The sequence below is a fragment of the Yoonia sp. genome, assembly GCF_042093035.1.
In the GTDB taxonomy this organism is placed as follows: Bacteria; Pseudomonadota; Alphaproteobacteria; order Rhodobacterales; family Rhodobacteraceae; genus Yoonia.
Genome location: NZ_JBELFI010000008.1, coordinates 1 through 50840, shown reverse-complemented (window position 1 = coordinate 50840; position 50840 = coordinate 1). Strand labels below are relative to the sequence as shown.

Sequence of the window (50840 nt, the reverse complement as noted above, 5' to 3'; positions counted from 1 at the left end):
GTCAGGGTGACTATCAGTTGAATGCACCTGTTGACGCGTAAATGTTGTTAGTAACGGTGATACCCAATGCAAATGTTCCCACATTCATTCGTCCCATTTTTCCATGTTAGTGAAAATGCATGGCGCGCAAAGCGGATTGCCGAGGACGAAACACCCCCTCGTGACATCAACCAAGCCCGTACCACCTTCAAAAAGCCGGTAAGCCTCGATGTTGAAAAGGCGGTTTACCTCATGATTTCGACGCACACCGTCGACAATGAGGCGGCGCGCCAGAAGTGCCGCCTTGAAATCATCAAGGCGTTGCCCTCAGAGTCGATCGACTGGGACAGCGTCAATTGGGTGCAGATTTGCCCGTTCAAGAGCAAGCGCCAATAGCGCTTCAGAGTATTCCGGGCGATCCGCATTCCAGACGTTGCGGCCGCCAAACGGGTTTAAGGCCGCGACATTGGATTCCGCCGCGCATGTGGAAAACCCCCACGGTGCCTCAGACACATCACGCAGCCTTTGGCGCGGGTTCCGGCTGGACACCGTCAAACCTGGCCCACTCCAGATCTCCGGTATAGCGTTGTTCAATCTGCCCATTCGCGTCAAGCTTGAACAGATGCAACCATTGATTATCAAAGAGATCCCGTACATCGGTGTGCTTTGCCAAGATCGCGGTGATCGCTTCAACCGGTGCCTCAACACAAACCGAGAGACGCAAAGGGTCGTGCGCGTAGCCTTGGCCATCATGCACGGACTGCCAAGGCAGACCGCCGCGCAATGCACCACCGTTACCTTCAACAACACCGATGCCGCCAGTCACATTGTGCAGCAGCTTATTGCCCGCACCAAACACATCCGGCGCAACAACTGATCCGTAGTACTGCAAGCTAATCCAGCTTGCGACCACCACAGGCGCGGTCAGGATCAGTTCCAATACGCCGAAGTCAGGATCCTTCTGCCAGTTGTAGTCATGCAAGAAAGCACGCCCCGCAAGACCCTTCCCCTTGGTCCGGTCACGCGGTGCTGCGATGAATGCCTTACATCCGGCAAGTGCCCACTCAGGCCGTGTTTCTGACCAATCGTTGCTCCGCTTCTTGACCGCATCACCATCTACGGCACGCGGCAGGCGCAAGGCGCGTTCTGTTCGCGCGATCTTACCAGCAGAGGCCAGCCACGCCTTCGCGGTTTTCAAATGTATGCCATGCTTGTGGCCTGCGAAATCATCCGCATAGATCGTCACATCGTCAGTGGTCGTATCATGCAAGCCCCCCAAGAAGAGCGTGTCTTGCGCAATAGTTATCCCGTTTTCGGCAAGCCCCGCACGCACAGCTTTGTCATTGAGCATATCGGCTAGAAGCCGCGCGTTAACTTCGCCGGAATAGCCGCCACAGGCGCCACAATGCAGCGCGCTCTTGTGCGGGTTGTTCACAACATTCGCACCATGACCGAAGAGAACCACCAATGGCGCAAAGTCATCCGTCATCGACATGGCCGTCAGAATAGACGTCGCAGCACCGATCCGGTCAGCCAGTCCAAAGCTCTCATCCAGGATCGGTTTATGGGCGTCAGGTGCTTTTGCCTCTGCCAAACCCAGCGCATCGCGCAACAACTTGCCGACGTAAATCGGGCCTGTCGCTTCGACGAACGCGAAGGACGACACGGCTGCCAGCTTAAACCGGCCCCATGCGCGCTGTGCCCGTGCAGCAAAGCGCGCCGTTTGATCGGCAGCGTCGCTGGCCCCACCCGATTGACTGGTCACGCCGTGGTTCAAAAGAACCGGCAGACGCTTTTCTTCGACATCGGAGGCAAAGCTCTTGTGTGCGGCCGTCAAACCGAAGAACCCCGCAAAACCGAGCGTCTGAATTGACGGATCAACGCTTTCCAACGCGCGGCGGAACACTTCAGAACGGACATCGATACAGAAAGCGGCCTGCAACGCCATGCGCCCTTCAAGCGATATCGCAGAGGGCACGCTCAATGTCTGCGCAAGCGCGCGCTGATCTGCAAATTCAGCAGCCGCCTGCAAGGCCGCGTCGACGAGCTGGTCAATGCTTGGTGCAACAGGTGTTGCATGCTGGCTGGCGACCTCTGCCCATTTCGCCGCGATCTCTGTCTCATATTGGGCGTAAAGCGCCTGTTCCCAGATCAAGCGGATCGCCAACAGATCCGTTGTTGTGCCGTCTTTGTCGCCAGCAAGCTCTGCCTGCCAAAGCCGATAGCGGCCCACCTGAGACCACCCACCCAATCCCAAAAGGAGTTGGTGGAAGTACGTTTCAGCGGCCTCTGGCGCCAAATCCAGCATCTCAGATGCTGTTACCAATGCGCTGCGCGATTGCGACGGCGTCTGCGCGACCAATGCGCCGAAGCCTCGGAGGCCAGCGATTTCTGCCGTCAAATCACGGCTCGCAAAGTCCCGCCACGCACCAAATGCATCGCGACCAGGCTTGTGCTGCCAAAGCGCCTGCCCTGCATCAAAATAGCCTGCCGCCCACGCGCCAAAGCGTTCTGTGATAATCCCCGGCCAATCGATGCCAGAGGCTTCGGCGGCCAGATCCGCAACAGTTGGCAGAGCAGTGATTGGCGATGTATCGCCTCTCGCAGCGGCTTTCAGTGCGCCGGTGCTGTCAGCCGCTTGCGGAAACTGCGCAAGTGCGGCGTCCAAATCCTGCTTACTGATCGTGCCATTGGTGATTTTGTCATAATACCAGCTCCGCGGCATCATCACCGACGTCCCGGCCACACGCCCCAGCAGTGCTGCAACATCCGTCAAGGCTTTGTCTGTTTGACCCAGAAACGGGTTCACCGCAACAGAGGACGCCAGCGGCCAAAGCGGTGGGATGGCGCGCCCCGCGTGCTCTGCCTTGGCGATTATTTCAAGCTGTCGGCCTGCGTAGCCGGCAAATACGTCCACCTTCATTGTACCGCTCCCTTCGAAGTTGATGTCTTGATCCAGCCACCCAGCAGGCGGTCAGAAATCGCATTGATATAAAGCCCGTTTGACAGATGCACCCGCAACCCCTGTGCGGCTGGGTGATAGGACCAGAGCGGCAAAGTGGCCTGCGCCAGCGCCACGAGCGCAAAGCTGAGCAAGGCCAGCAAGATCAACGCCCACTCCAATGCGCCGGCGGCTGGTGTTGCGGGCAAAGTGCCCGATGTCAGCCACTCTGAGGTGCGTTGCAGGATCAGATAGCTCAGGGTTGAGATCAGCGCATAAGCTGCGGTGCGCTGTGTCAGCGCTTTGGGTGCTTCATCCGCAAAGCCTTGTGCCAATAGATACGCCACACCAAAGATCAAGATTGCACCAAGCGCGACCGCCTGCGGTGACTTGCCGCCGAAGCCGAAGGCGAAGCCAAGCAGCGCATAGACCACACCGTAGATGACCAATGCCGCAGCAAACGCCCGTGTAACCGCGTCAAGATCTGGCACAGCGACAGGTCCGGGTTTGCGGATAGCCGTGACGCCATCAACTGCGCCGCCTGCCGACAGGAACGCATGAGCTTTATAGGCCGAATGTGCCACGATGTGCAGCAGCGCCAGCGGGAAAAGTGCCAGACCGCATTGCAGGATCATAAAGCCCATCTGCGCAATGGTGGACCATGCAAGCGAAGCTTTTACCGTGGGTTGAGTTAACATGACAAGCCCTGCGAAGAGCGCAGTGAAGCCGCCGATCATAACAAGGAATGCGAGCACCAATGGCGACAAGATCATGACGTCAGCAAAGCGGATCAGCGCAAAGCCGCCAGCGTTTACGACACCGGCGTGAAGCAAGGCAGACACAGGGGTCGGGGCCTCCATCACTTCGGTCAGCCAGCCATGCAGCGGGAATTGCGCCGATTTCAGGATTGCTGCAAGGGCGACAAGGGCCGCGGCACTCGCTGCCATGCCGCCACCTTGCCCGCTTTCGGCAGCCGCCAGTATTGCCGATATCTGCGTAGTGCCATAGGCGAAAGCCAGCAGGACCGCCGCCCCAAAAAGCGCGAAATCTCCGATCCGCGCCAAAACGAATTTCTTGCGCGCTGCGCGTTGGGCCGCGTCACGCTCCGGGTAAAAAACCAACAATTGATGCAGGCACATGCTTGTCGCGACCCAGGCAAAGACGAATTGCGCCACGTTGCCGGACTGAACCAGCAAAAGCACAACCGAAAGCGTGGAAAGAAGCCAGAAGGTGAAGCTGTCGTGGCGCGCTTCACCATCCAAGTATGTTCTGGCGTAGCGCACAACGACCCAGCCGATGAAAGACACCAGCAACAGCATCACCAGGCTGACAATGTCCAGCCGTGTCGAAATGCCAATCCCGAAGACGCCAATCAGGAAGCTGTCACCACTGCCTGACGACGCCAGCACAATCGCGGAAAGCAGCGCGACCGCGATTGTGCCAAGGCTCGCCATTTCCGCAATCCACGCGCCTTTGCGTGCATCAACATCGCTCAGGTAGCGTGGCACGAAGGCCGCAGCCAACAAGATAAGCGGTGCGAGTAGGGGCAGAGCGTTCAGTAACATGACGGATCTCCGGCTGTTTCGTGTTTCAGGAGGAGATAGGTCAGGATGACGCACATAAAAAATTCATTGTTTGCTATAAATCGTTCGATTAAATGAAACGATATGGCTGAAATGAATTACAACCACCTGCGCTACTTCTGGGCGGTCGCCCATGAAGGAAACCTGACGCGAACAGCGGAAAAACTGAACCTGTCGCAATCTGCGCTGTCCGTTCAGATCCGCAAACTCGAAGACCGTTTGGGCCATGCGCTTTTTGAACGTCGCGGCCGTCAACTGCACTTGACGGAGGCCGGCAGGATCACGTTGGACTACGCCGATACAATCTTTGCGGCGGGCAAGGATTTGATTGGCACGCTCAGCCAGGAAGGGCGCCCGCGCAAAGTGCTTCGGGTTGGGGCATTGGCGACCCTGTCGCGCAACTTTCAGGTAGAATTCCTGCGCCCCCTGCTGCATCAGCCTGATGTGGAGCTTGTCTTGCGGTCAGGTACGCTAGTCGAGCTATTACAAGGTCTCGAAACGCTTGGGCTTGATGTGGTGTTGACCAATCTGGTGCCGCCACATGACGCGATGTCGTCATTCACCACCCAGCCGATCACGGATGCCCCGGTGAGCCTTGTCGGAAAGCCAGAACGGTTGCGCGGCGAAATCGGACTAAGAAACCTGCTACGCGACAACCCTGTCATTTTGCCGACCGAAGACAATCCTGTGCGCGCAGGCTTTGACAGGCTCTGCGCACGCCTTGACGTGGCCCCCACAATCGCCGCAGAGGTCGATGATATGGCGCTGATGCGTCTTTTGGCGCGTGAGGACGTTGGGCTTGCGGTGCTGACACCGATTGTCGTCAAGAATGAGCTGGCAAGCGGTCTCTTGGTTGAATCACGACACGATATGGGTCTGTCAGAAAGCTTCCATGCCGTGACAATTGACCGGAAATTTCCGAACCCCTTGCTTGCACCACTGCTGGAAAGTCACATCTAGCCGCGCGCCGGCAAATCGCGTCCAACATCGCCGACGATCTGCGCGATTTCGTCGAGCTGCCGGGAAAGCGGGCTGGTCTTGCGCCAAATCATCCCGACCGTGCGCATCGGCTCCGGTGCTGCAAAGCGGTCAACGCATACCGGGGCGGAGCGGATTTCAACCGGCACCGCCATGTCAGGGATCAGCGTCACACCAATCCCTGCCCCGACCATCTGCACCAAGGTAGAGAGTGAGCTGCCCTCCAGCCCGCCGCGCGGCCTGGCCCCTCGCAGATTGCAAAATGAAAGTGCCTGATCGCGAAAACAATGCCCCTCTTCGAGCATTAGCAGACGCAGTTCACGCAATTCGTCCGCGCTGGGCACCGGCTGCCCGGCTTGCGCTCTTGGCCGCACCAACATCAGCGTTTCGTCAAAGAGCGCGACCTCTTGGAAGGCTGGCTCATTGACCGGCAGCGCGACGATCGCGGTATCAATTTGCCCGTCACCCAATTCCTCCAACAATTTCGGGGTGACGGTTTCACGCACATCAAGCGAGAGCGCGGGATAGCGCTGCGCCAACTGACCGATTAACGGCGGCAACAGATAGGGCGCAATCGTGGGAATTACCCCGATCCGCAACCGGCCCAACATGCCGGACTGAGCCGCACGCGCCATTTCGCCCAGTTCATCGACAGCGCGCAGAATATCGCGCACCCGCAACGCCCAGTCTTGCCCAAAGGCCGTCAGCCGGACTTGCCGCGGGCCGCGATCAAACAAAGGGTTGCCCAGGTTCTGCTCAAGCTCCTTGATTTGAACGGATAATGCAGGCTGAGAGATCGCGCAGGCTTCGGCCGCACGGCCAAAATGACCATGTTTCACAAGCGCCTCGAAATAGCGAAGCTGTCTGAGTGTCAGATTATTCATAACTTGAAATTATGGAAATAATTCAAAAACACAACTTAAATCAATCAATGCGACGTGGTATTGCATTCGGGAATCGCAGCCATACCTGCTTTTGGTGGCATGCGGCACGCAAGAATGAATGAAGGAGAAGATCATGGACGGAACAGATGGCGGTAAGTGCCCAGTGATGCATGGCGGCGCGGTAAACACCACGCACAGCGTGCGCGGCAATAAAGACTGGTGGCCCAATCAGTTGAACCTGAAAATCCTGCACCAGCACGCACCCGCGTCCGACCCGATGGGTCAGGATTTCAACTATGCGGAAGAATTCAAAAAGCTCGACCTGCAAGCGTTGAAGAAAGACCTTCACGCGCTGATGACGGACAGCCAAGACTGGTGGCCCGCGGATTACGGACACTATGGGCCGTTCTTTATCCGTCTGGCATGGCACGCGGCAGGCACCTACCGGACGGCCGATGGCCGCGGTGGTGCCGGTGGTGGTCAGCAACGCTTTGCGCCTCTTAATAGCTGGCCGGACAATGGCAACCTCGACAAGGGTCGTCGGTTGCTTTGGCCAATCAAGCAGAAATACGGCAACAAGATTTCCTGGGCCGACCTTTTCGTTCTGTGCGGGAATTGCGCGATGGAATCCATGGGGCTTGAGATGTTTGGCTTTGCCGGGGGTCGTGCCGATACTTGGGAACCGGAAGAGGACGTCTATTGGGGCGAAGAGGACACCTGGCTGGGCGACGTTCGTTATTCCGGCGACCGCGAGTTGGAAAACCCGCTCGCCGCTGTGCAGATGGGCCTGATCTACGTGAACCCCGAAGGCCCGAACGGCAATCCCGATCCGCTCGCCTCTGCCCGCGATATCCGTGACACTTTTGCGCGCATGGCGATGAACGACGAAGAAACCGTTGCATTGGTTGCGGGCGGTCACACCTTCGGTAAGGCCCACGGCGCTGGCGACGCGGCACTCATGGGCCCAGAGCCTGAAGGCGCACCGATGGAGCAGATGGGCCTTGGCTGGAAGAACGGCTTTGAAAGCGGTGTTGGCCTTCACGCGACAACAAGCGGCATCGAAGGCGCTTGGACACCAACCCCGATTACTTGGGACATGAGCTATCTTGAAACGCTGCTCGGAAATGAATGGGAATTGGGCAAAAGCCCTGCCGGTGCACACCAATGGCATCCTGCTGCTGGCGCAATGAGCGACGCCGTGCCTGACGCCCATGATCCGTCCCGCAGCCACGCGCCGATGATGACAACAGCTGATATGGCACTGAAACTCGATCCTGACTATGCGCGCATTTCACAGCATTATCTGGAAAACCCAGATGTCTTCGCCGATACCTACGCCCGCGCATGGTTCAAACTGACCCACCGCGATATGGGCCCGAAAGCCCGGTATTTGGGCAATGAAGTCCCGGCAGAAGACCTGATCTGGCAAGATCCGATCCCTGCGGTCGATCATCCGCTGGTGAGTGACGCAGATGTTGCAAGTCTGAAAGCGAAGATTTTGGCATCCGGCTTGTCCGTATCTGAATTGGTGTCAACGGCATGGGCCTCTGCTTCCACGTTCCGCGATTCCGACAAGCGTGGTGGCGCAAATGGCGCGCGTATCCGTCTGGCACCGCAGAAGGACTGGCCGGTCAACAAGCCCGCGCAGTTGGCAAATGTGCTGACAACGCTTGAAGGTGTGCAGGCATCGTTCAATGATGCGCAATCTGACAGCAAGAAGGTCTCGCTTGCGGATGTTATTGTCTTGGGTGGCGCGGCTGCGGTCGAACAGGCGGCAAAGAACGCCGGTTTTGACATCACCGTGCCATTCACGCCGGGCCGGATGGACGCCAGCGCAGAGCGAACCGACGCCGAAAGCTTCGCGCCGCTTGAGCCAGAAGCCGACGGTTTCCGCAACTTCTCGAAGGCCGATTACGCTGTGCCATCGGAGAAGATGTTGGTGGATCGCGCGCAATTGCTGACGCTATCCGCACCGGAAATGACGGTGCTTGTCGGCGGCCTGCGGATGCTGGGCACAAACGCTGACGGGTCGTCGCATGGCGTCTTCACCGACAAAGCAGATACCCTTAGCAATGACTTCTTCCGCAACCTTGTTGATATGGGGATTGCTTGGACGAAAGCCGGCGATGACGGCACTTACGAAGGCCGTGATCGTGCGACCGGTGACGTAAAATGGACCGGCACGCGCGTCGATCTGGTCTTCGGGTCAAATTCCCAATTGCGCGCCTTGGCCGAGGTCTACGCACAGGATGATTCAGCGTCGAAATTCGCCAATGACTTCGTTGCAGCTTGGTCCAAGGTGATGGACCTCGACCGCTTCGACGTGAAATAGGATACCTCGGGCGCAGCCGTTAAAGGTTGCGCCCAAGACCTTCCCTACGCCAACCCAAGTTGGCAACAGGTCAAAATCCCATGAAAACGAACACATTGATTGTTGGCGGAGGCCTGACCGGCCTTTCGCTCGCGGGGCGCCTGCAGCGCGCGGGACATGATTTCCAATTGCTTGAGGGTCGCGCGCGACTTGGCGGGCGCATCAAGTCATTGCAAGTTGATGGCGCGGCCTTTGATCTTGGTCCGTCATGGATTTGGCCGGGGCAAACCCGGGTCGCGCGATTGCTCCAGGAACTTGGTTTGCGCACATTCGCACAATGGGCTGACGGCGTGCAGCTTTATGAACAGCCAGGTGGCGCAGTGATCCAGAACCGCGGTTTCATGTCGATGGCGGGATCGTACAGAATTGAGGGAGGCACCACGACACTCACAAACACGCTCGCAGGCGGCTTGGATCCTGACCGCTTGCACCTCAACACTCCAGCGCTTCGTATAAGCGACAGACCGCGTGGAGTGGAAACGGCAGCGGAGTTTGTAGAAGCATCCCGGATTGTCCTCGCCGTTCCGCCGCGCATCGCCGCAGAGCTGTCATTCGATCCGATATTATCAGTGGACGCCGTCGCGAGTCTGCGCAGCGTCCCCACTTGGATGGCCCCCCACGCGAAATTTGTGGCCGTCTATCGCACCCCGTTCTGGCGTGCCCATGGCTTATCCGGTGACGCCAGCAGCAGACGCGGCCCGATGATTGAAATCCACGATGCCAGCCCCGAAGATGGTACGTTAGGCGCAATGTTTGGATTTATCGGTGTTCCGGCAGCGGCGCGCGCCAATTCTGCGGATGCCGTTGCGCAGGCCGCTTTGGATCAACTGGTGAACCTTTTTGGCTCTCAAGCGGGCGCACCGCTGTCAACAAAACTGGAAGATTGGTCGCAAGCGCCTTTCACAACAACCCAAGCTGATTTGGCAGCGCCTCAGGGCCATCCTGCATACGAAGTTCTTCCGCAGCTTGGGCCGCTTTGGGATGGTAATTTGATTATTACCTCATCAGAGATCGGTATTGATAATTGTGGTTTGATCGAGGGCGCACTGGCGGCGTCGGAGCGCGCCGCCGCGCAGATCTTAGCCACCAATCCCTAAAGTGCGATTTTGCGCGCCTCACGCGCGGATTGATAGATCGCCCGCTCAATGCGAATGACGTCAAGATATGTCTCCGCATCGTTTTCAAACGCCCCTTTAGACATCAGACCCCGCACGACATGTTTCTGCAAAGCGTGGGTGCAATCACCGCCAAAACCGTCGTGATTGTCTGGGGGCAGCAAGGCATCCGCATCATAGGCACCAAATTTGCGCAGCCGCACCGCGCCATCACCTGTCAAAGTGAGCGTGCCTTCGGTCCCCTCAATCAACCCCTCTCCCATTGTGCGCCGTGTGTTGTCGGCGGCATGGTCAAGGCACCGGTTCCCGTCAAACACCGCCCGCTGACCGCCGGCATAGTCAAACACCACATAGCCTGCGTCTTCGCCCGCGATCACGGGATTGTCGCGGCGCAGGTCTGCGTAGACATGGCTGGGGTCACCAAAGAGATAGCGAAACACATCGATGAAATGCACGCCTGTTTCGTGGATCAGAAGCTGGGGCATTTCACGAAAATAGGGTTGCCGGTCAAGATAGGCGTCTGCCCCCTGCCCGTCACCGGGACGCAGACGAAATGTCGCCTGAAGGACGTCTCCGATCAGGTTCTGATCCAGAGCTGCCTTGATCGCCCGATACCATGGCTGGAAACGAAAATTTTCATGGACAATCAGCGTTGCGCCCGCCGTCTTCGCCAGCTCATTGATCTCTTTCGCTTCTTCAAAAGATGCGCAGAACGGCTTCTGGCAGATGATCTTGCGCACTCCCGCCGTGATCGCGATTTCGATGGCCTGCGCATGTGCGGTGGGCGGCAGTATAATGTCAAGAACGTCAGGCGACGTCGTCACAAGCATCGTGGAAAGATCATCAAATGCGGGCAATCGGGTCGCCCGCGCCTTTGCCAGATCCTGATCGCAAACGCCGACCAGAGCAACCTCTGCAATGCGGTTCCAGCTGTCGATATGAAACTGGCTGAAATAGCCAGCACCCAGGCAGGCGACCTTCATCATAGAGCCACCAAAACAGCGTTGCCCGCCGCTGCGGTCGTGGCTGTCCCACCTAAGTCACCTGTCAGCACATCGCCTTGCGCAATCACGTCATCAACGGCGTCGCGCAACCGTGCGCCATCGGTGACAAGCTCTCGCATGTCATGCTTGAGACCCAACCATTCCAACATCATCGCGCCGGACAGGATCATGGCGAAAGGATTGGCTTTGCCTTGCCCTGCAATATCAGGGGCCGATCCATGACAGGGTTGGAATACCGCTTGATGCAACCCGATATCGGCTGAGGGTGCCACGCCCAAGCCCCCCATCAATCCTGCGCCAAGGTCTGACAGGATATCGCCGAACATATTTTCGGTCACCATTACGTCAAAATCCCAGGGTTTCTGGACCATCCAGAGTGCTGTTGCATCAACATAGGCATGGTCGGCGCGCAGCTCAGGATGGTTCTTTGCCTCAGCATCAAAGAGCGCGCGGAAAAAGGCGAATGCGCGGAAAACATTGGCTTTATCGACACAGGTCACGCGCCCCGGACCGCGTCCTTGCGCTTTGCGATCACCGGCAAGAGAGAACGCAAAGCGGAACAGGTCTTCACTGACAGCGCGGGTGATCCGCAGGGTTTCTTCGGCGGCGTTCTCGGTCACGGTGCCGGTGCCCTGGGTGTGAAACAGCCCTTCGGTGCTTTCGCGAATCAAGACAAAATCGATCACCTTGTCTTGCGGGATTTTCAGTGGCGTCAGCGGACCTGCGACAGCCCGGACAGGGCGCACGCCGGCAAAAAGGTTGAAAGCCTTGCGCAAGTCAATCTGCGGTGAAATCTCTGTCCCGTCGGCGTAGCGGACGCTCGGCAGACCCATCGCAGAGAGCAAAATGGCATCGGCGTTGCGCGCGGCCTCGAGCGAGGCGGCGGGCAGGCTTTCACCGGTTTCGGCGTAATGCGTGGCACCCGCAGGCAGGATGTTGAAAGCAAGTTGGTAGGCACCGCTGGTCGCGGCCAGTTTTTCGAGGATCGCAAGCGTAGGGGTCATGATCTCTGGTCCGATGCCGTCGCCATTGAATACGGCAATATCGAGTGTCTTGGTCATCAGGTTCCCCAGCTGTGCGATCTTCTTGGCAATCTCTACATGAAATCAGCTCTATACCAAGGCAGAACCTTGGTTGTCATGCAGGGCTGCCAAAGACGATTGCGTGGATGCATGTGATCGGTCACCTTGTTTGGAGATTGGGGAAAGGGAAGGCGATGTATGCAGTGTGTGTGAGTTTCAGGCTCGAACCCGGCCGGATGGCGGACTTCCTACCCTTGATGCAGGCCAATGCGCGAAGATCTTTGCAGCAAGAGCAGGATTGTCTGCAGTTCGACGTGCTGGCGGATGAAACCAAGCCTGATGAAGTTTTCCTCTATGAACTTTATGCCGACCGATCAGCATTTGATGAACATTTGATAAGCGCCCATTTCAAAGCATTTGATGCGGCAGTGAAACCGATGATCGCCGCGAAAGAGGTTCAGACATGGTCGGAGGTCGCGCAATGAGCGTTTGGGAAGTCCACGCCGTCAAGTACGCAGACCGCAATGCGCGCGTCCGTGCTGACAGCTTTGTTTTCGACGACAACCACGATGCGCCCCATCCAATGGACTACTTCATGTGGGTCTTGCGCCGAGGGGCTGAGGTGATTTTGGTTGATGCGGGCTATGACGACAAAGAAGCTGCAGCACGCCAGCGTCCGATCCGCATGAACCCTCATGACGCGCTCGCACCGATGGGTTTGCGACCTGAGGATATAACCACCCTCATCGTGACCCACCTGCACTACGACCATGCAGGCGGGCTGCATCTATTCCCAAACGCCATACTCCATTTGCAAGCAGCAGAGATGGCATTCGCCACCGGTCCATGCATGTGCCACGACACATTGCGGATGCCATTTACCGCCGGGCACGTCTGTGAAGCGGTCAAACGGCTCTACAGCGGGAAACTTGTGTTCCATGATGGCGACGGCGAAGTGGCAGAAGGGGTGACAGTGCATTGCGTTGGCGGCCATTCCCGCGGACTGCAAATCGTACGTGTCAGGACAAGCGCAGGCTGGATGGTACTGGCATCTGATGCGGCGCATTATTATGAAAATTTTGAAGCGCGCAAACCCTTTCCAATTGTCGTCGACGTCCAAAATATGCTGGATGGCTATGACACGCTTTACCATTTGGCATCTGATGCGTCACTCATCATTCCCGGCCATGACCCGCTGGTCACACACCTTTTCCCGCAGGACATTGCCCCCCATATCACCCGCTTGGACAAAGGCCGCGCTCCATGAAAATTGGTGTTATTGCAGACGATTTCACCGGCGCATCCGACATCGCGCTTACACTCGCCGAAGGGGGCTTGCGCACTGCGCAGTTCGTCGGCGTGCCGGAGCAACCATCGGATGTGGAGGCTGGCGTCGTCGCGCTCAAAATCCGCACGGTGCCGGCGGTAGAAGCAATCGCACAGGCCATTGCGGCCTGCGACTGGTTGCGCGCCCAAGGGGCCGAGCAGATCATCTATAAGATTTGTTCGACTTTCGACAGTACTGATGAAGGCAATATCGGGCATGTGACGCAGGCTCTGGCCGCGCATATGCACGCGCCGCATGTGTTGGTCTGTCCGGCCTTTCCGGCCAATGGGCGCAGTGTCTACATGGGGCATCTTTTTGTCGGCGACAAACTGCTGAGTGACAGCCCGATGAAGGATCACCCGCTGACACCCATGACAGACTCTGATCTGCGTCGTGTGCTGGGGCAGCAAACAGCATGGCCTGTCGGCCATATCGACTATACGACTGTTTCAAAAGGGAAAAGGGCGATCAGATCCGCGCTGCCAAAAGACCCGGCCATGATGATCGTAGATGCCATTACGGATGCTGATTTACTGGCCATCGGAGCCGCCGCAAAGGGCGAAATGCTGCTGACGGGTGGCTCCGGTATCGCGCTGGGTTTACCTGCGAATTTTGGTGCCAAACCGCGTACACCGGACTGGGACCCTGTGGCCGGCAAAGCGGTGGTGCTCTCGGGCTCTTGCAGCTATGCAACCCGCGCGCAGGTCGCGGATTTCCAACAGACCGGCCCGTCATGCGAAATCACGGCCGAAGCCGTCATTTCAGGCGCGTTGGATGCAAGCAGCCTTGCCGATTGGGTGATAGATCAATCGCAGACGCCTATGGTCTATTCATCCGCCGATCCCGACGTCGTCGCCAGGGCACAATCTGACTTTGGACGCGACGCGGTGGCACATAAAATCGAAGGGTTATTCTCTGATCTAGCTGCTGCCCTGGCAGATCGCGGGATCAAGCGGATGGTAGTGGCAGGGGGTGAAACCTCCGGCGCGGTTGTGACGGGCTTGCAAGCCAAGGTTTTGCTGATCGGCCCGAAACTGGCAAACGGCGTTCCAGCCCTGCGACACGCCGATATGGCGCTCGCGTTGAAATCCGGTAACTTCGGCGACACGGATTTCTTCAGGACAGCCCTGCAGGACATGGAAAACGAAACATGAGCGATGAAGCCAAAGCCCGCGACGACATTACCCTATTCGCCAGGTCAATCTTTGATCGTGGGTTAACTTGCGGCGCGTCGGGCAATATCTCGCTGCGCCTGCCAGACGGCAGCATTTTGGTCACACCAACCGGGCGCGCACTGGGCTTTCTTGATCCAGCACAGATCAGCCGATTAGACCCGTCAGGCGTGCTCATTTCAGGTGATCCGCCCACAAAGGAAGTTAGCCTGCACACCGCATTCTACGACACGCGCGCCACGACAGGGGCCGTCGTACATTTGCATCCGACGCATTCGGTTGCCCTCTCCATGCTTGCTGATATTGACCCTGAAAACGTGCTCCCGCCACTGACACCTTATACGATCATGCGCCTCGGCAAGGTGAAGCTGTTGCCGTTTTTCCTGCCCGGAGATCCGGCCATGGGCGAAGCAGTGCGCGGATTGGCCGGGCGCAGAAGTGCTGTTTTGTTGGCAAATCACGGGCCTGTGGTGGCCGGAAAAACCTTGGAGGCCGCTGTTTTTGCGATGGAAGAATTGGAAGAGAACGCAAAGCTCGCCATTCTCACCCGCAACCTTGATGCAATTGGAATGACCGATGCGCAAGTTGCCCAAGTCGTGAAGCAGTTCGACGTTGACTACGATTAGCGCCTGTCTCGATCCGACCAAACGTTGCAGTGACATCGAAAGCCCCGACCCCGGGGGCGCAAAGGGCTCCGACAGCGCTGACATTGCAGAAGACTTGTGGCGTTTCGCTCTCGCTCAGAACCGTCGCACTTGAGAAAGCCGACACAAACGTCCAAACTCCGCTGACATCCGTGTTCACTCACTAAAGCGTGCAAACCGATTGTTCGCGATCTGCATGACATCGCTGATATGCCGCGCTACCAATTGAAAAGCGGCGCCACCCGATGCGACGATCTGCAACTGCCCGCGACCTGACGCAAACACGATGCCGGAGGCCACATGGAACTGAACGCTGACTTCACGAAACGGATCCTACTCAAGACAGCGAATATGCCCTGGGTCGCCTCACCCATGCCCGGTGTTGACCGCCTCATGCTTGACCGGATCGGGGATGAGGTGGCGCGCGCGACCTCTATTGTGCGCTATGCCCCCGGCAGCCAGTTTTCTGCGCATACCCATTCGGGCGGCGAAGAATTCATCGTGCTTGAAGGTGTGTTTCAGGATGAACATGGGGACTACCCGGCAGGCACATATGTGCGCAATCCGCCAACAACGACACATACGCCGGGTGCCGCAGAGGGATGCACGATTTTCGTGAAGCTCTGGCAATTTGATCCCGATGACCGCACTCAATTCCGCAGGGAAATGGCGATTGGTCTGGCAACGGATGAGAACCGGGTACAGACGCAACTTCTACACAGCGATGCCCGTGAAACAGTCCGCCTTCTGTCACTCGCCCCGCATCAATCGGTTGTCGAAACCCCAACCGGCGGTACCGAACTTCTGATGATGTCGGGCACCGCTTCTGAAAGCGATGACACACTGGGCCGCCATGACTGGTTGCGGCTGCCCGAAGGTGCGCCTTTGGTCCTCAAAGCCGGAGATACGGGCGCGCAAATCTGGATCAAGACGGGTCACTTGCTCTTTGCGAAAGCGCCAACGACCTAGGCGCGAAAACCGTCGGGAATAGTATCGCGCCCCTCAAGGATCAGATCTGCCATGACATCTCCCACTTTTGGCGCCATCCCGAAGCCGATCTTGAAACCGCCGTTGGCAATAAACGCGCCCGGCTTCGTCGGATGCGCCCCCAAGACTGGCGCGCGGCTCTTGCTGCGTGGCCGCACGCCAGCCCAGCGCGCGATGACCTGTGCCCCTGCCAGCACGGGAAACGCGCGAAACGCGCGCGCCAAAACATCATCCAACGCCGCATCAACCTCAAAAGGCGCGTCGAAGTCGCGTTCAGAGGTGGACCCCACCGCCACCGTGCCGTCCAGATGCGGAATAATGTGCAGCGCGTCTGCAAATAGCTGCGGTTGCCCGCCTGCATCGTGGCGCAGCAATGCAGCCTGGCCTTTGACACCGTTGCCGCCGATGTCCTTCATTCCGGACCAACCAGTGGCCCAGACGACTTGTCCTTGGGGTGCCCCCGCTTTCACAACCCGGCCACCCTGCGCGACAACCGCATCGGCCAACGCACGCGTCGCGCGTCGGGGATGGATCAGTGCAGAAAGCGTGTCGTGAACCACATAGCCGGTTGGAGAGGGCGGCATCCATGTCGCGTCACCCGATGGCTGCACCTGCCAAACTGCCTTACCTTGCCAAAGGCCCTGTGCGGTTTTCGCACGCATCCGCGCAAGCGCAACCGCGCGATCATCCGCCAAAGGCTGCAGGCGGCCTGAGCGCACGTAGCCAACTTCAGCCTGCGCCAGCGCAGCTACTTCCGACCAGAAGCTTTCTGCCATCATCAGGCTTTCAAATTGAAAGGCCTTTTTGTCATTCCAGTTTTCAGGCACATGCGGGGCCAACGCGCCGACCAGCCCGCCACTTGCGCCAGCGGCCACGCCATTAGGGTCAATCACTTGAACCGCGGCACCGCGCGACGCGCAGGCATAGGCCACCGACAGCCCGAATACACCCGCCCCCATCACAGTCACATCAATCGTTGCCATTCCGCGCCCTTCTGCCCAATGATGGGCCAGACTTAAGGCACGGGGCCATGACAGACCAGACAGCAAAACTAGACTGGCGCAATGGCGTGCCCATCGCGGCGGCTTTTGATGATCCGTATTATTCGCTCGATGATGGCGTTGCCGAAACGACCCATGTGTTCTTGGGTGGCAACGACCTTCCCGCGCGCTTTGGCGGTGACTTTCAAGTGGCAGAGCTTGGCTTCGGGACCGGTCTGAATTTTTTGGTGACCTGGGCTGTGTGGGAAGCAGCGGGCGCAGCTGGCACCTTGCACTTCACCTCTTTCGAGGCGTTTCCGATGGCGGTGGATGACATGCGCGAGGCACTCGCTCAGTTCCCGCGGTTACAATTCTACGCAGACAGACTGCTGGCCATTTGGGACCCGCAAAGGAGCGCTGTCTCAATTGCTGAGCGCGTCACCTTGCATGTTATCAAAGGTGATGCCCGACAAACTGTCCCGCTGTGGGACGGCCAAGCGGACGCGTGGTATCTCGATGGTTTTTCACCTGCAAAGAACCCGCAATTATGGGAGCCCGCGTTGCTGTCGGCGGTCGGGGTGCATACCAAAGCGAAGGGCACTGCTGCGACCTATAGTGCCGCCGGGCACATTCGCAGGGCCTTGCAGGATGCCGGTTTTATCGTCACCAGATCGGCGGGCTTTGGTCGAAAGCGCCACATGACCTCGGCAAGGATGGCAGATGCAGAATAATCAGCGCCTGGGCATTGTGTTGATGATCGCGACAACTTTCGTCTTTGCGGTGCAGGACGGGATTTCCCGGCATCTGGCTGAAACCTACAACGTCATTATGATTGTGATGATCCGCTATTGGTTTTTTGCCGCCTTCGTCATCACCATAGCGACGCGCCAATCAGGGTCCATCCGCGCGGCTGCCGCAACCAGGCAACCGATCTTGCAGATCACACGCGGCACGCTGCTCGCCGTTGAGATTTGCGTGATGGTCAGCGCCTTTGTCCTGCTTGGTCTGGTCGAAAGCCACGCGATATTTGCCAGCTACCCGCTCTTGATCGCCGCCCTATCCGGCCCCGTGCTGGGCGAAAACGTCGGCTGGCGCAGGTGGGTGGCAATTGGCATCGGGTTTATCGGTGTGCTGGTTGTTCTTCAGCCCGGCTACACTGTGTTTGCGCCCGCCGCCGCTGTTCCGCTCGCCTCTGCGTTCATGTTTGCGCTTTACGGCTTGCTCACCCGCTATGCCGCGCGCAAAGACAGCACCGCCACTTCGTTTTTCTGGACCGGCACCTCTGGGGCTGTGGTGATGACACTTGCAGGTGTGTGGTTTTGGGAGCCGATGACGGCCGCCGATTGGCGTTGGATGGCAGCACTTTGTATTACTGGAGCCGCCGGCCATTGGCTGCTTATCAAAACCTACGAGGTCGCAGAGGCAAGCGCGGTGCAACCGTTTGCCTACCTGCAATTGGTTTTCGCCAGTGCAATCGGGATATTCCTGCTGGGCGAAACATTGCGTCCGAATGTGGCTGTGGGAGCCGCGATTGTCGTTGGTGCGGGTTTGTTTACGCTCTGGCGGGCCAAAAAGACCGCCTAGGGGCGCGCAACGGGACGCAGCAACGGCTTTGACCCCAACAACAGATCGGTAAAACGCACCGATCCCGTGATGCCGGTCAGACGCGCTTGATATATCGGGATGCTTTCGGTGACACGCATCACATAGTTCCGCGTTTCGCGAAACGGGATGTGTTCGATCCAATCAACGATATCCATTTCGCGCAAACGTGGATCACCGCGTTCAGATATCCACTGCGCCGGACGGCCCGGACCGGCATTGTATCCCGCAGCGATCATGACAGGCGTCGGTCCAAATTCCTCGGTTAGAAAGGCGAGGTAGGCTGCCCCAAGGGTTGCATTATACTCCCAATCGCTGGTCAAACGCGGTTTGGAATAAGGCAAGCCCAGACCGCCCGCGACCTCTTGCGCGGTTGCTGGCATGACCTGCATCAGCCCCAGCGCACCGACAGGACTACCGATCCCGATGTTAAACTCGCTTTCACGCCGCGCAATGGACAGGGCGATTGATGCATCAACGGGCAAATCCATCTCTGCCAGATCATGGATCGGAAAATAGATTTCGGGGATCAAGATACCACGCGTCACCGCTCTTTTCGCCAGCAACAGCGCGTAATATTCCTCATCGATATCGTTCAGATGCTGGCCCAGCGCGGCAAGACTATCCGCATCCAGACTGCGTCCCAGCGCCGCGAAGAACGTCACCGCAGCGCCGCGTTCCCCGCCAGCCAGCAGGAGTAAACCGGCCTGTACGACTTCATTTTCAAAGACCGGCGCGTTGGACATATCGACCCTGGTTCCGGCCAGGCTATCTTCCAGCGGGCGCCCGATCTTCTCAGAGGCCAGCAAGCCGTAGAAGCTGGTTTGATGCGCGGCGGCCGCACCATAAGCAAGCGTTGCCTGATCTATGTCGCCCTTCACCTCAAATGTGCGTCCGCGCCAATATTGCATCCGCCCCAAGGAAATCGGGCTGCCTGAGACTGCCAGAGCGTTGTCAAAATGCACCAAGGCCTGTGCCGGATCGCCCAGATACGTCAGCGCAATATAGCCGGACAACCACTCCAGATCCGCATAGGACGCCCCATCGGTTAGCTGGTGCCGGGACGCCACGGCATAAGCCTGTTCCGCACGTCCTTCGCGCATCTCCCAACGCGCCAGGACACGGCGCCAGCCTGACCAGCGAAACGGCTCTTGCATGGCGGCAGCGCTGGTCGAACGTGCAAGCAACATCGCTACGGCTTCCGACCGCTCGCCACGCCGTGCGAGCCACAAAAAGCGGTCATAGGCGAGGCCCGCATCATCGCGGCGGTCCGTCGCGATCGCGGCAACACGCTGGGGCAGGTCGCCGGCGCGCAGAAGATACCCTATTCTTGCAGCGATCAGGGCGCGGTCGTCAGGCGCCAGAAGGTCCAGCATCCATTCGGCCTCTGCCCTGCGAGAGCGCCATAACAACTGCTCACTGCGCGCCATATGGTAGGGGGAAAGCATGTCCCCGAAGGCGGCAACCATAGCATCGTGGCCTTCTTCGGTCAGGCGCAGATTAATCCAGGCATCGCGCAAAGCCGCGCGTGCGCCTTCGGTGTCCCCTGTTTGGATCAGCGCCTGCGCGTACCGCACCGCACCAATTCCCGTTTGCGGGGCCACTTGAGCGAACCAGGAGATCACGTCTGCCGGCACTTCAACCCCTTCGTCAATCACCTCCTCAGAGGCGCGCCACAGCTCGCGCAAACCCGGCCAGTCGGGATGTGCTGCTGCAAATGCGCGGTATTCGGCAAAGATGGCATCGCCCGCCCGCAAGCGCAGCCAGGTGACGGCATCTGCCGCCAGTGGCTGTGCATTTGCGGCAAGCGCATAAGCAATATCCCAATCCTCGCCCGTGGCTTCGATGGCGGCAATCCCTTCAGGATCAACGCTTTGTGCGTGGACTGGCACTGCCGCCAGCGTCCATATCGCCAGTCCGACCAATAGCCGCATTCGTCATATCCTGCTCTTTTGCTTTTTTCACAAGTTAGTCGCCACGCGTGACATGGCAACTCACAATACTGACAATCGGCGGGAAACCGACAACGCAATGTGGTACTCTGGGGCTTGTAGGATTTGCGCGCAGGCCCTAGTGTCCGCGCGATTTTACCATTGGCCATACCCGGCCACCAACAAGAAGGAAGCGTGCCATGTTCAAGGGATCACTCCCCGCCCTCGTCACGCCGTTTGCGGACGGCAAAGTTGACGTGGACGCGCTGAAAAAACTTGTGAATTGGCATGTGGATCAGGGCAGCCGTGGTTTGGTGCCGGTGGGCACAACCGGCGAAAGCCCGACGTTGAGCCATGCGGAACATGATCTGGTGGTCGAAACTGTCGTGACAGAGGCCGATGGCCGTATTCCCGTCATCGCAGGCGCAGGATCCAACAACACCGCAGAAACAGTGCGTCTGGTCAAAGCGGCCAAAGCCGCCGGTGCGGATGCGGCACTGGTGGTCACACCCTACTACAACAAACCGACGCAGGCAGGTTTGATCGCGCATTTCACAGCGGCGGCCGACTGCGGTTTGCCGATCGTGATCTACAACATCCCTCCCCGTTCAGTCGTCGATATGACGCCAGACACAATGGCACAACTGGCCAAGCACCCGATGATTATCGGCGTGAAAGACGCAACCGCCGATCTGTCGCGCGTGCCTGCAACACGGATGCGTTGCGGGCCCGATTTCGTGCAACTTTCTGGTGAGGATGCAACGGCGCTGGGGTTCAATGCGCATGGCGGCGTTGGCTGCATATCCGTCACGGCAAACATCGCCCCCAAGCTGATCGCGAGATTTCAGGAAAGCACATTGGCGGGTGACTATGCCGCCGCACTGACGCAATTGGATCGCCTGATGCCCTTGCACGAGGCCGTCTTTACAGAACCCGGTTTGGTTGGCGCGAAATACGGAATGTCCTTGCTGGGGATGTGCCGCGAAGATGTCCGCTCTCCCTTGGTTGGGCTGACAGAGCCGACCAAGCAAAAGATACGCGCTGCTATGGTGCACGCCGGATTGCTCAACTGACGCAAGGTGGATCGTGATCTGCCTTACCTGATCCAGTCATCGGCAATTTCCAACGCGCCGCATCCCCCGAAGGCTGCGGCGCGTTCCAGTTCTGCTGTCAGTGCCTTTGTGCGCCCCGCACCCATCTTCACCCCGCCCTCAGGCCAGAACGCGCGCACGACAAGTCGGTCGCCATGGCGCTTCATATCGATACGCCCGATGATCCTGTCCCCTTCGATGACGGGAAAAACATAGTAGCCATATTTCCGTTTTGGCGCAGGGACGAAAATCTCGATCCGGTAGTGAAACCCGAAAAGTCGTTCTGCCCGTTTTCGATCGCGCAATGCGGGGTCAAATGGGGATAGCACGCGGACGCGCGGGACCGGTTCTTGCTCGGCGCCATCCATGACATCGGGCCGGGCAAAGGACCGCCGCAGCTTTCCATCAGAGCTTTCGACGTCAATTGCGATGATCTGTCGGTCTGCCAATGCAGCCCTGCACCATGCCTTGGCCTCTGCCGGGGTGACATGATCCCAGAATGCTGCCAGCTCTCCGCTTGTAGCAAAGCCCAATCGGTCCAGCGCCCCGGCACAGCACCAGTCAATTGTCTCTTGCGGGTGGGGGCGGCGATTGAGGTGTTCAGACGGGATAACCCGCTCTGTCAAATCGTAGACCTTGGTGAACCCTTCGCGTTTCACGACAGATAGCTGACCAGAGCGCCAAAGATACTCCAAGGCGGTTTTGGACGGATGCCAATCCCACCAGCCACCTGATCCACGGCTTTCGCCACTGCCTACCTGACCGGAGGTACATGCGCCGCCGTCAGATATCCGGCGCAGCACTTCATCAATTTTGCCGTGGAAATCATCGCGCCGCCATTCCTTCCATCTGGACGAAAGGCGGGCCTCATCACGCGAAAACCGCAACCGCCAATGGGCAAAGCTTTCGATCGGGATGATGGCTGCGTCATGCGTCCAATGTTCGAAAAGCTGACGATCGCGATGCAACAAGGCGCCAAGCGCCTTGGGTCGGTATTGTTGCCTGCGCGACCAGAGGGTCAAATCATGCGCACGGGCGAAGGTGTTCACGCTGTCAAGCTGCACAAAGCCGAGATCGCCGATCACCCCTTTCAGGTCAGCACCCTTGCCCGCACCGGAAGGCCGTGTCGCGAGCCGATGCTTGGCGAGAAACAGACGCCGCGCTGCGCTATTGCGCAGGACCGGTACATTCATGTGTCCGCTTTCTCAATCGCGATATGTTGGATACGCAATTGCCGCAGCATTTCAACCATCGCAGCCGTGACCAACCCGATGTTCAACAGGCCGTTCAACGCGGCCATTCCCCCAAGCAGCCGCCATTCCACCGGCAACAGGATGTCACCGAAGCCCAAAGTCGTGAACGCAACGAGAGCGAAGTAGACCGAAAGCTCCAATGTCTCGAAAATACCCAACGCCAGCAAGGTGAATGCCCAAATCCACACCGCGAGCGTCATTTGCAGCAACACCCAAAGCGCCGCGATACAAAGCACCAGGATCAGTTTTGGACGATGCGGCGCGCGCGCCAGCCATGGGCGCATCAGCGTCATGCGCCATTCCAACAGCCAGAGGCTCGACCCTGCGATCATCACCGATAAGATCAACAGTACACTCCCGAGGGCAATTTGTATCAACATCCGCATTCTCCCTGAGGGGGCAACGATCCGGCGCATCTTGTGCCAGCGCGTCCCTTCGCCTATCTGCTGCTCACTATGGCCAAGAAACCCGAAAACAAAAACTACAAAGTCGTCTCTGAAAATCGCCGTGCGCGGTATGATTATGCAATCGAAGATGATTTGGAAGTCGGCATCATCCTGACCGGCTCTGAAGTGAAGTCCCTGCGTACAGGCCAATCAAATATCGCTGACAGCTATGCCAGCGTTGACGACGGTGAGCTTTGGTTAACCAACGCCTATATCGCCCCCTACGACCGCGCGATGTTCAGCCATGAAGAACGACGCAAGCGCAAGCTGCTTGTCGGCAAACGCGAATTGGCGCGGCTGTGGAACGCAACCAAGCGCGAGGGCATGACCCTTGTGCCATTGGTGATGTACTTCAATGATCGCGGACTGGTGAAGCTGAAAATCGCCATCGCAAAAGGCAAAAAGAACCACGACAAACGTCAGACAGAGGCAAAGCGCGATTGGGGTCGGCAAAAGCAGCGTCTGCTGCGCCACGGTGAATAGGAGTTTCCCTTTAAACCGGCGCCATTCCTCTTGTTTTTAGGGGGTCTGCGCGTTACCCGTTGCCCTGAACGCTCTGAGGGGACTGCGCCATGACCGCAACCACACCTGATGATCCCAAAACGCTTGTCAGCACGGATTGGCTGGCAGCCCACCTGAAGGATCCTGATCTGCGGATATTTGATGCCACATGGTATCTGCCGGATGCAGGCCGTGACGCAGAAAACGAATATGCCGCCCAGCACATTCCCGGCGCCCGCTTTTTTGACATTGACGATATCAGCGATGGCCGATCAGAGCTGCCACATATGGCCCCGCCGGTCGAAAAATTCATGTCGCGGATGCGTGCGATGGGTGTCGGTGATGGCCATCAGGTTGTGGTCTATGACGGGCTGGGACTGTTTTCAGCGGCCCGTGTCTGGTGGCTGTTCCGCCTGATGGGTCAGAAAAATATCGCCGTGCTGGATGGTGGTTTGCCCAAATGGCTGGCTGAGGGGCGGCCCGTCACGTCTGATGCGCCGACGATCCGCGACCGGCATATGACCGTGAAATTCGAAGGGCACCGTGTCCGTGACGTCACTGATGTGGCCCGTGCCGCAAAGCTGGGCGATCACAGCATCATCGACGCCCGCGCGCCCGCCCGTTTCCGTGGCGAAGCACCTGAGCCGCGCCCGGGGATGCGCTCTGGTCATATCCCGAATGCGAAGAATGTATTCTACAAGACCCTCTTGAATGCCAATGGCACTATGAAGCCAGCAACCGCGTTGCGCACTGTGTTTCAGGATGCAGGCGTTGACCTGCAAAAGCCTGCGATCACGACCTGCGGGTCTGGTGTTACCGCCGCCGTGCTGGCGCTTGCGCTTGAAAGGATCGGCAAGACCGATCATTCCCTTTACGATGGCTCGTGGTCCGAATGGGGCATGTACGCCGATCTTCCAATCGCTACCGGAGCTTAAATATGCTGGAAAACCTATCCGCCCAACCTGCCGATAAAATCCTGGCACTCATCGCGGAATTCAAAGCGGAGACACGTCCAGACAAGATCGACCTCGGGGTCGGTGTGTATAAGGATGCCACTGGCAATACGCCGGTTATGCGCGCCGTGAAAGAGGCCGAGCGTCGGCTTGTCGCCGATCAGACCTCCAAAGCATACACAGGGATCGCTGGCGATCCGGCATTCAGCGAAGTCATGATTGATCTGGTGCTGGGCGACAGCGTTGCGCGCGCGCGTGTCGCTGCAGTAGCAACACCCGGTGGCACAGGCGCAATTCGCCAAGCGCTTGAGTTGGTTCGACTGGCAGCTCAGAAAGCGACCGTCTGGCTGTCTAACCCCACATGGCCAAACCACCCTTCGATCATAAAGTACCTTGGCATGAACATGGCCGAATACCGCTACTTCGACAGCGAAACGCGCGGTGTGGATTTTGAAGGATTGATGTCCGATCTTGAGAACCTATCAGAGGGTGACGTGGTACTACTGCACGGCTGCTGCCATAATCCGACCGGCGCAAACCTGTCATACGAACAAATGGCGCAGGTCATCGGCGTGATGCAGAAAAAGCGTGCTGTTCCGTTCGTGGACATCGCCTATCAAGGCTTTGGAGACGGGCTGGCGGAAGACGCCAGGATCACACGCCTGATCGCCCGCAGCTTTGATAACTGCCTGATCGCCGCAAGTTGTTCCAAGAACTTCGGCATCTACCGTGAGCGGACCGGCATCTTGATGGCGATTGCCAAAGATGCCGATCAACAGGGAATAACGCAGCAGAACCTTGCGTTCTTGAACCGTCAGAACTTCTCCTCTCCACCCGATCATGGCGCGCGCGTTGTCACAACGATCCTGCAAGACCCCGACTTGCGCGCTGATTGGGAAGCAGAACTGGAAGAAACCCGAAACGGTATGCTGGCTTTGCGCCAGCAGCTGGCGGATGAGCTCAAACGCCTGACCAATAGCGACCGGTTTGACTTTCTGGCACATCACCGGGGTATGTTCAGCCGTCTCGGAACGACGCCGGAAATGGTGGAGAAACTCCGCGCCGAACACGGGATTTACATGGTGGGCGACAGCCGGATGAATATCGCCGGACTGAATGCGCAAACCGTGCCAATCCTTGCGAAGGCGATTGTTGACGCGGGCATCTAGGCAGGAAATCCCAGAACTTCCTTCTGCACCGCAGCGTTTCTATGCTGCGGTCGCAAATATGGCTTGTGAGCGCTTGCGCAATAATATACCCGTTCCGGCGACAATTATGTAATTATCATTCGCCAAGGAGCCAGAAATGTCATTCCGCTTGCAACCCACACCGCCTGCCCGCCCAAACCGCTGCCAGTTGTTTGGTCCCGGCTCAAACACCAAATTGTTTGAGAAAATGGCGGCAAGTGCGGCGGATGTTATCAACCTTGACCTTGAAGACAGCGTCTCGCCTTCGGACAAGGACAGCGCCCGCGCGAATGTCATTCGGGCCATCAATAACGTCGACTGGAACAGCAAATATCTGTCCGTCCGCATCAACGGTCTCGATACGCCTTATTGGTACAAAGATGTCGTGGACCTAATGGAGCAGGCGGGCGACCGGATCGACCAGATCATGATCCCGAAGGTCGGTTGTGCGGCCGACGTTTATGCTGTCGATGCTTTGGTCACTGCGATTGAAACCGCCAAGGGCCGCACGAAGCCCATCAGTTTTGAGGTCATCATCGAATCCGCAGCTGGCATCGCCCATGTTGAGGAAATCGCCGCCAGTTCACCGCGTATGGCCGCGATGAGCCTCGGTGCCGCTGACTTTGCGGCCTCCATGGGGATGCAGACGACGGGTATCGGTGGCACGCAGGAAAACTACTTTATGCTGCACGGTGAAAACCGCCACTACTCCGATCCTTGGCATTGGGCGCAGACGGCGATTGTCGCTGCATGCAGAACGCATGGTGTGCTGCCGGTCGATGGGCCGTTTGGTGATTTCAGCGATGACGAAGGTTATCGCGCGCAGGCCAAACGCTCTGCGACATTGGGGATGGTCGGCAAATGGGCGATCCACCCCAAACAAATCGCATTGGCCAACGAAGTCTTCACACCATCCGACGCAGCCGTCGCGGAGGCGCGCGAAATCCTTGCCGCGATGGAAGATGCCAAGGCGCGCGGTGAAGGTGCTACCGTCTACAAAGGCCGGTTGGTCGATATCGCTTCGATCAAGCAGGCAGAGGTGATTGTCCGCCAATCCGAGATGATCGCGGGCTAGGTGCCAGCCTTCATTGACCGGCGAGCGTCAAGCGACCGTTAGCGTAGCCATCTCGGCAATCGCTAGCGTCGCGCATGATATCCTCTTGCAAAAGCGGGGTCTGGGTCATGCCTGGCCCGGCAAACCGCATATCATCGCATTCGCCGTCATTTGACCAATCGCTACTGTCATTACCAAAGTCGATCTTTCCGTCAGACGCGACACCCAGCAAGCGCAACCTGCCGGCTTTGAAGGCGTTACGACAATCGGTCGCGTCCGCCAGCACATCTTCTTGCAATAGTGGCGTTGACGTCAGGCCCGGCCCGGTAAACCGCCCGTCGTCGCACTCGCCGTCTTTGGCCCATTCACTGCTGTCATCACCGAAGACTATGGATTGGGCATGTGCAGGCGCCCCCACAAAGAGAGCGATTGCAACAATTAGTCCAAGAGTACGCATGGATTTTCCTCTATCTTGAAAGTCATCGAAGTATCCCGCAGTACCGGATTGGATGTAAACAACAATCTTCAGGCGTCCCCTCGGCGTTGCACTTGCCCCATGCTTACGTCATATATTCTTGAGTTGACGCAACAAGGCCGCGACCCGCATGACCCAATACCTCGACTTTGAAAAACCGCTTGCCGAGATCGAAGGCAAGGCCGAAGAGCTCCGTGCGATGGCGCGCGACAATCCTGAGATGGATATCGCGAAAGAGGCCAGCGCATTGGACAAAAAGGCCGATGATCTGCTCACGTCGCTTTATGCGGAATTGACCCCTTGGCGCAAATGTCAGGTTGCACGCCACCCGCAGCGTCCGCATTGCAAAGACTACATTCAGGCATTGTTTACCGAATACACACCACTTGCAGGCGATCGCAACTTTGCTGACGACCATGCCGTGATGGGCGGCATTGCGCGTTTGGACGGGATGCCCGTGATGGTGATTGGCCATGAAAAAGGCGACGACACGAAATCACGCATTGAACGCAATTTTGGCATGGCGCGGCCCGAAGGTTACCGCAAAGCGATTAGGTTGATGGAATTGGCCAATCGCTTTGGTCTGCCCGTCATCACTCTGGTTGACACCCCCGGCGCATATCCCGGCAAGGGCGCAGAAGAGCGTGGCCAATCGGAGGCCATCGCGCGTTCGACGGAAAAATGCCTCGCGTTGAAGGTGCCGTTAATTAGCGTTGTGATCGGTGAAGGCGGCTCGGGCGGGGCGGTTGCATTTGCTTCCGCTAACCGTGTCGCCATGCTGGAGCATTCGATCTATTCGGTCATCAGCCCCGAAGGGTGCGCGTCGATCTTGTGGAAAGACGCCGAAAAGATGCGCGAAGCTGCCGAAGCCCTGCGGTTGACCTCGAAAGACCTCCATGAATTGGGCGTTTGTGACCGTATTATCGCTGAACCACGCGGCGGGGCACATCGCGATAGCGCTGAAGCGATCAAATCTGTCGGTGAAGCGCTTATTCAGATGGTCAATGAACTGCGTGATCTGTCCGGAGATAAACTGCGCAGCGACCGACGGAGCAAATACCTTCAACTCGGCTCAAAGGGTCTCGCGGCCTAAGATTTTGCCATCTTGTGGGTCCGTAGTGGGGCACAATAACAACAATTTGGATCTACGCTGGACACTACATGGTCTTGGGCGCGCGCGCCTCCAAATCGGCATCATTTGTTGTGCTATGAAAACCAGCCTCTTTGTTCAGACGATCCGACGCGGCCTCAATTTCGTTTTCCAGCCGCGCCATGAAGTCAGAGACCTCCAACCCCGGTTCAATTCTTGGCAGAAATTCAAAGACGGCTATTCCTGGCTTGCGCAGCACACCGCGCTTGGGCCAGAACACGCCGACATTGGTGGCTACGGGCACCAAAGGCTGGCCAAGCTCACGGTAGAGCGCACCGGTCCCAATTTTGTAGGGCGCCTTCACGCCCGGCGCGATCCGCGTACCTTGCGGATAGATAATTAATTGTCCAGCACGCGCGCGCCCTGCTTTCACGTCGGCAACCATCTTCTTAATCGCCTGCCCGCGCTTGCCGCGATCAACGGGGATGCACCCGATCCGCAGCCCGAATTGACCAATTATCGGTGCATATTTGAGGATCGCCTTAAAGATGAATTTGCCCCGCGGCATGGCGCCATAAATAATCAAGACGTCAAAGAAAGACTGATGCTTTGGCGCGACCATCACCTCATCTGTCGGCGGCTCGCCGCGAATTTCGCATTTGAGGCCGATCATCCAGGACGCACTCCAGCGAATGTAGCGGCAATAGGCATGGCAAGCCGCAACGGCACCATCCGCCGAAATGATGGCCGCAGGCGCATAGAGGATACCGACGACCAACAGCGCGACATACATGTGCACGTTGAAGATCAGCGATCGGACCCATTGAATTGCAGTGCTCATGTTTGTTCCCTTAATTTGCGGAAGGCGGGGCGCGGGGCGAAATACCTTACGATTGCGGCCAGTATTGGCACAAGTCGCCGCAATAGCCACGCCATACCGCCAAATCCAAACCATCGTCTTTCGCGTTTAATCACGGTATTTCCTTCGCGCGTCGACGCCTTTTGCCCAAATCCAGTCGCGGTTTCAATGCGTTCTGACTGCAACACCAGGAATCCCACGACGTTTAACGCTGGCAATCAGCAACAGGTCGGGGCTAGACTATGGGCCAAACGCGGGCTCAATCCAAAGGATATCAGATGCGCCTCATCTGTCCGAATTGTGATGCACAGTACAATGTTGCCGATGACACATTTGCCGGCGGGGGCCGCGATGTCCAGTGTTCGAGTTGCGACCACACGTGGTTCCAGACCAAGCGGCGGGCAAATGTCAGCCGTGAGGTGTCGCGGGTTTTGTCAACGCCGATGCCCTCGGTGAGAAAGACAAAATCGCGTGGATTGGGTACCTACGACTCACAGCAAAGCGTCGTAAAGTCACAGGCCCATGATACCCCGCAGGGTGCCGCACAAACGGACGGTCCAAAGCATCAGCCGATCAAAGACGGACCGCGCCACCGCGCTGTCGATCCTGAGGTCGCCAATATCCTGAAAGAGGAAGCAGCAACACGGCGCAAACAGACAGATTACAGCACGCAGACCCGGCAAAAGTCACGCGACCTGAAGCCTCAGGACATCGAGGAAACGCTGCGCCGTGTGTCAGAGATGACCGTCGAAAGCGGCGGCACCCTAGCTGGCGAAAGCCCTGCCGTGGCTGCTGCCGTCGCCGCGGCGTCTCAGGCTGATCCACGCGCGATACCTGACATCACCGAAATAAACACAGCGCTGCGCGCCCGCGCCGAGGCCACAGATCAAGGTGGTCTGATTGAACTTCAGACCGTAAGGCGCAAGCGGCGCGGCTTTCGGCGCGGTTTCTTTGTTGTGCTGCTTCTGGTCGCCATCGCGGTGGGACCATACATCTTTGCCGAAGAGATTGTGAACGCAATGCCCGAATGGCGTGCGCAAATGACGACCTATGTTGCTGTCATGGACGAACTTCGGCGCTCGCTGAACCTCGCGCTGGACACCATCACCGGTCTCTTCACTTAAGCCCTAGAATTGATCCAGCAGACGGCGCAGGTAGTCGCGCTCAAGCTCTGGTCTGTCTTGCTCTGCAGAACGTCTGCGGATCTCATCCAACAGCTCTTCTGCGCGGCGGTTGATATCCTCGCCGTTCAAGAGGCTCTCTGAGGTCCCCAATTGCCCCGAATTGCCCATCGACCGGCCAAGTGGATCGCGGCCGTCCTGACCGGGGTTGCCATTCGCCTGTCCCTGCTCTGATCCCTGACCTGGTTCGATGTTCTGGTTTTCGGCCAGGGCCTGACCCAGTTGGCGCATCCCATTGCGCAATGCGTCCATCGCCTGCGCCTGACGGTCGATCGCTTGCGGCAGGTCCCCCTCACGCAAAGCTTCCTCCGCGCCTTCCATGGCACCTTCCGCGCGTTCCAGAGACCGCCGCGCAATATCGCCGCTTTCGCCGGGGAGCGACGGAAGCCCGTCGCGCTGGCGTTGCAGCTCTTGGCGCAGGGCTTGCTGGCGGTCGGCAAGACTGCGCGGATCGCCTTGCCCGCCAGTGCCATTGTCGGCCTGCTGGCCATTCTGGGCATCACGGCCAACACCTTGACCTTGACCTTGCTGGCCGTCTTGGCCTTGCTGACCCTGAGTGCCCTGTTGCCCCTGATTGCCCGGTTGCCCCGGTTGCTGCTGACCGTTTTGATCTTGGTTGAACTGCTCTTGCAGATCGCCAAAGGCATCATCCGACAGCTCTTCCTGCTCGCGCAGCGTGTCGGTAAGATCCTGCATGGATTGCTGACCGGGCGAAGGCGACCCTTCCCCGCCTTCGCCTTGGGTGACCCGCATGTTTTCCATCAACTGGTTAAGCTGTTCCATCAGCTCTTGCGCTTCGGCCATGCGGCCTTCCTGCATCAGCTCTTCAATCCGATCCAGAAGCGCCTGCAACTCATCCATCGACATGCGCTCACCGTTTTGCCCGTTGTCGGCCTGATCGGTTCCGTCTGATGGCTCCGCTTCCTGGGCAAGCATCCGCATGTATTCGTCAGTGGCTTCGCGCAACTCTTGCATGAGTTCCGCGATTTCTTCGTCGGAGGCGCCGTTGCGCATAGCCTCCGCCAGTCGCTCCTGCGCGCGGCGCAACCGTTCACGCGCATCAGCGAGCCGGCCATCCTCAAGCTGCACAGCGAGATCCCAAAGGGCTTGCACGACTTCCGCCTTCGCATTTTCCGTTGCGCCAAACTCTTTCATCTGGTCCATCTGCCGGATGATGGCGCGCAATCGCAAATAAGTCGTTTCCGACGAAAACAGGCCTTCGGGGCGGTGCGATATCGCACGCAAAATCTGGTTCACACGCGTCAGGTTATCCTGCGACCACATGAAATCGCGCCGCTGCTCAATCACCGCGCGCGCGAAGGGTTCAAAGAAGCGGCGGCCGGGCAGGATCATAGGCTCTGCCGGTGTCACGCCGGTTTGTCCGGCATCGTCCGTGACCGAAAGCTGCATCGTCACAGGCAGGTTGGCCAGCGGGTGTTCACTGAGGTTGTCGATGAGAAATTCTTCGAAGTCGCTCCGATCGCCCGTAAATGGCATCGGCAAATCAAGCACCAACGGGTCGATGGGATCAGGTGCAACCGCAAGCCCGTAGCGGCGATCAACCGCTGCCAGATCAAGCGTGATCGTCGCAAAACCCGAGATCACCCCATAGTCATCATAAGCCACAAATGGCTGAGACATCTCGCCCATGGCATCCGATTCAATCGGGCCCGTCATTTCGACTTCGGGTGGTTGGTCTGCAATCGCGGTGACGTTCCACGTCGTTTGCCCGGCCCCGCCAATCGTCAAAACGCCCGACTGCGTAATCTCGAACTGTTGCTGGGCATCAGACGCGGCCCCCAGTTCTTCCAGGCGCCCTGAGACGGTCTCGGCCACCGTTAAAGCCCCGACTTCGCCATAAAGGCGCAAGGTGACCTGACTGCCTTCCGGCACCTGCAAGCGACCCGGCGGGACGTCGTTAAGGTAGATCGCAGGTTTACCGGTGTAGGCCGGTGGCTCCACCCACCCTTCCCAAACCGGACCCGACGCAAGGCTTTGCTGCGAGCCGGTGACGATCTCTCCGACCGAACCGATGCGCAGAAGCGAACCAAAGGTGAGCGCTGCAACGAAAAACAACAATGCGATGAACCGCAGACCGTAAGGGTCGCGGTCTGAGATACGCAGGTCTGGTTCAACCGGTCGCGCGTCCTTTGTGCGCGCTGACATGCGTGCCAAATGGGCCCGCCAGACCGCCTCTGATGCGGGATCACCGCTGCCAATCGCCTGCGTGTCCGCAATCGCGGCAATCGGACGCCCCGGCAGGCTGGCATCCACCCGTTCAAGCGCTTCTGCTGGTGCAGGGATGCGGAAACGGCGGAGACCCCAGATCAGCGTCCCGATCAAGGCGATCGCGCCAATGACGGCTCCGCCCCAAAACACTTCAAGCGGTACAATCTCGTGCCATCCCATCATCAGCGGGGCAAGTCCTGCAAAAAGAGCCGTCCAGAAGGGCCAGAACGCGCGCACGACCTGTTCGGCCACCATCCCAAGTCGGGTGGCGGCGACAGGCCAGCGCAAATGGCGCATGTCGTCGGTATGAGGCTTCAGCGGCCTTCTCCATTTGTCGCGGACTGACCAGAGGCGGTTAGTCCGGGATCAGTCCAACCATGCAGGCAGTGTATCACGTGAAATCATTTCTTCATATGTAGGGCGTGCGCGAATAACTGCAAACTGATCGCCATCGACCAGCACCTCCGGGATCAGGGGGCGGGAATTATATTCGGACGCCATCACCGCGCCATATGCCCCCGCTGAGCGGAATGCGACCAGGTCATCGGCCTGAACGCGTGGCATTTGGCGCGCTTTGGCAAATGTATCGCCGCTTTCGCAAACCGGTCCGACGACGTCGTATGTTGCCGGTGCCCCCCCCGGCGCAGGTTCAACCACCGGGACAATATCATGCCAGGCCTCGTACATGGCGGGCCTAATCAAATCATTCATCGCACCATCTAGGATAAGAAACTCCCGGTCTTCGCCCGCTTTCACATAGATCACCTTGGACACCATCAGGCCTGCATTTCCTGAAATCAGGCGCCCCGGTTCAATCTCGATCTCGCAGCCCAAATGCCCGACAGTGCGCTGAATAAGCGCGCCGTAATCCGTCGGCAGCGGTGGCGCCTCGTTTGATCGGGCGTAGGGAATACCCAATCCACCACCGAGATCGAGCCGCTTGATTTCATGCCCGTCGGCACGCAATTGCTCGGTCAACTCGGCAACTTTCCTGTAGGCAGTCTCAAACGGCGCAAGCTCCGTCAGTTGCGAGCCGATATGCACGTCTATGCCCACAACCTCTAGACCCGCCATGGCACCCGCCATCGCATAAACTTCACGGGCCCGGCTGATCGGAATACCGAATTTGTTCTCGGATTTTCCGGTGGCAATTTTTGCATGGGTCTTGGCGTCCACGTCAGGGTTCACCCGAATGGTGATAGGCACGGCGGCACCAAGAGACTGCGCCACCTTATCCAACATGACCATTTCGGGTTCGCTTTCGACATTGAACTGGCGAATGCCGCCAGTGATAGCCAGACGCATTTCATCAGCGGTCTTGCCCACGCCGGAAAAGACAATCCGCTCACCGGGCACGCCCGCGGCCTTGGCGCGCATGTATTCGCCGCCAGACACCACATCCATGCCGGCACCCGCGTCACCCAGCAGTTTGATGACGGCCTGATTGGACAAAGACTTCATCGCAAAGCACACGAGATGCGCGCCCCACGACAATGCCTCGTCAAAGAGGCTGAAATGGCGTTTTAGAGTGGCCGTCGAATAGACATAGAACGGCGTGCCGACAGCGGCGGCGATATCGGCCACGGGCACGTCTTCGGCATAAAGCGCACCGTCACGATAAAGAAAATGATCCACGTCTATGATCCTCGTCCAAGCCAGTTTTTTGGACATAGCAGAAGATCTGCAAAGACCAACCCCGATTTGCGCCTAGAAATCACGCACTTTGTGGCGATCCACTTTGTAGACGATCCGCGCACGCAAAAACAGATAAAGCGGCAGGCCAAAGCTGAGCCCGACACCGAATGTCGCAGGAATTGCGATGAGCGAAAGCCAGTTCTTGCTCGAAAACGCCTCATAGAGGATCCAGATCGTCAAGGTAACGGCAGCAATGGTCAGATCCCAGACCAGACCGCTGGTCGCGGCATTGGCGTGCCAGGCATCTACCATCGCCATAATGTCCCAGCCTTCGGCCTGAAACCACGTGACGAAGTAATACATCGGGTGCACCGCACCCCAGATCGCCAAAAGAAGAAATACGTTGCGCATCAGATACCTACTCCGATTGATACTGTTCCATTGGAGGCCCCGACATTCGCGCCCGTAGTGAGGCCACCGGACCCCACGCCAATGCCGACACTGGCGGTCGGTGCGAAAGGCGCACCATCTGCACCGCACGCCGACAAGGCGGCGAGAGCCAAAATCAAAGACAGACGTTTCATTTCAATACCTCTTTCCACTGCGCCACCTGCGCGCGCACGCCAGATGGGGCTGTCCCGCCGAAACTTGTGCGTGACGCGACCGAATTTTCGACCCCTAGCACATCAAACACATCCGCACGTATCCCGTCATGGATCGTTTGCATTTCGGTCAAGGACAGATCGGGCAAGTCACAGCCCTTGTCTTCTGCCATCGCGACCAATGATCCCGTTACATGGTGTGCGTCCCGGAAAGGTAGCCCAAGTTCGCGCACCAGCCAATCGGCCAAATCCGTCGCGGTCGAAAATCCGCTTGCGGCGGCCGCTTTGAGGTTCTCACGCTCCGCCGTCATGTCAGACACCATGCCGGTCATTGCAGCCAGCGCCAGCATCAGGTTGTCGGCGGCATCAAAGGTTTGTTCCTTGTCTTCCTGCATGTCTTTGGAATAGGTCAGCGGCAGGCCCTTCATCACGGTCATCAGCGCGACATTGGCGCCGAAAATCCGGCCAATCTTGGCGCGGATCAGCTCTGCGGCGTCTGGATTGCGCTTTTGCGGCATGATGGATGATCCGGTCGACCATTTGTCGGACATTTTCACAAAGCGGAATTGCGCTGAGGACCAGATGACAAGCTCTTCGGCCAAGCGGCTCATATGCATCGCGCAAATACTCGCGGAGGCGAGGAACTCCAGCGCGAAATCGCGATCTGCGACGGCGTCCAGTGAATTGGCCATCGGGCGATCAAAGCCCAGCGCCTCTGCCGTCATTTGACGATCAATTGGGAAAGACGTGCCCGCAAGTGCTGCTGCCCCCAAAGGCGAGGTATTCATCCGCTTGCGCGCGTCCGCAAAACGTGACCGATCGCGTGCGAACATTTCCACATAAGCCAGCATATGATGGCCCCATGTGACAGGTTGTGCGGTCTGAAGATGCGTAAAGCCTGGCATGACCCAATCGGCACCGGCCTCTGCTTGCCCCAGCAAAGCCAACTGCAAAGCGGCTAGCGCCTCATCCGCCTGATAGCATTGGTCACGGACCCAAAGGCGGAAATCTACAGCGACCTGATCGTTGCGCGACCGTGCCGTGTGCAAACGCCCCGCCGGTTCGCCGATCAGGTCACGCAAACGCGCCTCCACGTTCATGTGGATGTCTTCCAGCGCTGTCGAAAACGGGAAATCCCCCGTTTCAATCTCTGACAATACGGTGAGAAGGCCTTCCCTGATCGCCTCTGCATCGCTATCTGAGATGATACCCGTGGCGGCCAACATGGCCGCATGGGCGCGTGAACCTGCGATGTCCTGCGGTGCAAGGCGGCGATCATATCCGATTGAGGCGTTGATTGCCTCCATGATCGCGTCCGGTCCGGCGGCAAAACGCCCGCCCCACATGGTGTTTGCGGAATTCGTCATAAAGGAAACCCTATGCGCAAGTTAATCTCAGCCCTGCTTTATACGGCCCTTATCGCCGTTGCAAACGCCAGCAACGCCGATATCGCAACCGCAGAGGCCATGCGCGAGGGCGATATGCGCAAGTTGATCTTTCACAGCGCACCGATTGAGACGACAGACGTCAGCTTTTTCGCTGAAAACGGCGACGAAATATCGCTCGCTGATTTTGAAGGCAAATTTATTGTGCTGAATTTCTGGGCCACCTGGTGCGCGCCTTGCCGAAAGGAAATGCCGGATCTGTCGCGTCTGCAAAGCGCATTGGGTGGCAATGATTTTGAGGTTGTTACAGTCGCCACCGGCCCCAACCCCCGTCCAGCAATGGAGCGCTTCTTTGCCGAAATCGGAGTTGATAACCTGCCCTTGCACACAGACCCGCGTCAGCGCTTTTCGCGCAGCATGGGCGTTCTTGGCCTACCTGCGACCGCCATCATCAATCCCGAAGGTCGGGAAATCGCGCGGATGCAGGGCGAAGCGGATTGGTCCAGTGACAACGCAATTGCAATCATGCGGGAATTGATGGGCAAGGCGGATTAAGCGCGTCCGGCGGTTGCCGATAGCAAAAGCGGGTCGATACCGAGAAGATTCAAGGCGGCGGTCCACTTATCGCTAGCCTTGGCGCCAAACACGACATCCGTCGTCGGCGCACAGGACAACCAGCCGTTCTGGGTGATCTCGAACTCCAACTGACCCGGTCCCCAACCCGCATAGCCCAAGGCCAGCAATGACAGGTCTGGCCCCGCTCCTTTTGCCATGTCCTCAAGCACTTCCAGCGTCGCAGTCATACGAAAGGTCTCATTTACATTCACGGTGCCGGTACTGGCGCTGTAATCGCTACCATGCAGAACAAACCCGCGCTGACGCTCGACAGGGCCGCCGAAATAGACCTGCGCGTTGCTTGCCGCAGCAGCCTTGGATATCCCCAATTGTTTGAGTAGTTGCCCAAAGCCCACATTGGGCTGAGGCTTGTTGATTATCAGCCCCATCGCCCCTTCATCGGAATGCGAACACATGAAGATGACGGTGCTGGCAAAGCGCGGATCGGACATATCCGGCATCGCGATCAGCAGTTTTCCGGTCAGGTTGGCATCTGCGAGACTCATAACAACAGGATGAGAAACATCACAGGCCGACGCAAGCGCCAAGATTGCAAAGACTGGCGCAAACGTGACTTCCCTTTGCTGCGACTTTGTCAGATGAAAGAGGATGCGAAATATTCTGGCTGCCATATGCGCCCTCGTGGCCCTTCCGAACCTCGCTCTGGGGCAATCCTTCGACAATGTCGTTCAGGCCGAGGTGCTGACAGGCTGGCGGAGCGATGCGGCCACACATCTGGCCGCGATCAAGATCACACTGGCGCCCGGCTGGGCCACATATTGGCGCGCACCCGGCGATAGCGGCATCCCACCGCAATTCACCTTCGCAGGCTCCGACCAGATCACCAAGATTACCCCTCATTGGCCGACGCCAGAGGTGTTTGGCACCAATGGTTTACGGTCTGTCGGGTATTATGACACCGTCGTGATCCCCTTGACCGTCGATCTTGAAGGCGCTGCGCCGGATGTCGCGCTAGAGGGCGAAATGCTGATTGGCGTCTGCGAAGATATTTGTATCCCCGTCACATTGGGGTTCAGCGCGCTTCTGCCAGTCAAAGGCACAGCCGATAGTGCGATTACTGCCGCGCTCGCGGACAGGCCGACGCCGCAGGCGGCTGCAAATGTTGGTGATGTGACCTGTCGCATCGACCCTATCGCCGACGGTTTGCGAATGACCACGCAAGTCGCGGTCCCCAAGACAGGCGCGTCAGAGCATGTCGTCGTGGAAACACGTGACCCAAGCATCTGGGTATCGGAGGCAAAAAGCACGCGGAGCGGCGATACGCTGACATCGGTCGTCGATATGGTGCATCCCAGCGGCCAGGCATTTGCCATCGATCGGTCCGGCGTGCGGATTACCGTCCTTGGCTCTGACATGGCCGTCGATATTCGCGGGTGCAGCGCAGGCTAGCGCCCTGTCCGGCGTAGTCCTTGCCCTGCAAGTGCCACCGCGTAGATCACCAGCAAGACCGCGATCAATCCCACGGTGAAAACGCCAAATGCGGCACCAAACCCACGCTCCAAGAGTGGCAAAACGCCGCTCAGCGCGGGAAGAGGTGCGCCCGTCACCAAGAGCGGCGCAAGCGTCACCGCGAACAGTCCCGATGCGGCCAACGCCCCAAGTCCTGCAGGAACAAACATCGCCAAACGCCGTCCGCGCAAGGCCCGCTTTGCTGCTTTCACCTGCCGATGGACATCCATCTGCATCGCCATGACAGATGGCACGACAAGCAACACCAGCAACATCCCGAAACCAAGCCCAAACACCAGCGTCACGACCGTTGGCTTTAGAAATTCCGCCTGATTGGACCCTTCATAGAGCAAGGGCATCAACCCCAGCACCGTTGTCAGCGTCGTCAGCAAGACCGGGCGCAAACGATCCACAGCACCGTCGATAATCGCAGGCACCATCCCACGATCCCTGGCATATTCGTCAACCGTTGTGACCAGAACGATACTGTCGTTGATGATGATCCCGACCATGCCGATCAAACCGACCACCGTGAACATACTCATTGGAATGCCCCAGATATAGTGACCGTAAATCGTGCCAACCAAGGCAAATGGGATGATCGACATCACCACGACCGGGCGCGTCCAACTGCTGAAAATCCACGCAAGCGTGAGATAAATACCGAGCAGAACCAAAATCAGACCTGTGCGGGCATCATTGAGGAACCGCTGTTCCTGTTCGCTTTGCCCCGAGAGATTTGTCTCAATCGCGAAATTGCTTTCGATGCGCGGCAAAATATCATCATTTATCAACTCTTGGATTTCGATGGCGCGCGCTGCGTCATCACCATCCAGATCCCCAATGACAGAAATCAGCTGAATCCCGTTCTCACGGCGCACAGTTGAAAAACCGGTGCGGCTTTGCACAGTAACCACATCGGCCAAGGGGACATAAACCCCATCCGCTGTGCGGATTTGGGTCCGGTCAAGGAAGTCGGCGGACAGTTCACGAACAGGCAATTCAACACGGATCGTTGCGGATCGCGTACCCTGGGGGAAACTCGCCGCCTCAATCCCGCCAAGACGGTTGCGCAAGACGCGCCCCAATCCATCAATGCCCAGCCCCAACGCCTCACCTTGCGGCGTCAGCTCAAGGATCAACTCCTCCTTGTCGTAGGCGAGTGTATCTTCGAGGCCCGAAATCTCGGTGAATTGCACCAACTCGGATTTGAGCGCCTCCGCTGCCGCTTTCAAAGTGTCGCTATCGGCGCCGAACATCTGGACATCCAGACTGTCCCCACCGGGGCCGCGCCCCCAACTGCGGAAGCTGACAGTTTCGGCCATCGGGTGCTGGACGATGCTATCCTGCAAAGCGCTGACAAAGGCAAAGCTGGTGTAAGGGCGGCTGTCCGCGTCAATAAGCTCGATCGTGATTGCGCCCAGTTGATCGGGGTCTTTTGTGTCCGAACCTGCGATGGCGCGGCCGGAATTGCCGCCCACCTCTGCCACGACATAATTCAGCGGATTGACGCCGTGTTCAGCCTCATATTCGGCACCCAAAGCCTCAGCCGCGCGCTGCATCTCGCGCATCATCTCGAGCGTATCCTCGCGTGTCGCACCGGGCAGCATTGCGAAGTTGCCCGTAACCTGACTTTGTTCAGGCGCGTTGAAAAAACGCCAGCTGACATCACCCCGGATGAACAGCGTGACCTGACTGGCCAGCAAAACCAAGGCCATGGCAACCACCGGATAGCGGGCCTTGATGACCAACCCCATAAACGGGCGAAACAAGGTCTCCCGAAACCAGTCGAAACCCTTGTTCACAGTGCGCGACGGCCAGTCATACCAGTGGTCCTTGGCGGCATGTGCCATGGAATGGGCAAGGTGGTTAGGCAGGATCAGAAAACACTCCACCAGGCTGGCGGCAAGCACGACGATCACGGTAAAGGGGATGTCCGAGATCAGATCACCGAAGCGCCCGCCGATGATAACCAGACCAAAGAAGGCAATGATCGTGGTGATCGTGGCGGAAAACACAGGGCTGAACATGCGATTGGCCGCGCGTTCTGCCGCGACTGTCGGTGTCTCGCCCAATTGCCTGACACGAAAATCAGCATGTTCGCCCACAACAATCGCGTCGTCCACCACGATGCCCAAGGTGATGATTAAGGCAAACAACGAGATCATATTGATCGTTATGCCAACGATATACATCAACGCCACCGCGGCCAGCATCGCAGCCGGTATGCCAAATGCGACCCAAAAGGCCGTCCGCGCGTTCAAAAACAAGAACAGCAGACCAACGACCAACATCAGGCCCGTCAGCCCGTTGTCCAACAAGATGTTCAGGCGTCCCGAAATGAACTCCGACCGCCCGTTGGTCAGCGCAATGGAGACACCTTGCGGCAGCGAGGCTGTCAACTCTCTTGCGACATCTTCGACCGTTTCCTGCATACCTATCGCATCGCCCTGGGCCGATCTTTGGACACGTACCTTGATCGCCGGATCATCACCCACGAAATATGCGCGGTTCCTGTCGGTCCCTTCAACTGTCACCGCCGCCACATCAGCGATTGTCAGCTGAGAGCCATCAGCGTTGGAGCGCAAAACAATCGCCTCGATGTCTTCGGCAGAGCGTTTCGCCACACCTGTGCGTACCCGCGCACTTCCCGATACATCGCCCGCAGGATCAGCCTCGGCTTCCTCGGCAATCCTTGCGGCAATATCAGACAGTCCGATGTCATATTGAATGAGCGACAATGACGGCACTTCGACAATCGTCGATGGCGCAGCCACCCCCTGTACAATGACCTGCGTCACGCCTTCGGCAAAAAGCCGCGCAGCAAATTCATCAGCGAAACGCCCCAATTGGTCCACTCCAACGGGTCCGGTAATGACCACATCCGTGACCCGGTCAGACCACCCACCGCGCCGGACCGTCGGGTCTTCGGCATCGGCTGGCAGGTTGTTGTTGCTATCCACAGCCAATTGCACGTCTTCCGCGGCGCGTTCGATGTCATATCCGGGGTCAAATTCCAGACGGATGGAAGCGCTGCCTTCGCGGGATGTAGATGACGACGATGTTACCCCTTCCACGGCCAGCAAGACAGGTTCCAACACTTGCACAATCGCGGCATCGACATCCTCTGCGCCGGCCCCTTGCCATGCAACAGAGACCGTCAGGTCATCAACCACCACATCGGGGAAGAATTGCGCGCGCATGTTGGGAAATGCAAACAACCCTGCCGTCAGCATCAGCACCAAAAGCAAGTTCGCCGCAGTTTTATGGCGGGTGAAATAGGACAGGATGCCACCTGCCCTTTGGTTCAGCATTTCGCCGCCGGTGACCATCAGCTGCCCATCCGGCTTTCGAGGCGTGCGACTGTCTGGGATGAGACCTCATCCGCTTCAAGCTGGCCAATGATCCGTGCTTTGACTTCCTCAGGCATCCGGCCCTCGCTGACGAAGGCAATCAGCTTGGCGCGACGATCCGCGTCCAGCGTAATCATGTCAGGTGCGTCGGCGACCTCTGGCCCGCCGGGTTGGATCGGACGGACCTTGATGCCTGCGCCCAGCAATGGTGAGCGTTCAGCGACAATCGTCGCGCCAGCATGATTGCCCACTGAAATGATGACATCATCCCCCTGCCTGCGCAGCAACGCGACAGAGGCGACCTGCAACCTTTCGTCATCGCCCACGACCAAGACAGTTTCATCAGCCGCAACGGCGGTCGCAGGCACCAGGGCCACATCTGCCAAAGGCGGCTCATCGATGCGCACGGTGACAAAATCGCCGGGCCGAAAGCCGGGGGCGGCATCGAGTTGCGCAAAGAGCAGACGCCCGGTTTGCCCTGCCCCAACGGTCGCCCCTTCGCGGGTGATGCGCCCGTCAGCCCGCAAATCCACACCTGAAACATCAAGCGTCACCCGCACGGGGGATTTTGTCAGCGCGCCCGCTTCGTCCAGAAGCCGGGCATATTGGCCGGTTGAGACGCGAAAGGAGACCTCCAGCCGGTCTGGATCGACAAGCTGGGCAAAGCGTTCGTTTGCCGTAACCCGCCCCCCGGGGCTGACTGTGACTTCCGCCAAAGTCCCGTCGAAAGCAGCGTAAACTTCGGTTTCAGACAGGTCACGTTCTGCCTCTGCGACGCTGATCTGGGCGCGCGCCAATCGGGTGTTGGCCTGATCTATCCGCGCCTGCGCCGAAGCAAGCGCCTGCCTGCGTGACAAAACCGAAGCATCAGCGGACGACACGGCAAGCTCTGCCGCTTCAACGGCTGCCGCAGTGCCGACACCGCGATCGGACAAGTCCTGCGCCCGCGTCAGAGCCTGCGCGCGCAAACTGGACTGCGCACGCGCGGCGCTCAGTTCATCGTCGGCAAGGACAAGCGCACGCTCCGCATCGCGCAACTCTGCCTGTGCATCCTGCAGATCGGCGCGTACCCGATCCAAGGCGGCCTGCGCCTGAACAGGGTCAATGCGCAACAGAAGCTGACCTGCCCCAGCGGTGCCGCCTTCAACCAAAGCGTCACTGACATCCAGCACAGTGCCACCTGTCGCACTGCGCAAATCAAGGGTCCGCTGGCTGCGCAGTTCACCGAAAACGGTCAATTCTGGCACAATGGTTTGCGGTTGAAGTGTTATGACATTTACCGCCAGGACCCGCTCGCGTTGCGGAAAACTGCGCGGCTCTTCGTTCATGCGGTCCGCGACCGCGCTACGCACCATTTCACCCGCCCACGCCAACAGCGCCAACGTCAACGCCAGCAGAAATACGCCTGTCAAACTGCGCCGCAAAAATCGCATTCACTTCGTCCTTAGCCTGCGCCCTTAAACCTAGGCGAAAAAGCCGCGCATTCCAGTAATACGCACGACCTCGTTATTTCCGTCGCAGGTGTTCATCCAATCGCGGCATGATTTCTACAAAATTGCAGGGCCGGTGCCGGTAGTCCAGTTGGCGCTCAAGGATTTCATCCCAAGCATCTTTGCACGCCCCCGGAGACCCCGGAAGCGCGAATAAATAGGTCCCCTGCGCGACACCGGCCGTTGCACGGCTTTGCACGGCACTTGTACCGATCTTCTGCATACTCACGATGGTAAAAATCGTCCCGAAGGCGTCAATTTCTTTCTCGTAGACATCACGGTGCGCTTCAACGGTAACGTCCCTGCCCGTCAGACCCGTTCCACCGGTCGAGATAATCACATCAACGCCCTTATCCGCGCACCACGCGCGCAGTTGACCTGCGATCTGCTCACGCTCATCCGCGATGATCTTGCGATCAACCACGGTGTGCCCGGCCTTTTGGATGCGATCCACAAGTGTTTGGCCAGATTTATCATCCGCCAGCGCGCGCGTATCGCTGACAGTCAGAACAGCGATACGGATCGGTACAAAATCGAGGCTTTCATCTATGCGGCTCATCGCGGTCTCAGAGGCAAGGGTTGGAGACGGGCAGGCGCGGGATTGACAGCATTCCGGTTACTTCCGCGCGGCTGTCGGGGCTAAACAGGCGATCGGCAAGGTCAGTCATCACATCAAGGTTTGAACAATACGGGCGCGCACCATCGATTTGCGATGCCACGAGCGCATCAAAACGGGTTTGAACGGTGGCCTGATCCACCGATGGAACAACATTGGCAGCATAAAAGGACAGAACTTCCTCAAGATAGGTGCGCTGAATGACTTCCTGTTCTGCAGGCAGGCTGACTTCGCAGGCCTGCACCGTGCTTTCAATCGTCGCAAGAATACTGACAAAACAGCCGACCGCCGCCTCACCGCTTTCGTCAATGCCGGTGAACTCGCGCGGCTCATTGGGGTCGTGCAGCAAAATCACATCACCCATCTGCAAGGCGGAACGCGCGGCAGAAATATCCTCCACAGCCTCCGCGTTTTCGGCAAAAATCGCTGGATAATCAATCAGATCAAGCGGGTCAGCCAGTGCAGGCCCCGCGAGAAGAATGGCCAGTGTTGCGAGTTTTTTCATGCGTGATGTCCTTGTCAGTCGCGAAGATGGGCTTTGAGTGAAAGTAGATCTGCCCACGCGTCGCGTTTGGCAATCGGGTTGCGCAGCAGATAGGCCGGATGGAACATTGGCAGACAAGCATTTCCCAGAACTTCTGTCCAGTTGCCGCGCATCCGCGTGATTCCCGTCCGCCCCAGAAGCGCCTGACAGGGGGTGTTGCCCATCAAAATCACGACGTCCGGGTTCGCAAGAGCAATATGACGCTCCAGGAACGGCAGCATCATCGCAATTTCGCGGGCATCGGGCGTGCGGTTCGATGGCGGGCGCCACGGCAGCACATTCGTGATATACAGGCTATGTGCCGCATCCGCGTTTTTGCGTCCCATCGCGATGGCCTCAAACATGCGGTCCAGCAATTGCCCGGCGCGACCGACAAATGGACGCCCGGCGCGGTCCTCTTCGCGGCCGGGGGCTTCGCCGATAATCATCACGCGGGCCGCCGGGTTGCCATCGCAAAACACAAAACTGCGCGCACCACGCCTGAGTTCGCAATGCTCAAAGGCCTGCATGGCGGCTGAAAGGGCATCAAAATCGTTCGCCGTTGCCGCTGCCGTGCGCGCGGCATTGACCGCATCAACCTCCTTGACTGCCACTGGCGCAGCCGTTGCGGTCTTGCTGTCTGGCTTGGTTGTCCTGACCGCGGGGGGCAGTGTTTCCAAGTGATAGCGGTTCACCGGCGCATCCAAAATCGCGTCGGTTGCCCCCAACTCCACCTGCCATTCCAGCAATGCGCGGTCGGCCCAATATGTCTCGCTCGAATCCATGTTTGACACGTTACGCCGGATCGTCACGGATGTGCAGTGCCTGCAGCATTGATGCAGCCCGCCTACCCCCCTATAAGGGCACGAACCGCATTCACGAGGGTCCAATGACATTCCGCGCCAAGCACCTTTTGGGCATCGAACCGCTCCACCCGACAGAGATCACGACCCTTCTGGATTTGGCAGACAGCTACGCCGATCATAACCGGCGCGGTGTCGCGCACCGCGATGTGCTGGCCGGGCTGACGCAGATCAACATGTTCTTTGAAAACTCTACCCGCACACAGGCGAGTTTTGAACTGGCGGGCAAACGTCTGGGTGCGGATGTGATGAATATGGGAATGCAGGCATCGTCGATCAAAAAGGGCGAAACGCTGATTGACACGGCACTGACCTTGAATGCGATGCGCCCTGATTTGCTGGTTGTGCGGCATCCGCATTCGGGCGCAGTTGATCTTTTGGCGCAGAAGGTGAATTGTGCGGTCCTGAATGCAGGCGACGGCAAGCATGAACACCCCACACAAGCCATGCTGGATGCGCTGACGATCCGCCGCGCGAAAGGGCGGTTGCATCGCCTGTCCATCGCGATTTGTGGCGACATCGCGCATAGCCGCGTGGCGCGATCAAACATCATGCTTCTGGGCAAGATGGAAAACCGGATCAGACTGATTGCACCGCCCACGCTGATGCCATCCGGCGTGGCCGATTTCGGGGTCGAGGTCTTTGAGAGCATGGAAGATGGCCTCAAGGACGTCGATGTGGTCATGATGCTCCGCCTGCAGAAGGAGCGAATGGACGGTGGTTTTATCCCTTCCGAGCGCGAATATTACCATCGCTATGGGCTGGATGCTGCGAAATTGGCCCATGCCAAGCCTGATGCAATTGTCATGCACCCTGGCCCAATGAACCGTGGCGTGGAAATTGACGGCACGATTGCTGACGACATCAACCGATCGGTTATTCAAGAGCAGGTGGAAATGGGGGTTGCGGTGCGTATGGCGGCGATGGATCTTCTCGCCCAGAACATGCGGGCCAACAAAGCGCCGGTGATGGTATGACGCTGGACATCCGTGCAAACGATCACGGCGCAATCTATGTGCTGGAAATAGCTGGCGACATGCCGTTGGGTCTGTCCGACAAAACAGATGAGGCGATGATGGCCCTGTTGGGCCCAATCGTTGTGAATAGGGACTATGTCGATGTCATTGAACCAGCCACGCTCACGGATATGAGCGTCCTACAGTTGATTGAGACCGGCTACTATATGCCCGTCGATGAAGCGACCGCCGACAGCATCAATGCAACGCGTGGCACCATTGTCCTCATCATGTCGGCCGCATTCGCGGGCCAAGCCGTAAAGATGCGCCTGCCGCAACATGTGCGCCATGTCGCGACATTGCGCGAAACACCCGCCATCAAGGTCACGGATCAACTCAGCGCCCAAAGCACCGTGGGCAACCTGTCGACTGCACCTGTCAAACCGCCAAAGTCCGACGCCCGCGTCAGCGGCATCGTCGCGACCAGTGCGTTGTTGGTAATGTTCGCCCTTGTCGGTTTGATGATATGGATTGGCAGATGACGGGTTCTCCTTTCATAATTCGCGCAAAAGGCCCTGTCCTATGACCGTTACATTCTTCGCCAATGCACGTTTGATTGATCCGGTCGCTTTGACCGAAAACATCGGCGGCCTGCTTGTTGAAAACGGACAGATCAAGGCGGTGCTGGATGCTGGCGAAAAGCCCCCCGCCTCTGCCAATGTGATCGACTGTGGCGGGTTTTGCCTCGCGCCGGGGATTATCGACATTGGCGTGAAAGTTTCCGAGCCCGGTGAACGGCACAAGGAATCGTTCCGCTCCGCCGGTCGCGCGGCCGCCGCTGGTGGCGTGACGACGATCGTGACGCGACCAGATACGCTGCCCACGATTGATACACCCGAAACACTGGAGTTCGTCGAGAGGCGTGCGCAACAGGACGCCCCGGTGCATGTTCTGCCAATGGCCGCCCTGACCAAGGGCCGGACAGGTCGCGAAATGACCGAGATCGGCTTTCTGCAGGATGCTGGTGCGGTTGCCTTCACCGATTGCGACAGGGTCGTCAGCAACACCAAGGTCTACAGTCGTGCGCTGACCTATGCCCGTTCGCTGGATGCGCTCGTGATCGGGCATGTGCAGGAGCCGATCCTGTCTGACGGGGCGGCTGTGACCTCTGGCAAGTTCGCATCCCTGCGCGGCTTGCCGGGTGTCAGTCCGATGGCTGAACGCATGGGCCTTGATCGCGACATCAGCTTGCTTGAGATGACCGGCGCGCGCTACCATGTGGATCAGATCACAACCGCCCGCGCTCTTCCCGCGTTGGAGCGCGCCAAGCGCAACGGTCTGCGGATCACAGCAGGCGTCGGCGTGCATCACCTGACGCTCAACGAATTGGACGTGGCCGATTACCGGACGTTCTTCAAGCTCAAGCCGCCATTGCGCAGCGAAGAGGACAGGGTCGCCGTCGTGCAAGCGGTCGCCGAAGGGCTGATTGACATCATCTGCTCCATGCACACCCCGCAAGACGAAGAAAGCAAGCGTTTGCCCTATGAAGAAGCCGCAAGCGGTGCCGTCGGTCTGGAGACGCTTTTGCCTGCCGCCTTGCGGCTTATGCACGCCGAAATGATCGATTTACCGCGGCTTTTCCGTGCGCTGTCACTCAACCCCGCAAAGCTTTTGGGGCTTGCGGCAGGCAGATTACAGCGTGATGCGCCAGCTGATCTGATCCTTTTCGATCCGGACGCACCGTTTCAACTGGACCGCAGCACGCTGCTCTCGAAATCGAAGAACACGCCATTTGACGGCGCGCGCCTGCAAGGCCGCGTGTTTGGCACATGGGTGGATGGCACACGCATCTGGGAGGGCTCATAATGCCTGAGATTACGCTCGACTATTCAGTGATCGCCCTTTGGGGTGTGATTGGTTATCTGCTCGGTTCAATCCCCAGCGGGATCATCATTGCGCGTTTGATGAATTTAGGCAATTTGCGCGACGTGGGATCAGGCAATATCGGCGCAACCAACGTGCTGCGCACAGGCAATAAGAAGGCAGCCGCGCTTACGTTGCTTTTTGACGCAGGCAAGGGCGCGATTGCGATTTTGCTTGCGCGACAATTGTCATCAGATCAAGCCGTCCATATAGCCGGACTGATGGCCTTTTTAGGCCATTGCTTTCCCGTCTGGCTGCGTTTCAAAGGCGGCAAAGGTGTTGCCACCTATTTCGGCATCATTTGGGCAGCGGCTTGGCCTGCAGGGGTTGCGGCATCGGCTATTTGGCTCGCGATTGCCGCCATTTCGCGCTATTCGTCCTTGGCGGCGCTCTTTGCTGCGGGCTGGACACCGATCATTCTGGTTTTCGTCACAGACGGCAATTACTTCTTGCTTGCGGCAGCCTTGGGTCTGCTGATCTATGCCCGTCATGGAGCCAATATCGCGCGATTGCGCGCCGGGACGGAAACGAAAATCGGCGCAAAATCCTAGTAGCTGTATTCTGCGTAAATCCGTTTCAAATCACCGCCCCATTCACCATGATACTTGCGCAATAGCTCATCCGCGGGGGTTTCACCGCTTTCAAGCGTCTCATTGAGTGCGTTCAGAAAATGCGTTTCATCAGGGACCAGACCACCCGCCCCCGGCATGGCGCGCGCGCGCAAGCCAGCCTCCGAGATGGCGACGGCTTCACGGGCAAGCGTATACATGTCGATCCCGTCAACCTTTGCCTGCAATCCGTCAACAGAGGCCGCAACGCGCAGAGCCTCACGTTGTTCGGTCGTCCAGTGCTTGCAAAGATCCCACGCCGCATCGAGCGCTGTCTGGTCGTACATCAGACCAACCCAGAAAGCCGGCAACGCGCATAAACGACGCCAAGGACCACCATCCGCCCCGCGCATTTCGATAAACTGTTTGACCCTTGCTTCGGGGAAGACCGTTGTCAGGTGATCTGCCCAATCCGACAGCAGTGGCTTTTCGCCCGGCAATGCAGGCAATTCACCTTTCAGAAAGTCGCGGAACGACATGCCCAAAGCATCGATATATTTTCCATCGCGGTAAACGAAGTACATCGGCACATCGAGCACCCACTGCACCCAAGCCTCAAATCCAAAGCCGTCCTCAAAAACGAATGGCAGCATACCGGTGCGCGCATCATCAAGATCGCGCCAGATGCGTGAGCGCCAGGATTTATGCCCGTTCACTTTGCCTTCAAAGAACGGAGAATTGGCAAAAAGTGCTGCGGCCACGGGCTGCAAAGCCAGCGCGACGCGCATTTTCTGCACCATATCCGCCTCTGATCCGAAATCGAGATTGACCTGCACCGTGCAGGTCCGGCGCATCATGGCGGTACCCATGGTGCCAACTTTTTCCATGTAGTTGTTCATCAGCTTGTAGCGGCCCTTGGGCATCAAGGGCATCTCTTCATGCACCCATTCTGGTGCCGCACCGAGCCCGATGAATTTCACGCCGATCTCATCTGAGACTGATTTGACTTCCTCCAGATGTGTATTCACTTCATCGCAAGTCTGGTGGATCGTCTCAAGCGGGGCGCCAGACAGTTCCAGTGCGCCACCCGGCTCAAGGCTGACATTGGCGCCGTCTTTGGTCAGGCCAATGATGTTGCCTTCTTCCTCAACACGGTCCCAGCCAAATCGGGTCTGGAGCCCTTCAAGCACGGCCTTGATGGATCGCTCCCCTTCATAGGGCAGCGGTTTTAGCGTGTCCTTGCAGTAGCCGAATTTCTCATGCTCGGTGCCAATGCGCCAATCTTCCTTTGGTTTACACCCTTTGGAAAGCACCTCAGCCAACTGATCGTGACTTTCGATAAGGCCGCCGCCGGATTGTGGGATAGACATGGGCGCAGGCCTCCGCTGAAATTCACGCATCTATCGGTGACCTGCCCTGCACGCGCTGTCAATGCAAGAGCGGTTTCACACGGCTCCACACGGTTACCCGCGCATCAGGTGTGTGCGAAAGCACATCCAACACGGTCGATGTTTTTATGTCAGGCAATGCGGCGAAGACATCAAAAAGACCCTCAGCCCCCTTCGCATTGATCGGAATGGACAGGCGATTGCCTTCGATGCTGGTCAAAATCCAGCTCGGTGCGGGATGACTTGAAGGATCAATTTCAAGGCGCGACAGGTCAGCGACATCGATCACACCGCCATCAAGCGGGCCAAAATAGGCAAGGCGGCGTTCCCTGATCTGGACAACGCCGGGCCCGTCGCCGCCTTGGGCAAAGCGCGCACGCTGGATACCCGCAACGCCCCAACCGACGCCAATCACGAAAAAGATATATCCCAGCCATTGGTTTATCCCGACACCAGTGAGCGCCCACCACAGCCCAAGCGCCAGAACGACGCCCGCGAGCAGAAGCTCGCGCCAACGCCAAAAGAAGGCGCGGGCTTCGGGGCGCAAGAAGTTATTCATGCTTTGCCCAATCACCGAGGGCCTGCTGCCAAACTGTCAGCGCCGCCACAGCCGCGGTATCCGCGCGCAAGATCC

General features: G+C 58.1%; 48 protein-coding genes. 24 read left to right on the top strand and 24 right to left on the bottom strand.

Annotated features, from left to right (window positions below):
* Positions 1-66 precede the first annotated feature (66 nt).
* Positions 67-375 (top strand): hypothetical protein, encoded by a 309-nt coding sequence (locus ACFDSS_RS02640; protein WP_375254209.1) that lies wholly within the window; start codon positions 67-69, stop codon positions 373-375.
* A gap of 118 nt (positions 376-493) precedes the next feature.
* Here ACFDSS_RS02640 and ACFDSS_RS02635 read toward each other — a convergent pair whose 3' ends face one another.
* Together ACFDSS_RS02635 and ACFDSS_RS02630 are read right to left on the bottom strand one after the other, a co-directional pair.
* Positions 494-2902 (bottom strand): YbcC family protein, encoded by a 2409-nt coding sequence (locus ACFDSS_RS02635; protein ID WP_375254208.1) that lies wholly within the window; start codon positions 2900-2902, stop codon positions 494-496.
* Complete coding sequence (locus ACFDSS_RS02630) at positions 2899-4485, bottom strand: proton-conducting transporter membrane subunit (RefSeq protein ID WP_375254207.1); 1587 nt, start codon at positions 4483-4485, stop codon at positions 2899-2901. Before ACFDSS_RS02630 ends, ACFDSS_RS02635 begins: the two co-directional genes overlap by 4 nt.
* 102 nt (positions 4486-4587) lie before the next feature.
* Between ACFDSS_RS02630 and ACFDSS_RS02625 the strand changes: the two genes are divergently transcribed.
* The gene (locus tag ACFDSS_RS02625) at positions 4588-5463 is read left to right on the top strand and encodes a LysR family transcriptional regulator (protein WP_375254206.1); all 876 of its coding nucleotides are present in this window, start codon (positions 4588-4590) and stop codon (positions 5461-5463) included.
* On the opposite strand, the gene ACFDSS_RS02620 is transcribed toward ACFDSS_RS02625, so the two are convergent.
* The gene (locus ACFDSS_RS02620; protein ID WP_375254205.1) at positions 5460-6365 is read right to left on the bottom strand and encodes a LysR substrate-binding domain-containing protein; all 906 of its coding nucleotides are present in this window, start codon (positions 6363-6365) and stop codon (positions 5460-5462) included. The genes ACFDSS_RS02625 and ACFDSS_RS02620 overlap by 4 nt on opposite strands.
* Positions 6366-6498: 133 nt before the next feature.
* Here ACFDSS_RS02620 and katG point away from each other — a divergent pair, with 133 nt between their 5' ends.
* Complete coding sequence (gene katG / locus ACFDSS_RS02615) at positions 6499-8697, top strand: catalase/peroxidase HPI (RefSeq protein WP_375254204.1); 2199 nt, start codon at positions 6499-6501, stop codon at positions 8695-8697.
* A gap of 80 nt (positions 8698-8777) precedes the next feature.
* Positions 8778-9833 carry a flavin monoamine oxidase family protein gene (locus ACFDSS_RS02610; protein WP_375254203.1) on the top strand — a complete coding sequence of 352 codons (1056 nt, stop codon included), beginning with the start codon at positions 8778-8780 and terminating at the stop codon, positions 9831-9833.
* Here the strand turns inward: ACFDSS_RS02610 and ACFDSS_RS02605 are convergent.
* Together ACFDSS_RS02605 and ACFDSS_RS02600 are read right to left on the bottom strand one after the other, a co-directional pair.
* Positions 9830-10834 (bottom strand): Gfo/Idh/MocA family protein, encoded by a 1005-nt coding sequence (locus ACFDSS_RS02605; protein WP_375254202.1) that lies wholly within the window; start codon positions 10832-10834, stop codon positions 9830-9832. The two genes, ACFDSS_RS02610 and ACFDSS_RS02605, sit on opposite strands and share 4 nt — an antisense overlap.
* The gene (locus ACFDSS_RS02600) at positions 10834-11916 is read right to left on the bottom strand and encodes an isocitrate/isopropylmalate dehydrogenase family protein (RefSeq protein WP_375254201.1); all 1083 of its coding nucleotides are present in this window, start codon (positions 11914-11916) and stop codon (positions 10834-10836) included. The genes ACFDSS_RS02605 and ACFDSS_RS02600 overlap by 1 nt, the downstream gene beginning before the upstream one ends.
* Before the next feature lie 155 nt (positions 11917-12071).
* Here ACFDSS_RS02600 and ACFDSS_RS02595 point away from each other — a divergent pair, with 155 nt between their 5' ends.
* From ACFDSS_RS02595 to ACFDSS_RS02575, 5 genes are all read left to right on the top strand, one after another.
* On the top strand, positions 12072-12362 hold the full coding sequence (locus ACFDSS_RS02595) for a putative quinol monooxygenase (RefSeq protein ID WP_375254200.1): 291 nt from the start codon (positions 12072-12074) through the stop codon (positions 12360-12362).
* The gene (locus ACFDSS_RS02590; RefSeq protein WP_375254199.1) at positions 12359-13144 is read left to right on the top strand and encodes an N-acyl homoserine lactonase family protein; all 786 of its coding nucleotides are present in this window, start codon (positions 12359-12361) and stop codon (positions 13142-13144) included. Before ACFDSS_RS02595 ends, ACFDSS_RS02590 begins: the two co-directional genes overlap by 4 nt.
* On the top strand, positions 13141-14358 hold the full coding sequence (otnK, locus tag ACFDSS_RS02585) for a 3-oxo-tetronate kinase (protein WP_375254198.1): 1218 nt from the start codon (positions 13141-13143) through the stop codon (positions 14356-14358). The genes ACFDSS_RS02590 and otnK overlap by 4 nt, the downstream gene beginning before the upstream one ends.
* A complete protein-coding gene (gene otnC / locus ACFDSS_RS02580) occupies positions 14355-15002 on the top strand; it encodes a 3-oxo-tetronate 4-phosphate decarboxylase (protein ID WP_375254197.1) in 648 nt (215 codons plus the stop codon). Before otnK ends, otnC begins: the two co-directional genes overlap by 4 nt.
* Before the next feature lie 318 nt (positions 15003-15320).
* Positions 15321-15989, top strand: a complete 669-nt coding sequence (locus ACFDSS_RS02575; protein WP_375254196.1) for a cupin domain-containing protein — start codon at positions 15321-15323, stop codon at positions 15987-15989.
* Here the strand turns inward: ACFDSS_RS02575 and ACFDSS_RS02570 are convergent.
* A complete protein-coding gene (locus ACFDSS_RS02570; protein WP_375254195.1) occupies positions 15986-16990 on the bottom strand; it encodes an NAD(P)/FAD-dependent oxidoreductase in 1005 nt (334 codons plus the stop codon). The genes ACFDSS_RS02575 and ACFDSS_RS02570 overlap by 4 nt on opposite strands.
* 47 nt (positions 16991-17037) lie before the next feature.
* Here ACFDSS_RS02570 and mnmD point away from each other — a divergent pair, with 47 nt between their 5' ends.
* Together mnmD and ACFDSS_RS02560 are read left to right on the top strand one after the other, a co-directional pair.
* The gene (gene mnmD, locus ACFDSS_RS02565; RefSeq protein ID WP_375254194.1) at positions 17038-17718 is read left to right on the top strand and encodes a tRNA (5-methylaminomethyl-2-thiouridine)(34)-methyltransferase MnmD; all 681 of its coding nucleotides are present in this window, start codon (positions 17038-17040) and stop codon (positions 17716-17718) included.
* On the top strand, positions 17708-18571 hold the full coding sequence (locus tag ACFDSS_RS02560; RefSeq protein WP_375254193.1) for a DMT family transporter: 864 nt from the start codon (positions 17708-17710) through the stop codon (positions 18569-18571). The genes mnmD and ACFDSS_RS02560 overlap by 11 nt, the downstream gene beginning before the upstream one ends.
* Here the strand turns inward: ACFDSS_RS02560 and ACFDSS_RS02555 are convergent.
* A complete protein-coding gene (locus ACFDSS_RS02555) occupies positions 18568-20523 on the bottom strand; it encodes a transglycosylase SLT domain-containing protein (protein WP_375254192.1) in 1956 nt (651 codons plus the stop codon). The two genes, ACFDSS_RS02560 and ACFDSS_RS02555, sit on opposite strands and share 4 nt — an antisense overlap.
* Positions 20524-20720: 197 nt before the next feature.
* Between ACFDSS_RS02555 and dapA the strand changes: the two genes are divergently transcribed.
* Positions 20721-21593, top strand: coding sequence for a 4-hydroxy-tetrahydrodipicolinate synthase (gene dapA, locus ACFDSS_RS02550; protein ID WP_375254191.1), 873 nt, complete (start codon positions 20721-20723; stop codon positions 21591-21593).
* A gap of 23 nt (positions 21594-21616) precedes the next feature.
* Here dapA and ACFDSS_RS02545 read toward each other — a convergent pair whose 3' ends face one another.
* Together ACFDSS_RS02545 and ACFDSS_RS02540 are read right to left on the bottom strand one after the other, a co-directional pair.
* A complete protein-coding gene (locus ACFDSS_RS02545) occupies positions 21617-22804 on the bottom strand; it encodes a winged helix-turn-helix domain-containing protein (RefSeq protein WP_375254190.1) in 1188 nt (395 codons plus the stop codon).
* Positions 22801-23244 (bottom strand): ion channel, encoded by a 444-nt coding sequence (locus ACFDSS_RS02540; RefSeq protein WP_375254189.1) that lies wholly within the window; start codon positions 23242-23244, stop codon positions 22801-22803. Before ACFDSS_RS02540 ends, ACFDSS_RS02545 begins: the two co-directional genes overlap by 4 nt.
* Before the next feature lie 75 nt (positions 23245-23319).
* On the opposite strand from ACFDSS_RS02540, the gene smpB reads away from it, so the two are divergent.
* The 4 genes from smpB (at position 23320) to ACFDSS_RS02520 (ending at position 27026) form a co-directional block, all read left to right on the top strand.
* Positions 23320-23793 carry an SsrA-binding protein SmpB gene (smpB, locus tag ACFDSS_RS02535; protein WP_375254188.1) on the top strand — a complete coding sequence of 158 codons (474 nt, stop codon included), beginning with the start codon at positions 23320-23322 and terminating at the stop codon, positions 23791-23793.
* An 89-nt stretch (positions 23794-23882) separates the two neighbouring features.
* Positions 23883-24746 (top strand): 3-mercaptopyruvate sulfurtransferase, encoded by an 864-nt coding sequence (gene sseA / locus ACFDSS_RS02530; protein ID WP_375254187.1) that lies wholly within the window; start codon positions 23883-23885, stop codon positions 24744-24746.
* Positions 24747-24748: 2 nt separating this feature from the next.
* On the top strand, positions 24749-25933 hold the full coding sequence (locus ACFDSS_RS02525; RefSeq protein WP_375254186.1) for an aromatic amino acid transaminase: 1185 nt from the start codon (positions 24749-24751) through the stop codon (positions 25931-25933).
* Positions 25934-26069: 136 nt separating this feature from the next.
* Complete coding sequence (locus ACFDSS_RS02520; protein ID WP_375254185.1) at positions 26070-27026, top strand: L-malyl-CoA/beta-methylmalyl-CoA lyase; 957 nt, start codon at positions 26070-26072, stop codon at positions 27024-27026.
* 10 nt (positions 27027-27036) lie between these two features.
* Here ACFDSS_RS02520 and ACFDSS_RS02515 read toward each other — a convergent pair whose 3' ends face one another.
* Complete coding sequence (locus ACFDSS_RS02515) at positions 27037-27462, bottom strand: hypothetical protein (RefSeq protein ID WP_375254184.1); 426 nt, start codon at positions 27460-27462, stop codon at positions 27037-27039.
* Positions 27463-27610: 148 nt separating this feature from the next.
* On the opposite strand from ACFDSS_RS02515, the gene ACFDSS_RS02510 reads away from it, so the two are divergent.
* Positions 27611-28573: an acetyl-CoA carboxylase carboxyltransferase subunit alpha gene (locus ACFDSS_RS02510; protein WP_375254183.1), complete on the top strand. Its 963-nt coding sequence runs from the start codon at positions 27611-27613 to the stop codon at positions 28571-28573.
* 64 nt (positions 28574-28637) lie between these two features.
* Here ACFDSS_RS02510 and ACFDSS_RS02505 read toward each other — a convergent pair whose 3' ends face one another.
* Positions 28638-29411 (bottom strand): lysophospholipid acyltransferase family protein, encoded by a 774-nt coding sequence (locus ACFDSS_RS02505; RefSeq protein ID WP_375254182.1) that lies wholly within the window; start codon positions 29409-29411, stop codon positions 28638-28640.
* Between the two features lie 296 nt (positions 29412-29707).
* On the opposite strand from ACFDSS_RS02505, the gene ACFDSS_RS02500 reads away from it, so the two are divergent.
* Entirely contained in the window at positions 29708-30553 is an 846-nt protein-coding gene (locus tag ACFDSS_RS02500) for a zinc-ribbon domain-containing protein (RefSeq protein WP_375254181.1), read from the top strand.
* A gap of 3 nt (positions 30554-30556) precedes the next feature.
* On the opposite strand, the gene ACFDSS_RS02495 is transcribed toward ACFDSS_RS02500, so the two are convergent.
* From ACFDSS_RS02495 to argH, 5 genes are all read right to left on the bottom strand, one after another.
* Positions 30557-33136 (bottom strand): TIGR02302 family protein, encoded by a 2580-nt coding sequence (locus ACFDSS_RS02495; RefSeq protein ID WP_375254180.1) that lies wholly within the window; start codon positions 33134-33136, stop codon positions 30557-30559.
* Positions 33137-33205: 69 nt separating this feature from the next.
* Positions 33206-34474, bottom strand: a complete 1269-nt coding sequence (gene lysA / locus ACFDSS_RS02490) for a diaminopimelate decarboxylase (protein ID WP_375254179.1) — start codon at positions 34472-34474, stop codon at positions 33206-33208.
* A 72-nt stretch (positions 34475-34546) separates the two neighbouring features.
* Positions 34547-34885, bottom strand: a complete 339-nt coding sequence (locus ACFDSS_RS02485) for a DUF2834 domain-containing protein (protein WP_375254178.1) — start codon at positions 34883-34885, stop codon at positions 34547-34549.
* A complete protein-coding gene (locus tag ACFDSS_RS02480) occupies positions 34885-35058 on the bottom strand; it encodes a hypothetical protein (protein WP_375254177.1) in 174 nt (57 codons plus the stop codon). The genes ACFDSS_RS02485 and ACFDSS_RS02480 overlap by 1 nt, the downstream gene beginning before the upstream one ends.
* A complete protein-coding gene (gene argH, locus ACFDSS_RS02475) occupies positions 35055-36443 on the bottom strand; it encodes an argininosuccinate lyase (RefSeq protein WP_375254176.1) in 1389 nt (462 codons plus the stop codon). Before argH ends, ACFDSS_RS02480 begins: the two co-directional genes overlap by 4 nt.
* Before the next feature lie 12 nt (positions 36444-36455).
* On the opposite strand from argH, the gene ACFDSS_RS02470 reads away from it, so the two are divergent.
* On the top strand, positions 36456-37016 hold the full coding sequence (locus tag ACFDSS_RS02470; RefSeq protein WP_375254175.1) for a TlpA disulfide reductase family protein: 561 nt from the start codon (positions 36456-36458) through the stop codon (positions 37014-37016).
* Here ACFDSS_RS02470 and ACFDSS_RS02465 read toward each other — a convergent pair.
* Entirely contained in the window at positions 37013-37582 is a 570-nt protein-coding gene (locus ACFDSS_RS02465; protein ID WP_375254174.1) for a YqgE/AlgH family protein, read from the bottom strand. The two genes, ACFDSS_RS02470 and ACFDSS_RS02465, sit on opposite strands and share 4 nt — an antisense overlap.
* Positions 37583-37685: 103 nt before the next feature.
* Here ACFDSS_RS02465 and ACFDSS_RS02460 point away from each other — a divergent pair, with 103 nt between their 5' ends.
* Positions 37686-38486 (top strand): protein-disulfide reductase DsbD domain-containing protein, encoded by an 801-nt coding sequence (locus tag ACFDSS_RS02460; RefSeq protein WP_375254173.1) that lies wholly within the window; start codon positions 37686-37688, stop codon positions 38484-38486.
* Here ACFDSS_RS02460 and ACFDSS_RS02455 read toward each other — a convergent pair.
* From ACFDSS_RS02455 to ACFDSS_RS02435, 5 genes are all read right to left on the bottom strand, one after another.
* Complete coding sequence (locus ACFDSS_RS02455; RefSeq protein WP_375254172.1) at positions 38483-41878, bottom strand: efflux RND transporter permease subunit; 3396 nt, start codon at positions 41876-41878, stop codon at positions 38483-38485. The genes ACFDSS_RS02460 and ACFDSS_RS02455 overlap by 4 nt on opposite strands.
* Positions 41878-43332, bottom strand: a complete 1455-nt coding sequence (locus tag ACFDSS_RS02450; protein ID WP_375254171.1) for an efflux RND transporter periplasmic adaptor subunit — start codon at positions 43330-43332, stop codon at positions 41878-41880. Before ACFDSS_RS02450 ends, ACFDSS_RS02455 begins: the two co-directional genes overlap by 1 nt.
* 73 nt (positions 43333-43405) lie before the next feature.
* The gene (moaB, locus tag ACFDSS_RS02445) at positions 43406-43948 is read right to left on the bottom strand and encodes a molybdenum cofactor biosynthesis protein B (protein ID WP_375254170.1); all 543 of its coding nucleotides are present in this window, start codon (positions 43946-43948) and stop codon (positions 43406-43408) included.
* Between the two features lie 7 nt (positions 43949-43955).
* Positions 43956-44510 (bottom strand): hypothetical protein, encoded by a 555-nt coding sequence (locus ACFDSS_RS02440; protein ID WP_375254169.1) that lies wholly within the window; start codon positions 44508-44510, stop codon positions 43956-43958.
* A 14-nt stretch (positions 44511-44524) separates the two neighbouring features.
* On the bottom strand, positions 44525-45313 hold the full coding sequence (locus tag ACFDSS_RS02435) for a uracil-DNA glycosylase family protein (protein ID WP_375254168.1): 789 nt from the start codon (positions 45311-45313) through the stop codon (positions 44525-44527).
* Between the two features lie 104 nt (positions 45314-45417).
* On the opposite strand from ACFDSS_RS02435, the gene ACFDSS_RS02430 reads away from it, so the two are divergent.
* The 4 genes from ACFDSS_RS02430 to plsY are packed head-to-tail and all read left to right on the top strand — an operon-like array spanning position 45418 to position 48821.
* The gene (locus ACFDSS_RS02430; protein ID WP_375254167.1) at positions 45418-46368 is read left to right on the top strand and encodes an aspartate carbamoyltransferase catalytic subunit; all 951 of its coding nucleotides are present in this window, start codon (positions 45418-45420) and stop codon (positions 46366-46368) included.
* On the top strand, positions 46365-46889 hold the full coding sequence (locus tag ACFDSS_RS02425; RefSeq protein WP_375254166.1) for a hypothetical protein: 525 nt from the start codon (positions 46365-46367) through the stop codon (positions 46887-46889). The genes ACFDSS_RS02430 and ACFDSS_RS02425 overlap by 4 nt, the downstream gene beginning before the upstream one ends.
* Positions 46890-46929: 40 nt before the next feature.
* On the top strand, positions 46930-48213 hold the full coding sequence (gene pyrC / locus ACFDSS_RS02420) for a dihydroorotase (protein WP_375254165.1): 1284 nt from the start codon (positions 46930-46932) through the stop codon (positions 48211-48213).
* Positions 48213-48821: a glycerol-3-phosphate 1-O-acyltransferase PlsY gene (gene plsY / locus ACFDSS_RS02415; protein ID WP_375254164.1), complete on the top strand. Its 609-nt coding sequence runs from the start codon at positions 48213-48215 to the stop codon at positions 48819-48821. The genes pyrC and plsY overlap by 1 nt, the downstream gene beginning before the upstream one ends.
* Here the strand turns inward: plsY and ACFDSS_RS02410 are convergent.
* Together ACFDSS_RS02410 and ACFDSS_RS02405 are read right to left on the bottom strand one after the other, a co-directional pair.
* Positions 48818-50188: a glutamate--cysteine ligase gene (locus tag ACFDSS_RS02410; RefSeq protein WP_375254163.1), complete on the bottom strand. Its 1371-nt coding sequence runs from the start codon at positions 50186-50188 to the stop codon at positions 48818-48820. The genes plsY and ACFDSS_RS02410 overlap by 4 nt on opposite strands.
* A gap of 58 nt (positions 50189-50246) precedes the next feature.
* A complete protein-coding gene (locus ACFDSS_RS02405) occupies positions 50247-50765 on the bottom strand; it encodes a hypothetical protein (RefSeq protein WP_375254162.1) in 519 nt (172 codons plus the stop codon).
* Between the last annotated feature and the right edge of the window lie 75 nt (positions 50766-50840).

What these genes read in the sequence shown, in the direction of transcription:
- ACFDSS_RS02640 (WP_375254209.1), top strand. Translation starts at nt 67, where the DNA reads ATGCAAATGTTCCCACATTCATTCGTCCCATTTTTCCATGTTAGTGAA.
- ACFDSS_RS02635 (WP_375254208.1), bottom strand. Translation starts at nt 2,902, where the DNA reads ATGAAGGTGGACGTATTTGCCGGCTACGCAGGCCGACAGCTTGAAATA.
- ACFDSS_RS02630 (WP_375254207.1), bottom strand. Translation starts at nt 4,485, where the DNA reads ATGTTACTGAACGCTCTGCCCCTACTCGCACCGCTTATCTTGTTGGCT.
- ACFDSS_RS02625 (WP_375254206.1), top strand. Translation starts at nt 4,588, where the DNA reads ATGGCTGAAATGAATTACAACCACCTGCGCTACTTCTGGGCGGTCGCC.
- ACFDSS_RS02620 (WP_375254205.1), bottom strand. Translation starts at nt 6,365, where the DNA reads ATGAATAATCTGACACTCAGACAGCTTCGCTATTTCGAGGCGCTTGTG.
- katG (WP_375254204.1), top strand. Translation starts at nt 6,499, where the DNA reads ATGGACGGAACAGATGGCGGTAAGTGCCCAGTGATGCATGGCGGCGCG.
- ACFDSS_RS02610 (WP_375254203.1), top strand. Translation starts at nt 8,778, where the DNA reads ATGAAAACGAACACATTGATTGTTGGCGGAGGCCTGACCGGCCTTTCG.
- ACFDSS_RS02605 (WP_375254202.1), bottom strand. Translation starts at nt 10,834, where the DNA reads ATGAAGGTCGCCTGCCTGGGTGCTGGCTATTTCAGCCAGTTTCATATC.
- ACFDSS_RS02600 (WP_375254201.1), bottom strand. Translation starts at nt 11,916, where the DNA reads ATGACCAAGACACTCGATATTGCCGTATTCAATGGCGACGGCATCGGA.
- ACFDSS_RS02595 (WP_375254200.1), top strand. Translation starts at nt 12,072, where the DNA reads ATGTATGCAGTGTGTGTGAGTTTCAGGCTCGAACCCGGCCGGATGGCG.
- ACFDSS_RS02590 (WP_375254199.1), top strand. Translation starts at nt 12,359, where the DNA reads ATGAGCGTTTGGGAAGTCCACGCCGTCAAGTACGCAGACCGCAATGCG.
- otnK (WP_375254198.1), top strand. Translation starts at nt 13,141, where the DNA reads ATGAAAATTGGTGTTATTGCAGACGATTTCACCGGCGCATCCGACATC.
- otnC (WP_375254197.1), top strand. Translation starts at nt 14,355, where the DNA reads ATGAGCGATGAAGCCAAAGCCCGCGACGACATTACCCTATTCGCCAGG.
- ACFDSS_RS02575 (WP_375254196.1), top strand. Translation starts at nt 15,321, where the DNA reads ATGGAACTGAACGCTGACTTCACGAAACGGATCCTACTCAAGACAGCG.
- ACFDSS_RS02570 (WP_375254195.1), bottom strand. Translation starts at nt 16,990, where the DNA reads ATGGCAACGATTGATGTGACTGTGATGGGGGCGGGTGTATTCGGGCTG.
- mnmD (WP_375254194.1), top strand. Translation starts at nt 17,038, where the DNA reads ATGACAGACCAGACAGCAAAACTAGACTGGCGCAATGGCGTGCCCATC.
- ACFDSS_RS02560 (WP_375254193.1), top strand. Translation starts at nt 17,708, where the DNA reads ATGCAGAATAATCAGCGCCTGGGCATTGTGTTGATGATCGCGACAACT.
- ACFDSS_RS02555 (WP_375254192.1), bottom strand. Translation starts at nt 20,523, where the DNA reads ATGCGGCTATTGGTCGGACTGGCGATATGGACGCTGGCGGCAGTGCCA.
- dapA (WP_375254191.1), top strand. Translation starts at nt 20,721, where the DNA reads ATGTTCAAGGGATCACTCCCCGCCCTCGTCACGCCGTTTGCGGACGGC.
- ACFDSS_RS02545 (WP_375254190.1), bottom strand. Translation starts at nt 22,804, where the DNA reads ATGAATGTACCGGTCCTGCGCAATAGCGCAGCGCGGCGTCTGTTTCTC.
- ACFDSS_RS02540 (WP_375254189.1), bottom strand. Translation starts at nt 23,244, where the DNA reads ATGTTGATACAAATTGCCCTCGGGAGTGTACTGTTGATCTTATCGGTG.
- smpB (WP_375254188.1), top strand. Translation starts at nt 23,320, where the DNA reads ATGGCCAAGAAACCCGAAAACAAAAACTACAAAGTCGTCTCTGAAAAT.
- sseA (WP_375254187.1), top strand. Translation starts at nt 23,883, where the DNA reads ATGACCGCAACCACACCTGATGATCCCAAAACGCTTGTCAGCACGGAT.
- ACFDSS_RS02525 (WP_375254186.1), top strand. Translation starts at nt 24,749, where the DNA reads ATGCTGGAAAACCTATCCGCCCAACCTGCCGATAAAATCCTGGCACTC.
- ACFDSS_RS02520 (WP_375254185.1), top strand. Translation starts at nt 26,070, where the DNA reads ATGTCATTCCGCTTGCAACCCACACCGCCTGCCCGCCCAAACCGCTGC.
- ACFDSS_RS02515 (WP_375254184.1), bottom strand. Translation starts at nt 27,462, where the DNA reads ATGCGTACTCTTGGACTAATTGTTGCAATCGCTCTCTTTGTGGGGGCG.
- ACFDSS_RS02510 (WP_375254183.1), top strand. Translation starts at nt 27,611, where the DNA reads ATGACCCAATACCTCGACTTTGAAAAACCGCTTGCCGAGATCGAAGGC.
- ACFDSS_RS02505 (WP_375254182.1), bottom strand. Translation starts at nt 29,411, where the DNA reads ATGAGCACTGCAATTCAATGGGTCCGATCGCTGATCTTCAACGTGCAC.
- ACFDSS_RS02500 (WP_375254181.1), top strand. Translation starts at nt 29,708, where the DNA reads ATGCGCCTCATCTGTCCGAATTGTGATGCACAGTACAATGTTGCCGAT.
- ACFDSS_RS02495 (WP_375254180.1), bottom strand. Translation starts at nt 33,136, where the DNA reads ATGCGCCATTTGCGCTGGCCTGTCGCCGCCACCCGACTTGGGATGGTG.
- ACFDSS_RS02485 (WP_375254178.1), bottom strand. Translation starts at nt 34,885, where the DNA reads ATGCGCAACGTATTTCTTCTTTTGGCGATCTGGGGTGCGGTGCACCCG.
- ACFDSS_RS02480 (WP_375254177.1), bottom strand. Translation starts at nt 35,058, where the DNA reads ATGAAACGTCTGTCTTTGATTTTGGCTCTCGCCGCCTTGTCGGCGTGC.
- argH (WP_375254176.1), bottom strand. Translation starts at nt 36,443, where the DNA reads ATGACGAATTCCGCAAACACCATGTGGGGCGGGCGTTTTGCCGCCGGA.
- ACFDSS_RS02470 (WP_375254175.1), top strand. Translation starts at nt 36,456, where the DNA reads ATGCGCAAGTTAATCTCAGCCCTGCTTTATACGGCCCTTATCGCCGTT.
- ACFDSS_RS02465 (WP_375254174.1), bottom strand. Translation starts at nt 37,582, where the DNA reads ATGAGTCTCGCAGATGCCAACCTGACCGGAAAACTGCTGATCGCGATG.
- ACFDSS_RS02460 (WP_375254173.1), top strand. Translation starts at nt 37,686, where the DNA reads ATGCGAAATATTCTGGCTGCCATATGCGCCCTCGTGGCCCTTCCGAAC.
- ACFDSS_RS02455 (WP_375254172.1), bottom strand. Translation starts at nt 41,878, where the DNA reads ATGGTCACCGGCGGCGAAATGCTGAACCAAAGGGCAGGTGGCATCCTG.
- ACFDSS_RS02450 (WP_375254171.1), bottom strand. Translation starts at nt 43,332, where the DNA reads ATGCGATTTTTGCGGCGCAGTTTGACAGGCGTATTTCTGCTGGCGTTG.
- moaB (WP_375254170.1), bottom strand. Translation starts at nt 43,948, where the DNA reads ATGAGCCGCATAGATGAAAGCCTCGATTTTGTACCGATCCGTATCGCT.
- ACFDSS_RS02440 (WP_375254169.1), bottom strand. Translation starts at nt 44,510, where the DNA reads ATGAAAAAACTCGCAACACTGGCCATTCTTCTCGCGGGGCCTGCACTG.
- ACFDSS_RS02435 (WP_375254168.1), bottom strand. Translation starts at nt 45,313, where the DNA reads ATGGATTCGAGCGAGACATATTGGGCCGACCGCGCATTGCTGGAATGG.
- ACFDSS_RS02430 (WP_375254167.1), top strand. Translation starts at nt 45,418, where the DNA reads ATGACATTCCGCGCCAAGCACCTTTTGGGCATCGAACCGCTCCACCCG.
- ACFDSS_RS02425 (WP_375254166.1), top strand. Translation starts at nt 46,365, where the DNA reads ATGACGCTGGACATCCGTGCAAACGATCACGGCGCAATCTATGTGCTG.
- pyrC (WP_375254165.1), top strand. Translation starts at nt 46,930, where the DNA reads ATGACCGTTACATTCTTCGCCAATGCACGTTTGATTGATCCGGTCGCT.
- plsY (WP_375254164.1), top strand. Translation starts at nt 48,213, where the DNA reads ATGCCTGAGATTACGCTCGACTATTCAGTGATCGCCCTTTGGGGTGTG.
- ACFDSS_RS02410 (WP_375254163.1), bottom strand. Translation starts at nt 50,188, where the DNA reads ATGTCTATCCCACAATCCGGCGGCGGCCTTATCGAAAGTCACGATCAG.
- ACFDSS_RS02405 (WP_375254162.1), bottom strand. Translation starts at nt 50,765, where the DNA reads ATGAATAACTTCTTGCGCCCCGAAGCCCGCGCCTTCTTTTGGCGTTGG.